This window comes from Bradyrhizobium zhengyangense (genome assembly GCF_022012435.1).
Taxonomy (GTDB): domain Bacteria; phylum Pseudomonadota; class Alphaproteobacteria; order Rhizobiales; family Xanthobacteraceae; genus Bradyrhizobium; species Bradyrhizobium zhengyangense.
In genome coordinates, this window is the sequence record NZ_JAKLUA010000007.1 from 332,153 (window position 1) to 389,265 (window position 57,113).

52 protein-coding genes (2 of these 52 running past the window's edge) are annotated in these 57,113 nt (G+C 64.7%); 32 read left to right on the top strand and 20 right to left on the bottom strand.

Annotated elements, in window-relative coordinates; translation table 11 throughout:
• The 4 genes in view from L6637_RS23220 to L6637_RS23235 are tightly spaced (at most 5 nt apart) and all read left to right on the top strand, a layout consistent with a single transcriptional unit that may run on beyond the window.
• Positions 1-217: the 3' portion of an NAD-dependent epimerase/dehydratase family protein gene (locus L6637_RS23220; protein ID WP_237865961.1), read on the top strand. 758 nt of this gene lie to the left of the window's left edge; only the last 217 of its 975 coding nucleotides appear in the window; its start codon lies beyond the left edge, outside the window; its stop codon occupies positions 215-217.
• A gap of 5 nt (positions 218-222) precedes the next feature.
• Positions 223-1,017 (top strand): MBL fold metallo-hydrolase, encoded by a 795-nt coding sequence (locus L6637_RS23225; protein ID WP_237872029.1) that lies wholly within the window; start codon positions 223-225, stop codon positions 1,015-1,017.
• Positions 1,017-2,297, top strand: a complete 1,281-nt coding sequence (locus tag L6637_RS23230; RefSeq protein ID WP_237865963.1) for a F390 synthetase-related protein — start codon at positions 1,017-1,019, stop codon at positions 2,295-2,297. Before L6637_RS23225 ends, L6637_RS23230 begins: the two co-directional genes overlap by 1 nt.
• On the top strand, positions 2,294-3,442 hold the full coding sequence (locus tag L6637_RS23235) for an ATP-grasp domain-containing protein (protein ID WP_237865964.1): 1,149 nt from the start codon (positions 2,294-2,296) through the stop codon (positions 3,440-3,442). The genes L6637_RS23230 and L6637_RS23235 overlap by 4 nt, the downstream gene beginning before the upstream one ends.
• A 3-nt stretch (positions 3,443-3,445) precedes the next feature.
• Here the strand turns inward: L6637_RS23235 and L6637_RS23240 are convergent, their stop codons facing one another.
• From L6637_RS23240 to L6637_RS23250, 3 genes are all read right to left on the bottom strand, one after another.
• Positions 3,446-4,429 carry a Rieske 2Fe-2S domain-containing protein gene (locus tag L6637_RS23240; protein ID WP_237865965.1) on the bottom strand — a complete coding sequence of 328 codons (984 nt, stop codon included), beginning with the start codon at positions 4,427-4,429 and terminating at the stop codon, positions 3,446-3,448.
• On the bottom strand, positions 4,426-5,526 hold the full coding sequence (locus L6637_RS42600) for a GNAT family N-acetyltransferase (protein ID WP_237865966.1): 1,101 nt from the start codon (positions 5,524-5,526) through the stop codon (positions 4,426-4,428). The genes L6637_RS23240 and L6637_RS42600 overlap by 4 nt, the downstream gene beginning before the upstream one ends.
• Positions 5,527-5,624: 98 nt before the next feature.
• Positions 5,625-6,656, bottom strand: coding sequence for a PcfJ domain-containing protein (locus L6637_RS23250; RefSeq protein WP_237872031.1), 1,032 nt, complete (start codon positions 6,654-6,656; stop codon positions 5,625-5,627).
• A gap of 502 nt (positions 6,657-7,158) precedes the next feature.
• Here L6637_RS23250 and L6637_RS23255 point away from each other — a divergent pair.
• The 3 genes from L6637_RS23255 (at position 7,159) to L6637_RS23265 (ending at position 10,520) form a co-directional block, all read left to right on the top strand.
• A complete protein-coding gene (locus tag L6637_RS23255; RefSeq protein WP_237872033.1) occupies positions 7,159-8,649 on the top strand; it encodes an amidohydrolase family protein in 1,491 nt (496 codons plus the stop codon).
• Positions 8,650-8,652: 3 nt separating this feature from the next.
• Positions 8,653-9,579 (top strand): CobW family GTP-binding protein, encoded by a 927-nt coding sequence (locus L6637_RS23260; protein ID WP_237865969.1) that lies wholly within the window; start codon positions 8,653-8,655, stop codon positions 9,577-9,579.
• Positions 9,580-9,650: 71 nt separating this feature from the next.
• Positions 9,651-10,520, top strand: a complete 870-nt coding sequence (locus L6637_RS23265) for an urea carboxylase-associated family protein (protein ID WP_237872035.1) — start codon at positions 9,651-9,653, stop codon at positions 10,518-10,520.
• Positions 10,521-10,523: 3 nt separating this feature from the next.
• Here the strand turns inward: L6637_RS23265 and L6637_RS23270 are convergent, their stop codons facing one another.
• Positions 10,524-10,919: a GFA family protein gene (locus L6637_RS23270; RefSeq protein WP_237872037.1), complete on the bottom strand. Its 396-nt coding sequence runs from the start codon at positions 10,917-10,919 to the stop codon at positions 10,524-10,526.
• Between the two features lie 48 nt (positions 10,920-10,967).
• Entirely contained in the window at positions 10,968-11,345 is a 378-nt protein-coding gene (locus L6637_RS23275; protein WP_237872039.1) for a tautomerase family protein, read from the bottom strand.
• Between the two features lie 159 nt (positions 11,346-11,504).
• Here L6637_RS23275 and L6637_RS23280 point away from each other — a divergent pair, with 159 nt between their 5' ends.
• From L6637_RS23280 to L6637_RS23310, 7 genes are all read left to right on the top strand, one after another.
• Complete coding sequence (locus tag L6637_RS23280) at positions 11,505-12,104, top strand: TetR/AcrR family transcriptional regulator (protein ID WP_237872040.1); 600 nt, start codon at positions 11,505-11,507, stop codon at positions 12,102-12,104.
• A gap of 242 nt (positions 12,105-12,346) precedes the next feature.
• Positions 12,347-14,029 carry a methyl-accepting chemotaxis protein gene (locus L6637_RS23285; RefSeq protein WP_237865974.1) on the top strand — a complete coding sequence of 561 codons (1,683 nt, stop codon included), beginning with the start codon at positions 12,347-12,349 and terminating at the stop codon, positions 14,027-14,029.
• 12 nt (positions 14,030-14,041) lie between these two features.
• Positions 14,042-14,704 (top strand): aspartate/glutamate racemase family protein, encoded by a 663-nt coding sequence (locus L6637_RS23290; protein ID WP_237872042.1) that lies wholly within the window; start codon positions 14,042-14,044, stop codon positions 14,702-14,704.
• A gap of 139 nt (positions 14,705-14,843) precedes the next feature.
• On the top strand, positions 14,844-16,565 hold the full coding sequence (locus L6637_RS23295) for an AMP-binding protein (protein ID WP_237872044.1): 1,722 nt from the start codon (positions 14,844-14,846) through the stop codon (positions 16,563-16,565).
• Between the two features lie 12 nt (positions 16,566-16,577).
• Entirely contained in the window at positions 16,578-19,883 is a 3,306-nt protein-coding gene (locus L6637_RS23300) for an acetyl-CoA carboxylase family protein (RefSeq protein ID WP_237872046.1), read from the top strand.
• 107 nt (positions 19,884-19,990) lie between these two features.
• Positions 19,991-21,841 (top strand): sigma-54-dependent Fis family transcriptional regulator, encoded by a 1,851-nt coding sequence (locus L6637_RS23305; RefSeq protein WP_237872048.1) that lies wholly within the window; start codon positions 19,991-19,993, stop codon positions 21,839-21,841.
• Positions 21,842-22,300: 459 nt separating this feature from the next.
• Complete coding sequence (locus tag L6637_RS23310; protein ID WP_237872050.1) at positions 22,301-23,752, top strand: hypothetical protein; 1,452 nt, start codon at positions 22,301-22,303, stop codon at positions 23,750-23,752.
• Positions 23,753-23,815: 63 nt separating this feature from the next.
• Here L6637_RS23310 and L6637_RS23315 read toward each other — a convergent pair whose 3' ends face one another.
• Positions 23,816-24,385, bottom strand: coding sequence for a flavin reductase family protein (locus L6637_RS23315; protein ID WP_237865979.1), 570 nt, complete (start codon positions 24,383-24,385; stop codon positions 23,816-23,818).
• Positions 24,386-24,442: 57 nt separating this feature from the next.
• Positions 24,443-25,540, bottom strand: a complete 1,098-nt coding sequence (locus L6637_RS23320; protein ID WP_237865980.1) for an LLM class flavin-dependent oxidoreductase — start codon at positions 25,538-25,540, stop codon at positions 24,443-24,445.
• Between the two features lie 218 nt (positions 25,541-25,758).
• Here L6637_RS23320 and L6637_RS23325 point away from each other — a divergent pair, with 218 nt between their 5' ends.
• The 3 genes from L6637_RS23325 to poxB all read left to right on the top strand — a co-directional run bounded on the left by L6637_RS23325 (position 25,759) and on the right by poxB (position 29,136).
• Positions 25,759-26,673 (top strand): 2-dehydro-3-deoxygalactonokinase, encoded by a 915-nt coding sequence (locus L6637_RS23325; protein WP_237872052.1) that lies wholly within the window; start codon positions 25,759-25,761, stop codon positions 26,671-26,673.
• Between the two features lie 13 nt (positions 26,674-26,686).
• Positions 26,687-27,319: a 2-dehydro-3-deoxy-6-phosphogalactonate aldolase gene (locus L6637_RS23330; RefSeq protein ID WP_237865982.1), complete on the top strand. Its 633-nt coding sequence runs from the start codon at positions 26,687-26,689 to the stop codon at positions 27,317-27,319.
• An 80-nt stretch (positions 27,320-27,399) separates the two neighbouring features.
• Positions 27,400-29,136, top strand: a complete 1,737-nt coding sequence (gene poxB / locus L6637_RS23335; protein ID WP_237872054.1) for a ubiquinone-dependent pyruvate dehydrogenase — start codon at positions 27,400-27,402, stop codon at positions 29,134-29,136.
• Between the two features lie 59 nt (positions 29,137-29,195).
• Here poxB and L6637_RS23340 read toward each other — a convergent pair whose 3' ends face one another.
• Together L6637_RS23340 and L6637_RS23345 are read right to left on the bottom strand one after the other, a co-directional pair.
• Entirely contained in the window at positions 29,196-29,561 is a 366-nt protein-coding gene (locus tag L6637_RS23340; RefSeq protein WP_237872057.1) for a hypothetical protein, read from the bottom strand.
• Positions 29,562-29,640: 79 nt separating this feature from the next.
• Positions 29,641-30,549 (bottom strand): PaaI family thioesterase, encoded by a 909-nt coding sequence (locus L6637_RS23345; protein ID WP_237872059.1) that lies wholly within the window; start codon positions 30,547-30,549, stop codon positions 29,641-29,643.
• Between the two features lie 130 nt (positions 30,550-30,679).
• Between L6637_RS23345 and L6637_RS23350 the strand changes: the two genes are divergently transcribed.
• Together L6637_RS23350 and L6637_RS23355 are read left to right on the top strand one after the other, a co-directional pair.
• Complete coding sequence (locus tag L6637_RS23350; protein WP_237865986.1) at positions 30,680-30,997, top strand: hypothetical protein; 318 nt, start codon at positions 30,680-30,682, stop codon at positions 30,995-30,997.
• 187 nt (positions 30,998-31,184) lie between these two features.
• Positions 31,185-32,411, top strand: coding sequence for an LON peptidase substrate-binding domain-containing protein (locus L6637_RS23355; RefSeq protein ID WP_271607379.1), 1,227 nt, complete (start codon positions 31,185-31,187; stop codon positions 32,409-32,411).
• Positions 32,412-32,427: 16 nt separating this feature from the next.
• On the opposite strand, the gene L6637_RS23360 is transcribed toward L6637_RS23355, so the two are convergent.
• Positions 32,428-33,903 (bottom strand): amidase, encoded by a 1,476-nt coding sequence (locus tag L6637_RS23360; RefSeq protein WP_237872061.1) that lies wholly within the window; start codon positions 33,901-33,903, stop codon positions 32,428-32,430.
• A 108-nt stretch (positions 33,904-34,011) separates the two neighbouring features.
• Positions 34,012-35,127 carry a cyanuric acid amidohydrolase gene (gene atzD / locus L6637_RS23365; RefSeq protein ID WP_237872063.1) on the bottom strand — a complete coding sequence of 372 codons (1,116 nt, stop codon included), beginning with the start codon at positions 35,125-35,127 and terminating at the stop codon, positions 34,012-34,014.
• A 396-nt stretch (positions 35,128-35,523) separates the two neighbouring features.
• Here atzD and L6637_RS23370 point away from each other — a divergent pair, with 396 nt between their 5' ends.
• From L6637_RS23370 to L6637_RS23390, 5 genes are all read left to right on the top strand, one after another.
• Positions 35,524-37,860: a Tex family protein gene (locus L6637_RS23370; RefSeq protein ID WP_338076863.1), complete on the top strand. Its 2,337-nt coding sequence runs from the start codon at positions 35,524-35,526 to the stop codon at positions 37,858-37,860.
• Positions 37,861-38,019: 159 nt separating this feature from the next.
• Positions 38,020-38,523 (top strand): hypothetical protein, encoded by a 504-nt coding sequence (locus tag L6637_RS23375; protein WP_237872066.1) that lies wholly within the window; start codon positions 38,020-38,022, stop codon positions 38,521-38,523.
• A 97-nt stretch (positions 38,524-38,620) separates the two neighbouring features.
• The gene (locus L6637_RS23380; RefSeq protein WP_237865991.1) at positions 38,621-39,313 is read left to right on the top strand and encodes a response regulator transcription factor; all 693 of its coding nucleotides are present in this window, start codon (positions 38,621-38,623) and stop codon (positions 39,311-39,313) included.
• Positions 39,300-40,388, top strand: coding sequence for a sensor histidine kinase (locus L6637_RS23385; RefSeq protein WP_237872069.1), 1,089 nt, complete (start codon positions 39,300-39,302; stop codon positions 40,386-40,388). Before L6637_RS23380 ends, L6637_RS23385 begins: the two co-directional genes overlap by 14 nt.
• Before the next feature lie 29 nt (positions 40,389-40,417).
• Entirely contained in the window at positions 40,418-41,659 is a 1,242-nt protein-coding gene (locus L6637_RS23390) for an amidohydrolase family protein (protein WP_237872071.1), read from the top strand.
• Positions 41,660-41,669: 10 nt separating this feature from the next.
• On the opposite strand, the gene L6637_RS23395 is transcribed toward L6637_RS23390, so the two are convergent.
• The gene (locus L6637_RS23395) at positions 41,670-42,041 is read right to left on the bottom strand and encodes a response regulator transcription factor (protein ID WP_237872073.1); all 372 of its coding nucleotides are present in this window, start codon (positions 42,039-42,041) and stop codon (positions 41,670-41,672) included.
• Complete coding sequence (locus L6637_RS23400) at positions 42,038-42,904, bottom strand: S1C family serine protease (RefSeq protein ID WP_237865995.1); 867 nt, start codon at positions 42,902-42,904, stop codon at positions 42,038-42,040. Before L6637_RS23400 ends, L6637_RS23395 begins: the two co-directional genes overlap by 4 nt.
• A 181-nt stretch (positions 42,905-43,085) precedes the next feature.
• Between L6637_RS23400 and L6637_RS23405 the strand changes: the two genes are divergently transcribed.
• The gene (locus L6637_RS23405; RefSeq protein ID WP_237865996.1) at positions 43,086-44,051 is read left to right on the top strand and encodes a VOC family protein; all 966 of its coding nucleotides are present in this window, start codon (positions 43,086-43,088) and stop codon (positions 44,049-44,051) included.
• Between the two features lie 143 nt (positions 44,052-44,194).
• On the opposite strand, the gene L6637_RS23410 is transcribed toward L6637_RS23405, so the two are convergent.
• Positions 44,195-44,470 (bottom strand): hypothetical protein, encoded by a 276-nt coding sequence (locus L6637_RS23410; RefSeq protein WP_237865997.1) that lies wholly within the window; start codon positions 44,468-44,470, stop codon positions 44,195-44,197.
• A 185-nt stretch (positions 44,471-44,655) separates the two neighbouring features.
• The gene (locus L6637_RS23415; RefSeq protein WP_237872075.1) at positions 44,656-45,402 is read right to left on the bottom strand and encodes a transporter; all 747 of its coding nucleotides are present in this window, start codon (positions 45,400-45,402) and stop codon (positions 44,656-44,658) included.
• Between the two features lie 193 nt (positions 45,403-45,595).
• Here L6637_RS23415 and L6637_RS23420 point away from each other — a divergent pair, with 193 nt between their 5' ends.
• Positions 45,596-46,471 carry a dihydrodipicolinate synthase family protein gene (locus L6637_RS23420; protein WP_237872077.1) on the top strand — a complete coding sequence of 292 codons (876 nt, stop codon included), beginning with the start codon at positions 45,596-45,598 and terminating at the stop codon, positions 46,469-46,471.
• Positions 46,472-46,586: 115 nt separating this feature from the next.
• The gene (locus L6637_RS23425; protein ID WP_237872078.1) at positions 46,587-48,908 is read left to right on the top strand and encodes a xanthine dehydrogenase family protein molybdopterin-binding subunit; all 2,322 of its coding nucleotides are present in this window, start codon (positions 46,587-46,589) and stop codon (positions 48,906-48,908) included.
• 66 nt (positions 48,909-48,974) lie between these two features.
• Here L6637_RS23425 and L6637_RS23430 read toward each other — a convergent pair whose 3' ends face one another.
• From L6637_RS23430 to L6637_RS23440, 3 genes are read right to left on the bottom strand one after another with little or no spacing between them, the layout of a single operon-like run.
• Entirely contained in the window at positions 48,975-50,171 is a 1,197-nt protein-coding gene (locus L6637_RS23430) for an acyl-CoA dehydrogenase family protein (RefSeq protein ID WP_237872081.1), read from the bottom strand.
• Positions 50,172-50,183: 12 nt separating this feature from the next.
• A complete protein-coding gene (locus tag L6637_RS23435; RefSeq protein ID WP_237872083.1) occupies positions 50,184-51,332 on the bottom strand; it encodes an acyl-CoA dehydrogenase family protein in 1,149 nt (382 codons plus the stop codon).
• Positions 51,333-51,337: 5 nt separating this feature from the next.
• Complete coding sequence (locus L6637_RS23440; RefSeq protein WP_237872085.1) at positions 51,338-52,189, bottom strand: enoyl-CoA hydratase; 852 nt, start codon at positions 52,187-52,189, stop codon at positions 51,338-51,340.
• A gap of 188 nt (positions 52,190-52,377) precedes the next feature.
• On the opposite strand from L6637_RS23440, the gene L6637_RS23445 reads away from it, so the two are divergent.
• From L6637_RS23445 to L6637_RS23455, 3 genes are read left to right on the top strand one after another with little or no spacing between them, the layout of a single operon-like run.
• Positions 52,378-52,983 (top strand): LemA family protein, encoded by a 606-nt coding sequence (locus tag L6637_RS23445; protein WP_237872087.1) that lies wholly within the window; start codon positions 52,378-52,380, stop codon positions 52,981-52,983.
• A gap of 15 nt (positions 52,984-52,998) precedes the next feature.
• Positions 52,999-53,877, top strand: coding sequence for a TPM domain-containing protein (locus tag L6637_RS23450; RefSeq protein ID WP_237866005.1), 879 nt, complete (start codon positions 52,999-53,001; stop codon positions 53,875-53,877).
• A gap of 2 nt (positions 53,878-53,879) precedes the next feature.
• Positions 53,880-54,377: a TPM domain-containing protein gene (locus L6637_RS23455; protein WP_237872089.1), complete on the top strand. Its 498-nt coding sequence runs from the start codon at positions 53,880-53,882 to the stop codon at positions 54,375-54,377.
• A gap of 28 nt (positions 54,378-54,405) precedes the next feature.
• On the opposite strand, the gene L6637_RS23460 is transcribed toward L6637_RS23455, so the two are convergent.
• Complete coding sequence (locus tag L6637_RS23460) at positions 54,406-55,218, bottom strand: MBL fold metallo-hydrolase (RefSeq protein WP_237866007.1); 813 nt, start codon at positions 55,216-55,218, stop codon at positions 54,406-54,408.
• Complete coding sequence (locus L6637_RS23465) at positions 55,215-55,586, bottom strand: Crp/Fnr family transcriptional regulator (RefSeq protein WP_237866008.1); 372 nt, start codon at positions 55,584-55,586, stop codon at positions 55,215-55,217. The genes L6637_RS23460 and L6637_RS23465 overlap by 4 nt, the downstream gene beginning before the upstream one ends.
• Before the next feature lie 281 nt (positions 55,587-55,867).
• Here L6637_RS23465 and L6637_RS23470 point away from each other — a divergent pair, with 281 nt between their 5' ends.
• On the top strand, positions 55,868-56,887 hold the full coding sequence (locus L6637_RS23470; protein WP_237872090.1) for a hypothetical protein: 1,020 nt from the start codon (positions 55,868-55,870) through the stop codon (positions 56,885-56,887).
• 93 nt (positions 56,888-56,980) lie between these two features.
• Positions 56,981-57,113, top strand: the 5' portion of a protein-coding gene (locus tag L6637_RS23475) for a hypothetical protein (RefSeq protein ID WP_237872092.1). Its footprint extends 1,406 nt past the window's final position; 133 of the gene's 1,539 nt are visible here — the first part of the coding sequence; it begins with the start codon at positions 56,981-56,983; its stop codon lies off the right edge, out of view.

Genomic DNA, 57,113 nt, shown 5'->3' on the forward strand with positions numbered 1-57,113 from the left:
CGAGCTGTCCTGGCCGGTCGCGCTCACCGCCATCCGCGCGATCGAGGGCTTCCACAAGCTGTTCCGACCGCAGGTCGAACCTGTCGTGACGGCCTATTCGGCGGGACTGCTTGCCTTCAGTCAGACGCTCGATCTGTCGGCCATCCGCAAGGATCTCGGCTGGACACCGACCGTCGATTTCGCCGAGGGTCTGCGCCGGACGTTCGGAGGAGAGTAGACAGCATGAAGCTGTTCAACAGCGCGCATATCGATGTCTTCGCCGGTCTCGTCAAGCGCGGCGCCGGCTTGAGGCGCGCGCGGCTGACCGTGCGCTACGGCGTGATCGATCTCGGCGGGCGCGGGCTCTGCCTGGTCGATACCGGCGTTGGCCCTGAGGTGACGCAGGGGTCGCGCAGTGCCGCGTTGCGGCTCTATAGCGCGGTACTCCGCCCGCAACTGAATGCCGATGAGGCCGTGGAGAAGACGTTGCGCAATCTCGGCGTCGCGCCGGCCGATATCCGCCATGTCATCGTCACGCATTTTCATGCCGATCACGTGTCGAGCCTTCGGTTGTTCGCGAACGCCGCGTTCACCGCCTGGGGCGCGACGGCACGCGCCGTCATGGGCATGAGTACGGCCGCCGCCTTGCACAACGGGATCTTCAAGGAGTTGATCCCGCCCGACATCACGCAGCGATTGATCCCGGTCGAAGGGTTGGCGCGCGTGGCGACCGGCACCGTGCTCGGCGACGGCCATGATCTGTTCGGCGATGGCTCTTATCTCGCAGTGCCGCTGCCGGGGCATGCCTTCGGCCATTTCGGCGTTTTTTGGCGTGAGGCTACCGGCCCCGTGATCTACGCCACCGATGCGGCATGGACGCGCGAGGCGCTGATGCAGGACAAGACACCGTGGATCTCCAGTGCCATCGTGTTCGACGATCGCGATGCCGGCCGCGACAGCCAGCGCCTGCTCAGGGCGTTCGCCGGGCAGGGCGGCAAAGTTCATCTCTGCCACGACGTCGACGAGCCGATATCGTGATGTCGCGGCTGGCTCTCGCTTCGGCCTATCTGCGCACGCGGTTGTTGCGGCGCTGGCTCACGAGCCGCAACAGGATCGAACGATGGCAGCAACCGCGCCTTGCGCGGCTCATGCACGATGCGACGCGGCAGGTCGCCTTCTATCGCGGCTTTCGCGACAAGGACTTGTCAGCTCTTCCTCTCGTCGACAAGCGCGAGGTAATGGCGCGCTTTCAGGATTTTAACCGTCTCGGTCTGATGGCAGCGCAGATCTGGAGCATGATCGATCGGGGCGAGGCGCCCAAAGGCTACGATGTCGGTTGCAGCACGGGTACCAGCGGGAATCAGGGCCTCTACCTGGTTTCTGACCAAGAGCGTTTCGTCTGGCTCGGCACCCTTGTCGCCAAGGCGATTCCTCTCTCTTTGCTGCGACAGCACCGCGTCGCCGTCGTGCTCCCGCGCTCGTCGCGGCTTTACGACGCCGCGAACGAATCGAAATTGCTGAAACTACGCTTCGTCGATCTCAGGCTCGGCCTGCAATCGGCCGCCGAGACGCTCGCCGCGTTCAAGCCTGATGTCGTCGTTGCTCCGCCGAAAGCGTTGCGCTGGTTTGCGGAGAATGACGTCGCGATTGCGCCGCGCACGATGTTTTCGAGCGCGGAAGTGCTCGACCCGCCGGATAGGGAGGTGATCGAGCGCCGCTTCGGCCTGAACTTGCGGCAAATCTACATGGCGACGGAAGGCCTGTTCGGCGTCTCCTGCGAGCGCGGCACGTTGCATCTGGCGGAAGACGTCGTGCATTTCGAGTTCGAACCGGTAGCTGGCAGCCCCGATCTCGTTGTGCCTGTTGTGACCGATTTCACGCGGCGCACGCAGATCATGGCGCGCTATCGCATGAACGATATCTTGCGCCTCGATTCCAGACGCTGCCCTTGTGGTTCGGCCCTGCAAGCCGTCGCGGAAGTGATCGGCCGTCGCGACGATGTCTTTGTTCTGCCGAACCGCGATGCGGCTAGGCCTGACGTCATGGTGACCCCGGATGTCCTGCGCAACGCGGTGCTGGCGGCGGACCGTAGCATCGACGATTTCCGTATCCGGCAGACGGGCGAAAACCGGATCGACATCGTCCTGCCGCTTCACGTCGGCGTTTCCGCCACTGAGGGCGTGCGCACGGCGGTGCTGGTGGCATGCACGCAGCTCGAGGCGCGGCCCGTCGTCGAAATGCAGCACGAGGCCCTGCAGCCGCGCAACGACGCAAAGCTTCGGCGCGTCGAAAATTGCTGGAAGCCGAGCGCCGCATGAGAAAGACCATCCTCATCACCGGAGCCCGGGCGCCGGCCGCCTTGCATCTGGCGCGTATCTTTTATCACGCCGGCCATCGTGTCGTCCTTGCCGATACGTTCCGCTATCCGATGTCGCGGGCGACGCGGATGAAGCATGCCTATGAGCAATTGCCGTCGCCACGGCAGGGCTTTTCGGACTATTGCGCGGCTGTGGCCGCGCTGGTTGCGCGCGAAGCGCCTGACGTCATCGTGCCGACTTGCGAAGAGGTGTTTTATCTCGCAGCGGTCCGCGACATCAGAGGCATCGACATCAAGTTTTTTGCGCCGCATTTCGACCTGCTTGCAAAAGTCCACAACAAGGCGGATTTCGCCGAGGTCGCCATGGGGCTCGGTGCCGATCCGCCGCCGACCGTGCGGCTCTGCTCGCGCGACGACCTGTCTGTTATGCCGCAGCCGGAAGGCCTGGTCCTGAAGCCTGCCTGGTCGCGGTTCGGATCACGCGTGCTGATCCGCCCCTCGCGCGCGGCGCTCGATGCGCTTTGCCCGACCGCGGCCGATCCCTGGGTCGCGCAAGCCTATCTGCCGGGCGAGGAGATCAGCGCCTATGCCGTCGCGGTCAATGGTCGGCTGGCGGCGTTTCAAAGCTACAAGCCGACCTATCGCGTCGGCCAAGGCGCAGGCGTTGCCTTCGCGCCGGTCGCTGATCCCGTTGCGCGAAAATTCGTTGACGGCCTGGTCGCGCGGCTGAACTGGACCGGACAGATATCGTTCGATTTTCGCCGCGACGCGCAAGGCGAACTGCACGTCATCGAATGCAATCCGCGCACGACGAGCGGCGTGCATTATTTCGGGCCGGCAGATGGTCTCGACAAAGCCATTCTCGAAGGACGCGACGCACGCGCATCGTCGACGGCGCCGATGACGCTTCCCTTGGCCATGCTGGCCTATGGCTTGCCAGACGCCATCCGCAATCGCGGCTTTGCACAGTGGCGACGCGATTTCGCCGGCATGCAGGACATCTCAGTCTGGCCCGGCGACCGCGGCCTGTTGTTGTCCCAATTGCGCGCGCTCGGCGAGATCGCCGTCCGCGCGCTGCGAAATGGCACGGGGCTGCTCGAGGCCTCGGTGCGCGACATCGAATGGGATGGCGAGCCGCTGGCGTGAGGCTCACAACTCCATGATGATGTCGAAAGGCGCATCCGCAACGGCGGGGCGCTCGCCACGCAAGATGGACTCGATACTTGGCCTGAGCACGTCGAGCCGGCAGATCACGGGCCGCGCGCCCGGCGGCTTGTTGTCTCGCGCAGCCGTGAGAATGCGTTGATCCTGACGCAGCGCGATCATGAACAGCGGCTTGAACAGCATTGCTTTGATATATCCGAGCCCGCCTTGCATTGGTCCCGCCAGCACGCCGAAGCCGCGAACATGATCGTCGTCCTCCTGGCGCAGATGAAACGTCGTCGACAGGTTGATGCGGTCGCGTCCCCAGAACTCGAGCTCGGCGATCCCAGGCGCGACGAAGCGGCCGACGCTGATCGACCGTTCGCCTTCGAGCAGCCGGCTGATCAGGCCTTCCTGCCGCGGCTCTCCCTCGTAGCGCGCTTCGACCCAGCCATCGCCGCCCGTCACCGATACCTTGACCTTCCAGCGTCGGCTGCTTAGTCCGCGCAGCAGACCGCTGTGGGTGAAATGGGTGTGGGTGGCGTCGAGAATGTTTTCGGCGACGTCGAGCAGCGTCGAGCGAACGCGATTCTCGACAACACTGCTCACAGTGCCCGGCCCTGACAGCACGCCTGCATAGGGTTCGCCGCGCTGGTCTCCCGGCGAAATGTAGATCAGGCCGTTCTGCTCGCGTACGGCATGCGCGGGCACCGCGATGGTCGGCGTCTGCTCCAGGAGCCCCGGCATGCTGCGGCAGCGCCCGCCGCCGTCGAACCGCCAGCCGTGATAGGGGCACTCGATGGCGTCGTCGATCACCCGTCCCTGCGACAACGGCGCGAAGCGGTGCGGGCAGCGGTCAGTCAGGCAGTGCAGCGCCTTGCCGGACCGGAACAGGACGAAGGGCTGTCCGTCGAGCATGACGCGATGTGGTCTGGTGCCGACCTTGCGGCTCAGCGCAACCGCATGCCAGGTCGATGCCCTATCGGTCATAGCTCGAAGCTCCGCAGCACGGGAATGCCGGCCCGTTGCAATATGATCCGGACCGCAGATGCGGCCAATCGCGCCGTCGGCGCATGATGGGCGTTGTAGATGGCGGTATATTCCAGCGCCGCGACGCCGCCCCTGTTGCGCTTGAACGCGGCTGCGCCGGCGCTCATGTTGAACAGCATTTTTCGCTCGCGCGCCCGCTTCAAGGCCAGCGCCATCAGCATGCGATAGAGACCAGCCTCCTGCGGAAGGGTGGCGTCATAGCCGACGATTGGTGCTGTCATGGTTCGGCCGGAGTCGAAGAACGCGATCACACCGGCAAGCTGTCCGTCCGCGGCACGCAATCCCTGGAATTCGAGGATGCCACCCCCATGTGCCGCTTTCATGAACGCAGCCGTGTATTGCGGGTTCAGCCAAGTGTACTTCTCGAGATAGAGATACTGGTAGAGCGTCTGCGCGCGAACGAAATCGTCGTCGCGCAATTCCGCTGGCGCCACGCTCGCGAGACCGGAATCGTCGAGCAGCGCTCGGTCGCGTTTTTCGTCACGACCGGGTTTCGGCTCAGCGTTTCTGCAATCGAACATGTAGATCTGCCGGGCCGGATATAACCGGTAGCCGGCCTCGCGAAAGATCTGCATCGCCGCGCGGTCGCAAAAATCGTTCAGGGAGCGCCAGGCCACCACGTGAGCGGGATGCTGCTGCACGATCGCCTGCGTCGCCGCCAGCAGGGCTTCGAACGTGACGTCGGGGATCGGGTTGGTCGCGAGCAGCCAGTTGTTGATCTGTACCTGCCGGTCGAGCCCGGCTGCCCGGATCAGCGGATAGCCGAGCTTGAGCAGGCCATCCAACACGGTCGACAGAAGCCGGTGTTCCGAAAAGTGACGCAGCTCGTCGCGCGCATAATCGATATAGGCGACCGACGGGCAGCACAGATAGCAGGTCGGCTTGAGACCGCTGTTGGTCGTGACGGGAAGCAAATGGGGACCGATCTGGCGCTGGCCGACCTGGGTGCTGAGATTGCTGATTGCGTTTTCGCTCGGCGCCGATCTGAACAGCTCGCATAGTGATAGTGTCTTCGCGGTAATTTCGATCTCGGTCACCGCGAAGCGCGCTCCTGTTCCGCGCCGGAGAATCCGGCGCAGCCGATCGTTTCAGCTGTTCGGATGGCGGTCAACGCATTGCCAGCGGCTTTGGTGGGTCACAGCGCCTCCAGCGCCGCGCGCGACGGGGCCAAGGGCAGCCAGTCGGGGATGCGACGCTTGGCAAACCAGTAAGGCCGCCACAGCGACACCCAGCTTTCGCGATCGAGCGGCGCTGTTCCCCAGCTTCGCCGCTTGATCACGACCTGCGACAGATCGTGCTTGTGCAGCCATTGACGCGCCGCCCACCATAACTCGCGCGAGGCCTCGCTATTGCCGGGCCCCTTGAGCTGGACAATGTTTGGCAGCGGGTCGCGATAGCGACGGGCGATCTGCAACGTCGCGACGCGTTCGCCGTCCTTCCGTACACTCCAAACCCGGGTTTGATCATGCGCGAGGCCGTCGCCATAGGTCCGGAGGCAGTTCCGCATGGCCTTTGCCTCTTCAGTGATTGCGAACATCGAATCCAGCGGCAGGAATTCGTAACCCGCCATCCGGCCCGCCCGCAGCCACATATCGGCGATGGGCTGGCGCCCGAGATTTGCATGCAGGGCCACCGCGGTTTGCCAATCACCCGCGGCCGAACCCGCGGCATCGATCCGCATGTCCGGCGTCCACCGTCGTTCGATCAGGTCATGCCCAGATGTCGCGGGCTCCGCGGAGAACCAGGCCCAAAGAGCGATGCGCCGCAACCGTGCGAGCGGTACCTGCCGTGGATCGCGGACGTATTCGCGGGCGATCCATGCCGCCAGCGGCTCATGCGCGAGCTCGGCGGCCTCGGCGACGAGCTGAAGCCATGTCGGCGCGAGCTTGGGAGAACGCGGAAGATGGTTCGCGATCTGTCGGCGGAAGAGCTCGCCGTCAGGCAGGTGCGGGATGGGGCGCACGAATGATTCCGGCGGTAACTTGCGCAGCCACATCGGCAGATTGGCCAACGCCGCGATTTGCGCGAGTGCGGCGCCGTCGATCACGGCTGCAACAGCGCACGCGGGATCGAGCCGGTTCCGCTGAACTGCCAGCGCGAACAGAAGCGCGGGAAAGCTCGCCGCGAGGTCGGCAAGGCGCGCGTGACGCTGGGCGAACGCGCGCACCGCTCCCTGGACGTGCGGATGATATCGCCGAAGCCTGCGTTCGAGCAGGTCGGAGCGCCCGGCCACCTGACAGGGGGCCGGCAGAAGATGGGATGTCATGCCAATAGGTTCTCAATCGCGGCGCCGATGGCCACGGCAGATGAGAGTTGATATGGGACTTTATGGTTCACCCGGGACATGGGTCCCGGGGAAGCGCGTCAAATATCGCGCGGCGAACCCGGGAAGCGTGCTGTCGTCGACATGGTCGCCTCCAAAAATGAAAATACGTGCATCCAATAGCTTGGCCTTGGCCAGGATGCAACCCGGGACTGCATCCTGCCTGCGCGATCTCCGCAACGGCGTGCAGCAATCTGCATACTGTGTCGGCTTCAGTGGTGGTGGTGGTTCATCAAAAAATCTGCCTTGATGCGCATCGGGACGGTGCGCGATGCGGCCGGTCGCCGCCTCCGAAGCTGCTGCTGGGCCTTTGGGGGCTTTGGAAATAGCTTGGCGGAGTGGCGATATGAGCGGTTTGGTGATCTCGGGCGGCCGGGTGGTGGATCCTGCGAGCGGGATGGATGCCATCGGCGACGTGGCCGTGGTGGACGGCAAGATCGCTGCAGTCGGCGCCTCGCTTGGCAGTGCCGAGCGGGTGATCGATGCGACCGGCCTCGTGGTCGCGCCCGGCTTCATCGATCTGCATGCGCATGGCCAGTCGATCCCGGCCGACCGCATGCAGGCGTTCGACGGCGTGACGACGACGCTCGATCTCGAGGCCGGCGTGCTGCCGGTCGGCTCCTGGTACGAGCGCCAGGCGAGGAAGGGCCGCGTGCTGAATTATGGTGCCGCCACCAACTGGGCCTTTGCGCGCATCGGTGCGATGACCGGCTCCAACGCAGAGAGCTCGCTGGAGGCGTTCGGCAATGCCATGCGCGACCGCCGCTGGATGGATAATGTCGCGAGCGATGCCGAGGTTTCAGGCATCCTCGATCGCCTCGCGCGCGGCCTCAACGAGGGCGGCATCGGCATCGGAATCTTGAACGCCTATGCTCCGGGCGCCGGCGTGCAGGAGTTGACTGCGGTGTGCCAGCTTGCCGCCAAGCAGAACGTGCCGACCTTCACCCACGTCGCCTACATGTCGCGCATCGACCCCGAGAGCGCGGCGGAGGCCTATATCCGCCTGATCGGCTATGCCGGCGCGACGGGCGCGCACATGCACATCTGCCATTTCAATTCATCGAGCAAGACCGACATCGAGCGCTGCCGCGTGCTGATCGAGAAGGCGCAAGCGCAAGGGCTCCCCATCACGGTCGAGGCTTATCCTTACGGCACCGGATCGACTGTGCTGGCGGCCGCCTTCTTCAGCGATCCGCAATTCGTCGAGCGCAACGGCACCGGCTATGACTCGGTGCAGCGCGTGACCGACGGCTACCGCTTCCACGACCGTGAGGAGCTCTTGAAGGCGCAAGCCGAAGAGCCATCCTCATTGGTGCTCTGGCATATCCTCGACACCGAGCACAATGCGCATCATCGCGACCTCCTCGACATGTCGGTGCTCTATCCCGGCGGCGCGATCGCCTCCGATGCGATGCCGTGGACGACGTCGGACGGCAAGACCTACACCGGTGATGCCTGGCCGCTGCCTGATGACGCCACCTCGCATCCGCGCTCGGCCGGCTGCTTCACGAAGTTCATCCGCGAATGGGTGCGCGAGCGCAAGACCGTGTCGCTGCTCGAAGGCGTGCGCAAATGCGCGCTGATCCCCGCAGAAATCCTGTCGCAGAGCACGCCCGCCATGCGCGCCAAGGGCCGCCTCGCCAAGGATGCCGACGCCGACATCGTCGTGTTCGACTACGAGAAGCTGTCGGACCGCGCGACCTTCACGGCGATGAACCGTCCGTCGGAAGGCGTGCGGCATCTCGTTGTCAGCGGTCAGCCGTTGATCACCGACGGCCTGCTGGATGTGGCGGCGCGGCCCGGAAAGCCCGTCCGCCGACCCGTCGTCGCGAGCTGATCCATGCCGGTCCCCATTCTCCTGGTGACGGGTTTTTTGGGGGCGGGCAAGACCACGGTCGTCAATCATCTGCTGGCTCACGCGGACGGACGGCGCATTGCCGCTGTCGTCAACGATTTCGGAGCGATCAACATCGATGCGGAGTTGATCGCGGGCGCAAGCGACGGCGTGGTCAGCCTTGCCAACGGCTGCATCTGCTGCTCGCTCGAAGGCGATCTGATCCGCACGCTCTCGACCTTGCTGCGGCGTGATCCCAAGCCGGAGTACATCGTCATCGAGACCAGCGGCGTCGCCGATCCCGGCGACATCGTCCGCAATTTGATGGATCCCGTGATCCTGCGCGAGGCGCCGCTCGAAACTGTGCTGTGTGTGATGGACGCGGCAACGCCGACGGCGGCGCTGGATGACGCGCTTCAGCGCTCGCAGCTGCGCGTCGCCGATATCGTGGCGTTGAGCAAGCTGGATCTGGCGGGCGAAGGCGCCGGCGTGCGGATGCGCGAGGCTATCCGCGCGCAGCGCGTGCCCGCATTGGTGGTCGATGCAAAGCACGGCGAGATTCCGTCCGCCTTGCTGTTTCCCGCCAGCGATCGTGCAGCCGTATCGCGCGAGCCAGGGCCGAAACGTCCGGCCGAAGAGCGCTTCGAGACGCTGAGCTGGACCTCCGACCGGCCACTCTCGCTGCCGCGCCTGCAGCAGGCGATCGGCAAGCTGGCGCCGAAGCTGGCGCGCGCCAAAGGCCTGTTCGAGACGGTCGAGCAGCCCGGCCGCCAGATGGTGTTCCAGTTCGCAGGCGGCCGCGCGACGCTCGCGCCAGGCGATGCGCCCGCGCCAGGCGTGCCCCGCGCGCGGATCGTCTTCATCGCCGAACTCGGTGTGCTCTCCAAGACCGAGCTCGACGCGCTCATGGACGGCTGTGTTGCTTCGCCTTGACGCAAGGCGATAGAGTCGATCGTGTCCATTGTCAGCCGCCGCCTGTCTTGCGGTGCCGATCCGAGGCCATCATGCTCCCGAAGAACTCATCCTCCCCCGCCGACACCGCTTTACGTCGCGCTGCCAAGCCGGTCATCGTCTATCCGGCAGGGTCGATGCCCGGGCCTGACATGGCCACGCTCGAATCCGCGCGGCAGACGATGGTCAAGACACACGAGCTGATCGTGCCGCCACGCGATGCCCGAGCCTTTCGCGCGGCGCGCGGGCAGTTTGTCCGCATCGTCAGCATCGACGGCCCTCAGGTCGGCGATCTCAATCTCTGGAACGCGCACGATCTCGCCGAGCGTTTCTTCAGCGGCAAGACGCGGGCGCTCCATGGCACGCATGTCGGCCTCGGTAACAGGCTCTGGAGCACGATGCCTTACCTGCGGCCGATCGCGACCATCAGTCATGATACGCTTGGTTGGTACGGTTTCGACGCTGACGGCGCCGGCATTCACGATGTCATCGGCACACGCTGCGATCCCTACACCAATCTCCTGCTCAACGGCACGGCTTACGATTTCTGCTGCCACTCCAACCTGTCGCGCGCGCTTGCCGCCGAATTGAAGGTCGATCCCGCCGCGGTCGAGCATCATGTCCACGATGTGCTCAACGTCTTCATGTGCACGGGCTTCACGCGGGACACGCATCAATATTTCATGAAGGCAAGTCCGGTCCGCCCCGGCGACTTCATCGAGTTCTTCGCGGAGATCGACCTGCTCGGAGCGTTGTCGGCCTGTCCCGGCGGGGACTGCAGCGCAAGCCATTCCAGCGATGCCGCGGCGTGCTATCCGCTCAAGATCGAGATCTTCGAGCCGGACCGGGCGACACTGAAGGACCGGTTCTGGCCGACGCCGAGCGCGTATCACCGTCACCACGGCGTGCCCGCAGGAGGCTGAGTCCTAATCCTCCACCGGTAATCCATCCCCGTGCGCATACCATTCCGCACGCGAGGCCCACTGCACATGCCGGTCGGGTGTCACGCCCAGCGGCTCGTCGAACGCGCCGGCATGAATGATTGCCTCGCGCCCGCTGCGCGTCAGATGCGGCATCGGGCTGCCGCAGGTCTTGCAGAACGCGGTGGCAAAGCTGCGCGCGTTAGGCAAATCGAAGCGCGCGACGGATGCTTCACCGCGCAGCCAGCGTAGCGCGGTCGCCTCGACGATCACCTCGCATGAATGCGCTGTACCGGTTGCCTTGCGGCAGCGCGAGCAATGGCAATTGAGGAAGCGATCGAACGGAGCTTCGACCTCGAACGCAACCGCGCCGCACAAGCAGCTTCCCCGGAATGCCGTCATGTCACGCCTCCTTCCGCTATTCTCAAGAAGGTGACAGGTCCTCAGCGGTCACGCAAACTGAGTGATGCCGTGTCCGACCGACCAGTTCTCTGCGGGCGCGTCGAGCACATTGACGAACACATCTGCGGGGCGGATGCCGGGATTGTCGCCGAGCAGGTCCACGATCCGGCGGTAGAGCGCCTTCTTCTGCTCAGCGGTGCGCGAGGCGAACACGGTGATCTGGACCAGCACGGCGTCGTCGCTGCGCTCGACGCCGTAGGCGTTGCCGCAGCGGAAATTTGCGGGCGATAGCTCGCTGATGGTCATGAACTCGTCGCCTTCGGGCACGTTCAGCGCCTCGCGCATGGCGCGATAGAGGCCGTCGAGGATTGCCTGCCGGTAAGCATCCGGCTTTCCGGCGCGCATCGAGATGTGGAGCAGAGGCATCGGCTGGTCCCTTTGCATGCGGAGCCGACCGGCCGGGCGCATGCAAGCGCCGGTCGTTCGGACCCATTGGCGAAAACGGGCTATCAATCCCGACTGGTTTTTGACACGATGTCCAGAAATCACATTCTTGACGTTGTGTCAAATATTGAGGAGTGTCAATTGAGGCCGCGCGAATTCGATCATGACGACGTCCTGCGCATCGCGTTCGACCAGTTCTGGCGCAAGGGCGTGCGCGGCGCCTCGTTGTCGGACATCGCGCGCGATGCCGGCGTTCAGCGCGGCAGTCTCTATAACGCTTTCGGAAGCAAGGAGGCGCTATTCCTTCAGGCCTATGCGCGTTACGCCGGCGATTACCTGCTCGGCCTGCAAAAGGCGCTTGGCACCGGCTCGTTGCGCAAGCGCCTGACGGCGTTCTTCGACCTCACCATCACCAATTTCCGCTCCGGCTCGCCGCCACGCGGCTGTCCGACCACGCGCGGGTTGATGGAGCTTGGCGCGGCCGAAGGCGAAGGTCTCGACGAGAATGCACGGAAGGCCTTTGCGAACTTGATATCGCGCATCACCGCGCTGGTTCAGGAGGCAATGTCGGCGGGTGCCGGGCGCGGCGAGTTCAGCGGCGACCCCGCCGCCTCGGCGCTGCACATCATCACGGTGACGCGCGGCCTCGCCGTGCTCGAGCGCGCCTTCGATGACGAACCCCAGTTGCGCAAGATCGCCGCCCACACGATCGACCTCGTGCTCGGCAAGGGCGGCCGCTAGGCGTCAACAGACTGCAAGCGCGCCGACCGCTCGCCTGGCCGCACTCTCCTGCTCGATCGCAGGGACGCTCGCTACGCATTGGCGAGGCCCAAGGTGCACTCATACCGAAATCAGGTCGGTCCCGTTGTCCGACTCGCAGGCGATGCCGAAGATCCCATGTCGGGAACCCGAATGCTTAAAGCTTTGCTAAGGGAGAGCAGGATAATCTGGCATATCTGCCCCGCCAAATCTTGCGAGCACCGATGATTTTCTCCCGCATCAGTTTCAAGCTGGTCCTCATTGTTGGCATCAGTCTTGTCGGCATGATCGCGCTGGCGCCGATCGCGCTGTCGACCTTGCGCAGCCAGATGATCGCCGACCGCCAGGCCAAGACGCAGCACATGGTCGATGTCGGCTACGGCATCCTGGCGCACTACCAGAAGCTCGAGAGCGACGGAAAACTCACGCGCGAACAGGCCCAGGCCGGCGCCATGGCGGAGATCAAGAGCCTCCGCTACGACAAGGTCGAGTATTTCTGGATCAACGACATGACCCCGAAGATGATCATGCATCCGATCAAGCCCGAGCTTGACGGCAAGGATCTCGCGGCAATGAAGGATCCGTCCGGCAACGCGCTGTTCCTCGGCTTCGTTGACGTCGTCAAGAAGCAGGGCGCGGGCTTCTACAGCTATCTTTGGCCCAAGCCGGGCTTCGAGCAGCCGGTCGCGAAGATCTCCTATGTGAAGGGCTTTACGCCGTGGGGCTGGATCATCGGGACCGGGATCTATCTCGACGACGTCGACGCCGTGTTCCGCCAGGATGCGATGACCTTCGGCCTGGTGTGTCTTGCAGTGTTCGTGCTCGTGCTCGGCGCCTCCTTCGTGATCGGCCGCAGCGTGACGCGGCCGCTGGCCAAAATCACTGATCTCACTGAGCGCCTCGCTGCCGGTGACAGCGCTTTCGAGGTGCCCTACACCAACCGCGCTGACGAGGTCGGCGGACTCGCCAAGGCGCTGGCCGTGTTCAAGGACAATGCGTCGGCTGTGGGCCGGATGCACGCCGAGCAGCAGGAGACGAAGCAGCGCGTCGACGACGAGAAGCGCAGGACCATGGCCGATCTCGCCGGCAAGTTCGAGGCGAGCGTCCAGGCCGTCGTCCGCGACGTCTTCAACGAGGCGCGCGCGATGCAGCAGGCCGCGCAAGGCATGTCGGAGACCGCCGATAAGGCGACCGACCGCGCCAGCTTCGTCGCCACCGCCTGCCAGCAGGCCTCGAACAATGTGCAGACGGTGGCGTCCGCCGCCGGACAGCTGTCGGCCTCGATCACCGAGATCAGCCAGCGCGTTGCACAGGCTGCGACGGTCGCCGACAAGGCGGCCGCCGACGGCCAGCGCACCAACGACACCGTGCAGGGGCTCGCTCAGGCCGCCCACAAGATCGGCGAGGTCATCGACCTCATCAACCAGATCGCCTCGCAGACCAATCTGCTTGCGCTTAATGCGACCATTGAAGCCGCGCGCGCCGGCGAGGCCGGCAAGGGCTTTGCGGTGGTCGCGAGCGAAGTGAAGTCGCTGGCGAGCCAGACCGCAAAGGCGACCGACGAGATCGGCGCGCAGATCACCGCGATCCAGGCCGAGACCAACCAGGTCGTCGGCAATATCGAGAGCATCCGGGCCACCATCATGGAGGTCAACGAGATCTCCTCGTCGATCGCAGCCGCGGTCGAGGAGCAGGGTGCCGCGACGCAGGCCATTGCGCACAGCGTGCAGGAAGCGGCCTCCGGCACCGACCAGGTCTCGCAAAACATCTCCGGCGTCACCGATGCGACCGCCGAGACCGGCCAGGCCGCGGGCCGCGTGCTGCAATCGAGCGGCCGGCTGACCGAGAAGCTGCAATCGCTGGAGAACGAGGTCAGTGCCTTCGTTGCCGGCGTGCGGGCGGCCTAGTATGGTTGGGGGATGGCTTCGTCCCCCCACCGCATCCTCCTGATCAATCCGAACAGCAACGCGGCGACCACCGCGATGATGGTCGCCATCGCGAAGTCCGCCGCGGCCGAAGCTTTCGACATCATCGGCGCCACGGCAACGCGCGCGCCGATGATGATCGTCTCCGCGGACGCGTTGGAGGCCGCCGCGTCTGAGGTCGAAGAGATCGCGCTCGCCCATCAAGGTTCCTGTGACGGCATCATCGTCTCGGCGTTCGGCGATCCCGGCCTCGCGGCAATCAAGGCGGAGATGAAATTGCCGGCGGTCGGCATCGGCGAGTCCTCGATGCTGGAAGCGGCCGAAGGTGGCCGCCGCTTCGGCGTCGCCACCACGACGCCGCTGCTGAAGGCGAAGATCGACGCGCTGGCCGACGCGCTGGGATTGCGCTCGCATTACACCGGCTGCCGCTTTGCCGGCCGTGATCCGCAAGAGTTGATGCGCGATCCCCCACGATTGCGCACGGCGCTGGCGGGCGCGGTCGAGGCCTGCATCGAGCATGATCGCGCCGAGGCGGTTATCATCGGCGGCGGCCCGCTGGGTGAAGCTGCGCGCGACCTGCAGCCGATGTTTGCCGCGCCTGTCATTGCGCCGGTCCCGTCTGCCGTGGCGCGGATGATGCGGCTGATCAATACGTAGTTTTTCCGCGTCGCGGCATCGGCCGTGACGTGGAGAACTGTTTTCCTTGACATGACCTCTGCCGTGCTCGACCTGTAACGATGTCGATGGGCGGCCCGCGCATGCCCGGCGAACAAGAAAAGCAACACGGGACAACGTCATGAGTGCAGGCCTCAACGAAAAGGATTACCTCGCCACCTTGCACGGGCTGTGGGAGAAGGCGTGGCCCAAGGGCCTGCCGCGCTCGCCCAACTATCTGCACGGCGAAGTCCCCTTGACGGAATATCTGCGCGCCTGGGCCAAGCAAAGCCCCGATCGTCCCGCAGTGATCTTCTACGGTCACGTCACCACCTACGCTGATCTCGACCGGCAGAGCGACCGCTTTGCGGCGCTGCTGCAGGCGAAGGGCGTGCGTAAGGGCGATCGCGTCGCCGTCTTCCTGCCGAACTGTCCGCAATTCCACATCGTGTTCTTCGGCATCCTGAAGCTCGGTGCGGTCCATGTTCCCGTGAGCCCGCTGTCGCGTGCGTTCGAGCTCTCCTATGAGCTGAACGACACCAAGGCCGAAGTGATCGTGGCGCTCGACCAGCTCATTCCTGTCGTCGAGCAGGTGAGGGGCGAGGTGAGCCTGCGCGAGATCATCGTCACCAGCTTTGCCGATGTCGTGCCCGTCACGCCCACCTTTCCGACGCCGGATTCGATCCGCACGCCGCGCATTGCGGTTGCAGGCGCGACCGATCTTCTGCCTGCCCTTGCCGCGCTTCCCGCACCCGTGCCGCTGCCGCCGCCCGGCCTCGATGAGGTCGCCGCGCTCAACTACACCGGCGGCACCACCGGCATGCCCAAGGGCTGCGTCCATACCCACCGCGACATGGTCTATACGGCCGCCGCCAATTACGGCATCTCGCTGCTGGCGGACGAGAGCAGCACCTTCCTGTCGTTCTTCCCGGAGTTCTGGATTGCCGGCGAAAATCTCGGTTTGATCTTCCCGCTGTTTTCAGGCGCGACGCTGGTGCTGCTGGCGCGCTGGGATGCCGTCGGCGCGATGGCCGCGATCGACAAGTACAAGGTGACGATCACGGCGATGCCCGTCGACGGCGCGGTCGAGTTGATGGACCATCCGCGCTGGAGCGAGTTCGATCTGTCGTCGCTGCAACAGGTCCGCGTGGTCTCCTTCGTCAAGAAGCTCAACGCCGACTATCGCGAACGCTGGAAGGACCTCACGGGCACCATCCTCATGGAGGCGGCCTGGGGCATGACGGAGACCCACACCTCCAACACGTTCACATCAGGTTTCCAGGACGACGATTTCGATCTCAACAATCAGCCGATCTTCGTCGGGCTGCCGGTTCCCGGCGCCGAGTTCAAGATCACCGATTTCGAGACCGGCGCGCTGCTGCCGCTCGGTGCGGAAGGCGAGATCCGCGTGCGCACGCCCTCGCTGCTCAAGAGCTACTGGAACAAGCCGGAGGCGACTGCGGAGTCGCTGATCGACGGCTGGCTGCGCACCGGCGACATCGGCGTCATCGACAAGGACGGCTTTCTGCACTTCCTCGGCCGCCGCAAGGAGATGCTGAAGGTCAAGGGCATGAGCGTGTTTCCGCCGGAGATCGAGGCACTGCTCGGCCAGCATCCGAAGGTGCTGGGCTCCGGCGTGGTCGGTCGCGACGATCCCGACAAGGGTCAGGTGCCGGTGGCCTATATCCAGCTCAAGCCCGAGGCCGTCGGCACCGTCTCCGGCGAAGATATTCGCGCCTGGTGCGCCGAGCGAATGGCCGTCTACAAGGTGCCGGAGGTGCGCATCATCGACGCGCTGCCGTTGACCGCAACGGGCAAGGTGAAGAAGCAGGACCTCAACCCGAACCAGCCTGCTGCAGCCTGAGCGAGAGAGACGATGTCGTTCAAGAAACTCCTGATCGCCAATCGCGGTGAGATCGCCATCCGCATCGCGCGCGCCGCGGCCGACGCCGGCATCGCCACGGTCGCGATCCATCCCGCTGAAGATGCGCTCTCTCTGCATGTGCGCGTCGCCGACGAGGCGATCGAAATCCCCGGTCGCGGCGCACGGGCCTATCTCGATATCGAGGCCGTGGTGAAGGCGGCGAAAGGCGCGGGTTGCGATGCGGTCCATCCCGGCTACGGCTTCCTCAGCGAGAACGCGGCGTTCGCGAAAGCCTGCGCCGATGTGGGCATTGTCTTCGTCGGGCCGAAGCCGGCCGCGCTGGAACTGTTCGGCGACAAGGTGGCTGCACGGCAATTGGCAAAGCGTTGCGGCGTGCCCATCATCGCCGGCACCAGCGGGCCGTCGTCGCTGGAGGAGATCACCGCGTTCTTCACCTCGCTCGGCAGCAATGCGGCGATCGTCATCAAGGCGATGGCGGGCGGCGGTGGCCGCGGCATGCGCGTTGTGGAGAATGCTTCCGATCTTGCGGAGGCCTATGCGCGCTGCCAGTCCGAAGCCAAGGCGGCGTTCGGCTTCGATGGCGTCTATGCCGAGCGGCTGATCCGTCAGGCGCGCCATATCGAGGTGCAGATCATCGGCGACCGTCATGGTGCGATCTCGCATCTCTGGGAGCGGGAATGCACCATCCAGCGCCGGCATCAGAAGCTGATCGAGGTGGCGCCGAGCCCGTCGCTCAGCGACGGCTTGCGCGGCCGTATCATCGAGGCGGCGAAGCAGTTGGCGGCGGCCGCGTCGTACGACAATCTCGGCACCTTCGAATTCCTCATCGACGGCACCGCCGAAGATAGTTTTGCCTTCATCGAGGCCAATCCGCGGCTTCAGGTCGAGCACACCGTGACGGAAGAGGTGCTCGGCCTCGACCTCGTCCGTGCCCAGCTTGCGATTGCCGCTGGCAGCTCATTGGCTTCGCTGGGCCTCTTGCAAAGCGGGATTCCCAAGCCGCGCGGCTACGCCATGCAGCTACGTGTCAACATGGAGACGCTGGACGAAACGGGGGCGACGCATCCGACCGGCGGCGTGCTCGCCGTGTTCGAGCCCCCGTCGGGCCCCGGCGTCCGCGTCGACAGTTTTGGCTATGCCGGCTACAAGACCAGCGCGGCCTTTGACTCGCTGCTCGCAAAAGTCATCGTGCATACGCCGGGCGAGGCCTGGCACGACGTGGTCGCAAAAGCCTCGCGCGCCCTGCGCGAGTTCCGGATCGACGGCGTCGTCACCAACATCGCCTTTCTGCAGGCGGTGCTGGCACATCCCGACTTCAAAACCAACCGCATCGCGACCGATTTCATCGATCGCAATATCGCCAAGCTGGTCGAGGCGGCGGACGGCGCGGCCAAGCCGCTCTATTTTGCGGCGGCCGAGCGTGGCGGCGCGCATGCCGCCGAGGCGCACGTCGCGCAAGCGGTTCCCGAAGGTGCCGTGATGGTCGCGGCGCCCTTGCAGGGCACCATCGTCACCATTCAGGTCAAAGAGGGCGAGATCGTGCGCCCTGGCCAGCAGCTCGCCGTGATCGAGTCCATGAAGATGGAGCATCTTGTCATGGCCGAGCAGGGCGGCCGGGTCATGAAGCTCGCCGCGGGCGACGGCGTCACGCTGCTTCATGGCGAGCCGATCATGTATCTCGAGCCGCTCGATGTCGCGGCCGATCATTCGGCGGCGGAAGCCGATGTCGATCTCGATCATATCCGCCCTGATCTTGCCGAGTTGATCGCCCGCCAGGCGAATACGCTCGACGAAAACCGCCCGGCTTCGGTCGAGCGCCGCCGCAACACCAACCAGCGCACCGCGCGCGAGAACGTCGCACAGCTCGTCGACGACGGCTCGTTCATGGAATACGGCAGCCTCGCCATCGCGGCGCAGCGGCGCAGGCGCAAGCTCGACGATCTCATCAAGAACACGCCGGCCGACGGCCTCGTCATGGGCGTTGCCACCGTGAACGCCGAAAAATTCAGCCCCGAGGCCACGCGCTGCATCGTCGTGGCCTACGACTACACCGTGCTCGCGGGCACGCAGGGGCACATGAACCACAAGAAGATCGATCGCATGCTGACCCTTGCGGAAGACTGGCGCGTGCCGCTGGTGTTTTACGCCGAAGGCGGCGGCGGCCGGCCCGGTGACACCGACCGGCTCGGCATGACCGGGCTCGACGGCCCGTCCTTCGTGCAGTTCGCAAGGCTCTCCGGCCTCGTGCCAGTCATCGGCGTCGTCTCCGGCTATTGCTTCGCCGGCAACGCCGCGATGCTCGGCTGCTGCGACGTCATCATCGCCACCAGGAATGCCTCGATCGGCATGGGCGGCCCCGCCATGATCGAGGGCGGCGGCCTTGGCGTCTATCATCCGGCCGAGGTCGGCCCAGTCTCGTTCCAGTCGCCGAACGGCGTGATCGATATCCTGGTCGAGGACGAGGAGGAGGCGACCTCGGTTGCGCAGAAATACCTCTCTTACTTCCAGGGCGCAGTGAAGGATTGGGAGGCTGCCGATCAACGCCTGCTCCGGCGCGCCATCCCCGAGAATCGCCTGCGCGTCTACGACATCCGCAACGTGATCGATCTTGTCGCCGACAAGGACAGCGTGCTGGAGCTGCGCCGCGACTACGGCGTCGGCATGATCACCGCGCTGATCCGCATCGAGGGCAAGCCGTTCGGCCTGATCGCCAACAATCCGCGCCATCTCGGCGGCGCCATCGATGCCGATGCCGGCGACAAGGCCGCGCGGTTCCTCCAGCTCTGCGATGCCTTCGATCTGCCTGTTGTCTCGCTCTGCGACACGCCCGGCTTCATGGTTGGGCCGGAAGCGGAGAAGACCGCGATCGTCCGCCACGTCTCGCGCATGTTCGTCACAGGCGCAAGCCTCACCGTGCCGCTGTTCGGCATCGTGCTGCGCAAGGGCTACGGACTTGGCGCGCAGTCGATGATCGGCGGCGGCTTCCATGCCTCGTTCTTCACCGCGGCCTGGCCGACCGGCGAGTTCGGCGGCATGGGCCTGGAAGGCTATGTCCGCCTCGGCTTCCGCAAGGAGATGGAGGCGATCGCCGACCCCGAGGAGCGTGAGACTTATTACCGCAACAAGGTCGCCGAGCTCTACGCCAACGGCAAGGCGGTCTCGATCGCCTCGGTGTTCGAGATCGACAACGTCATTGACCCCGCCGAGACGCGGCGCTGGATCATGGCAGGCCTGCGCTCGGTGCCGAAGCCGCCGGTGCGGACGGAGAAGAAGCGGCCATGCATCGACACGTGGTGAGGGCGGTGCAGCAATAGCCTGAGCTGACAGCGAAAACCGGTTCCCGATTGACATCCCCGCCTGTGGTGCCAGACTTTGCATCATAATACAGGGTGGAGACGTCTGCGATGGCCAGCCTTTCGGCCTCGAACCATGTCGCCCGTGTCTTGTCCGTGGCCAATCATGCGGCCGACGTCGACGCATCGTCGCGCATCGAGAACTCCTGGCGGCGCTGCCTGATCAGCCACAGGCTCGATCCCGCCCGTCAGGGCCCGCCGCAGACGCTCACCGAAGCCGAGATCCGCCACGTCGCCGAGCCGATGGAAGAGACCATCCGGCAGCTAACGCCCGAGCTCGACGATCTCGCCCGCGTACTGCGCGACGCCGGCTATTGCGTCAATCTGGCCGACGCCAACGCGACCATGCTGTTCAGCCGCCTGCCTGGAGAGGCCGACGCGCGGATGTTCATGGACTGGAAGATCTACACCGGTTCGAACTTTGCCGAGACCTTCGAGGGCACCAATGGTCTCGGGACCTGCCTTGCCGAGCAGAAGCCGATCCTGGTGCATCGCGACGAGCATTTTCGTGCGCAGTGGCACATGTTCTCCTGCGCGGTGGCGCCGTTGTTCGACCAGGCCGGGCGTCTCGCCGGCGCTGTGAACATTACCTCGTGCCGCGAGGATCTCGAACGCGCCGCGCATCAGCTCGCGCTCGCGGTGACCATGGAGGCGACGCGGCGGATGGAGGGGGCGATCTTCCGCGATCACTTCCGCAACGCCTGGATCGCGACCGTGCCCGGCGATGGCGGCAGCGGCCTGCTCGCCTATGACGAGGATCGTCGCATCGTCGGCGCCTGCCGCTCCGCCCGCGCACTGCTCGGCCTCACCGACGGCTTGATCGCCTCGGGCATCGACCTGTCGCGCTACATCAAGCTCGATCATGCGCGTAACGTCGACGAGGTCGTCGAGCTGCGCCGCGCCGACGGCCGTCCGCTGGGTCAGAGCCATGTCTCCCCGCCGCTGCGCGCAAAACCCTCTCCGCTCGGGCAAGATGCGCCCGTCGATCGCTTCGATGCGCTGCATCGGCTCGCCGGTCGCGATCCCGGCCTCATCAGAAGCGTGAAGCGCCTCCGGAGCATCGGCGATCACAATCTGCCGGTGCTGCTGCACGGCGAGACCGGCGTCGGCAAGGATGTGTTCGCGCGCGCCATCCACGCGGCCAGCAACCGCGCGCGCAACAATTACGTCGCGCTGAATTGCGCGGCGATGCCGGAGAGCCTGATCGACGCCGAGCTGTTCGGCTACGAGGCCGGGGCGTTCACCGGCGCGCGGCGCGATGGCTCGAAGGGCCTGATCGTGCAGGCGGATGGCGGAACGCTGTTCCTGGATGAGATCGGCGACATGCCGATCGCGCTGCAGACGCGCCTCTTGCGCGTGCTGGAAAATCGCGAGGTCTGGCCGCTCGGAGCGCTGAAGCCGGTGCCGGTGGATATCCGCCTGATCAGCGCAACCCATCGCGATCTCGGCCGCATGGCGGAGGAGGGGGCCTTCCGCGCCGATCTCTATTTCCGCCTGCGCGGCATGGAGGTGCGGCTGCCGGCGCTGCGCGAGCGCGCTGACAGGGATGACATCATCGCCCAGATCGCGCGCGAGGAGGCGCCGAACTGCCGCCTCTCGAGCGAAGCCTGGGCGCTGCTCTCGGCCTATCCCTATCCCGGCAACATGCGCCAGCTCCGCCATGTGCTGCGGCTCGCCGGCTGTACGGCGGAGGATGGCGTCATCACCGACGCCGATCTCGATCTGCCACCGTTCGGCGGGAGGGCTGCGGAGACTGATCTCGCAGCTGCCGAGCGCGCGACGATCGTGGAAGCGCTCCGCCAGCACGGTGGCCGCGTGACGGAAGCAGCGCGTGCCCTGAAACTCAGCCGCGCGACGTTGTATCGCAAGATCAAGCAGCTGAAGATCGAGACCGCGCGGTAGCGTTCGATCGCGTACGGCGGACGTTCTTCTCCTCTCCCCCTGTGGGCCTGTCGCGCAATCCATCAATTGTGTGTTTGAGAATGCCGGTGTTGTCCTCAAGCGTGGCACGGCGCTGACGCGGCCTTAATCGAGGAAGTATCGGAATCCCTCGAGCTCCAGCACGATCATGCGCAGATGCCTGCGCTTGGCCTCGATATGGGGCGCGTCACAGCCGACTGTCAGTACTTACGTCTCTTCGTGGCGAGCCTGACACCGGCCGACGATTGATCTTGTCAGCCCCACGCGCTCCACTCCGCTCCCACGGTGCGGGCGACTGTATTTCCGAAGGGATGGAAGTCGGACATAATTGCAATCCAAGGTTGAATGGCCGAATAGCAGTCGTACTGCCCTAACGCATCTGTGACCAGCGGCAGTGAGCCGGTTCACACACAAAAAGCCCAGCGTCGCCTAAATCAACGAATGCATTCTTCGGTCCACGCACAACTGTCGTCGACCGCGAATGATTTTCTGACAAAATATTTGGGTGTGCTGATGAGTATTGATCACGCGGCCGGCTGCAGCGGCCTTTCTACCCTGTTCAATTCCAGACGCGTCAGGTCAAGATGCACAAAAGCGGTAATGTTTTCCGGATGTTTGGTTGTCAACCTCATCTCAATGACCGGTACGGCGTCCGCTCACGTGAAGTGGTTCGTGCCATGCATCGTGTCCGACGATCCGCTGCCGGTTCAGGCAGTATTCACCACCATTTTTTTTCTGTTCTTGGCGCTGTTTCTCGCGATGTTTTATCTCGCCTGCGCGGCAGAGCAGACCACGTTCGGGCTCATGCTCTCAAGATTTCTGGATCACGTGACCGAGCCTCTGCGCCGTCGCGTCGATGACCTCTTGCGAGGGGCCGCGGCGGTGTTCTTCGCTTTGTTGTGGGCTCACGGTGGGCTCATTCTCACCCCGGAACTCGAAGCAAACAGTATCTGGCTCTCGGCCATTCAGTTGCTCATCCCGTTGTTTTTGGCCGCGCGGCCCACACTCCCGGCGGCGGGGGCAGCCATACTGCTGCTCTATGGCTATGGTGCCGCCTGCTATGGTCTGTTTCACATGCTGGACTACCCGGTCTTTCTGGGGCTCGGGGTGTGGTTCGCGCTTTCTGTATCGCACGACGCCAAACTGCTTGCTTTTCGTTCTGATTTCCTGCGGTGGACTGTCGCCCTGTCCTTGTTATGGCCGTCGATGGAGAAATTTGTGTACCCGGCCTGGGTCGCGGCGATCGCGGTAAATCATCCAGAGTTGACCTTGGGTTTCGATGTCTCGACTGTCGTTACCGCCGCCGGGATTGTGGAATTCGGCCTGGCTTTCGCGCTGTTCTGGACACCGTTGGTCCGACGTCTTTCCGCGCTTGCCTTGGTGCTGCTGCTTACCGCCGCAACTCTCGATTTTGGCAAGGTGGACGGCATAGGTCATTTGATGATCGTCGCCATACTTTTCGTGGTGTTCGCGGATCGAGAAGATCGGCCTGTCCAGTATCGTCCCGCGCTCGCTCCGCTAGTTAGCAGTATGGCTTTGCCGGCCACGCTCCTTCTCTACACCGGGGCTCACACGCTCTCTTACGCATCTTTGAGCGCCCCGATCGAGCCGCTCGCGGGCGGCGCGGCATTGCTGCTCCTCATCTTCCTTTGCCTGCGCCGGTTCACGGGACATCCGACCAACCGACGCGATAAGAGCGAACAGGACCCTGTCCGCCAAGTACCGCTCCGCGCAAGCATCCTGGTGGTTTCGCCCGATGCTGCGCCCGAAGTGGCGTTTGGCGGTGTCGCCCTGGCGGCTGTCGTGTTGATTGCGTTGGGCCTGCACGGCCATGAGTTGAAAGTTCCGCCCTCGGGCGCAAGCGTAGCACCTCGGCAGCAGCACTCGACATGAGCACCAGTGGCTAGCCTTTGCCTCTCCCCGCAAGCGGGGAGGGCGCGCACTGCCGATGCCTGCTCACGAAAAATCCGTCCAGCTCAAATGCCTCGAGTCGAGGTCGCCGACCGAAACGGTCTCACGTGTCTCCTGCGGCGTGTGGAAGCTGCTGCGCAGATATACCAGCGGCGTCGCCGTAGCCGAATGCGCGGCGCCCCGCACCTCGCCGACGAAGATCGAATGCGTCTTGGTCTCGAACTCCTGCGCCAGCACACAGTCGAACGCGGCGACGGCGTCCGTTAAAACCGGCGCACCGGTTGCACCCCGCGTCCATTGCCCGAACGCAAAACGGTCGTCGCCGTTGACGCCCTTCTGGCCGCTGAAGGTCAGCGCCAGCAGGGCGTGATCTTCGTGCAGGAAATTGACGGCAAACGCGCCTTCCTCGCGGATGCGGGCATGGGCACTGGCGTTGCGGTTGACGCACACGATCAGCGACGGCGGATTGTCCGACAGTGAGGTCGCCGACGTCACGGTCAGCCCGGTGCGCTTGCCGTGTTCGGCACCAACAGTGACGAGAGCAACTGCGCCTGCGCATTGGCGCATCGCCTGCTTGAAATCCTTTGCGTCGAGAGGTTTGGCGTCGGCCGTCACGCGGAAATCTCCGAAACAGTAGCGGGTGCGACACGTTCGCGCCGCACCCGCCATGCGTCAAGCCGCCTTCTTCGCGGAGCCGAGATGCTTCAAACGCGGCATCACCTCGTTCTTCAGCAGCGCGAGCGAGTGGTGCCAGGCTTCCGGCTTGTGCTTGTAGTCGAAGCCGAACACGCAGAGCACGCCGAAGCCGCCGACCTCGTCGTAGATCTTCTCGATCTTCTCGGCCACGGTCGTGGGCGAGCCGACGATCCAGTTCCGCTTGGCGCAATATTCGACCGTGACGTCGCTATCGGGCACATCAGGTGCATGCTTCAGATAATCCTTGAAGCCGAAATGGCCGAGCAGGGGCAGGAAGTACTCGCTCATCATCCGGCCCATCATGTCGCCGGTCGAGAGCTTCCAGGCCTCCTCGTCGGTGTCGGCCACGAACACCTCGCGCACCAGGCGCCAGTCCTGCCGGTTCGGTTTGCGCCCAGTCTTGGCCGCACCGATCTCGACCGAGTCCCAATGGCTGCCGACATAGGCCGGGTTGAGATTGAGGCTCATCGGAATGAAGCCGCGCTCGCCTGCAAGCTTGAGCGTGTCAGAGTTCTTCGACAGCCCGGCAACGCCGATCGGCGGATGCGGCGCCTGCAGCGGCTTGATGTGCGGCTTGAGGAAGTCGAACATCGTGTCCGGCTTGGTCACCGTCCAGAACTTGCCCTTGTAGGTCCAGGGCGCCGGATCGCTCCACATCTTCAGGATGATCTCCAGCGCCTCGCGGGTCATGTCGCGGTTCTGGCCGCTCATGCCGTCGACGTTGAACATCGCCCAGTCGCTCGGCAGGCCCGAAGCCGCCACGCCGAAATTGAGCCGGCCCTCGGAGAGATGATCCAGCATCGCGACGCGGTTGGCGAGCTCGGCCGGATGGTGATAGGGCAGCAGGAAGCCGCCCGGTCCGATGCGCAGGCGCTTGGTCTGCATCAGGGCCTGCGCGATCAAGAGGTCCGGTGTGGGATTGGGTTCCCAGGGCGCGGTGTGGTGCTCGCCGATCCAGGCTTCCTGATAGCCGAGCTCGTCGAGCCAGCGCAGGACCTGCAGGTCCCAGTCATGTCCTTCCTTCAGGCCGCACTCCGGCGGATGCGAAGGCATCGTGAAATAGCCGATCTCCATGGGTTTCCTCATCTGATGTTGACGCGTCTTGCTGCGCGTTCGCTGGCTTGAACAGGAACAGCTTCAGCAAGCGGTGTGCCAGCGTGGGATGCGCCCGACCCACGCGAGAAAACGCTGGTTTAGGGCGGCAATTGTCGATATTCCCGGGGCAGATTTGCAAGACCCGTCTCATCGTCGCGAGACGGCGTCTCAGCGGTGAGACGAGGATACGATTCGAAATGACCGAACCCGCTTATGTCGCGGTGGACTGGGGCACCAGCAGTTTCCGGCTCTGGCTGGTCGATCGCACCGGTAAAGTGCTGGCCGAGCGCCGCAGCGATGAAGGCATGCTGGCGGCGGCCAAGGCCGGCTTCCCCGGCGTGCTGCAAGCCCATCTTGCTGCCGTGAGCGTGCCCGATCATCTGCCGGTCCTGGTCTGCGGCATGGCGGGCGCCAAGACTGGCTGGGTCGAGGCCGGCTATGTCGACACGCCGGCGCCGCTCTCGGCGATCCTGAAGCAGGCCGCCCGCGTGCCAGGCGAGGCGCGCGACATCCGCATCCTGCCCGGCATCGCGCAGCGCGACACCAAGGCGCCCGACGTGATGCGCGGCGAGGAGACGCAATTGCTCGGCGCGCTCGGTCTCGAGGCCGCGGGCGAGGCGCTGGTCTGCATGCCCGGCACCCATTCCAAATGGGTGCGGGTCAAGGACGGCACTGTTGCGCATTTCTCGACCTTCATGACCGGCGAACTCTTCAGCGTCGTCTCGCGCGAGACGATTTTGTCGCTCGCGGTCGCCGGCGCAAACGAGGCCGAGGATGCCGCGAGCTTCAAGTCGGCGGTGAAAGCCGCATTCGAGGCGCCAGCTTTCGCCGCCAATCTTCTGTTCACTGCGCGATCGCGGCAGCTGCTGTTCGGCGGCACGCCGGCTGCGGCGCGCGAGACATTGTCGGGCACACTGATCGGCGTAGAGCTCGCGGCGGGCCTCTCCGGTAGCGTGCCGAAAACCGGCATCACGTTGATTGCATCGGGGCGGCTCGCGGCGCTGTACCGGCAGGCATTCGATGCGCTGGCGGTTACCGTGAACCCGATCGATGCCGATGAAGCGGTGCGCCGCGGCCTGTCGATGGCGGCAGCTGCGATCTGGACGAAGTAGAAGGATCCTTGAGATGAGCGTTCCCTTTCCGCCGATGAAGCGCCCCCTGGTCGCGATCCTGCGCGGCGTCAAGCCGGAGGAGACCGAAGCGATCGTCAGTGTGCTGATCGAGGGCGGCATGACCGCGATCGAGATTCCCCTGAACTCGCCGGATCCGTTCCGCTCGATCGGCCTTGCAGCAAAGCTCGCGCCTTCAGGCGTGCTGATCGGCGCCGGCACGGTGCTGACCACTGCAGAAGTCGATCGTCTCAATGACGTCGGCGGCAAGCTGATGGTCTCGCCGAATGTGGATACGCAGGTGCTCGCGCGTGCACATCAGTATGCGATGGTGACGCTGCCGGGCGTGTTCTCGCCGACCGAGGCGCTGCTCGCCGCGCGCTCCGGCGCATCGGGCCTGAAGTTCTTTCCGGCAAGCGTGCTCGGCGCTTCCGGCATCGCCGCAATCCGCGCCATCCTGCCGGCCGGTGTAATGATCGCTGCCGTCGGCGGCGTCTCCGACCAGAATTTTGCGGAGTACATCAAGGGCGGCGTGACGGCGTTCGGGCTCGGCTCCAGCCTCTACAAGCCTGGCATGTCGGCCGCCGATGTCGCCGCGCGCGCAAAGGCGACGATCGAGGCCTACGATCGGGCGATTGCGAAAGACTGACGCGGCAATAAACAAGCCGTGATGCCGTCACGCTCGTGCGTTGTCCTATCTTGCTGCTATAGCGAGATCAGGAGTCCGACATGGCGATCAACAACATAGCCGATCTGTTCGTGGCAACGCTCGAACAGGCCGGCGTCAAGCGCATCTATGGCATTGTCGGCGACAGTCTGAACGGTTTCACCGAGGCGCTGCGCCGCCGCGGCACCATCGAATGGATCCACGTCCGCCACGAAGAGGTCGCGGCGTTCGCGGCCGCCGGCGAAGCCGAGATGACCGGCAGCCTTGCGGTCTGCGCGGGCTCCTGCGGCCCGGGCAATCTGCATCTGATCAACGGCCTGTTCGACGCGCATCGCAGCCGCGTGCCGGTGTTGGCGATCGCCGCGCAAATCCCCTCGGCCGAGATCGGCGGCGGCTATTTTCAGGAAACCCATCCGCAGAACCTGTTTCGCGAATGCAGCCATTATTGCGAGCTGATCTCCGATGCGAGTCAGCTGCCTTTCGTGCTGGAAAATGCGATCCGCGCGGCCGTGGGCTTGCGCGGCGTTGCCGTCGTCGCGATGCCCGGCGATGTCGCGTTCCGCTCGCCGCCGAAGCGCGCACTGTCGACCAATCGCGGGTTGTCGCTCGCGGCACCCAAGGTCGTTCCTCAAGCCGATGAGCTGAAGGCGCTCGCCGACCTGTTGAATAGCTCGGAGCGCATTACCCTGTTCTGCGGCCGCGGCTGTGCCGGCGCGCATAAGCCTTTGATGCAACTCGCAGAGATCTTGAAGAGCCCGATCGTGCACGCACTTGGCGGCAAGGAGCATGTCGAATACGACAATCCCTATGACGTCGGCATGACCGGCTTCATCGGCTTCTCCTCGGGCTACGCCGCCATGCACGCCTGCGACGCGCTGGTGATGCTGGGCACCGACTTTCCCTACAAGCAGTTCTTCCCCACTGATGCGAAGATCGTGCAGATCGACATCCGTCCGGAAAATCTGGGCCGGCGTACCAAGATCGATCTTGGCCTCGTCGGCGACGTCAAGCTCACCATCGAGGCGCTGTTGCCGCTGCTCGAGGCCAAGACGCAGCGCAGGCATCTCGACGACGCCGTCGCGCATTACAAGAAGGCCCGCGAGGGCCTCGACTCCCTCGCCAAGGGCACGCCCGGAGCCAAGCCGATCCATCCGCAATATCTGGCAAGGGTCATCAGCGACCACGCCTCCGAGGATGCCGTCTTCACCGCCGATGTCGGCACGCCCACGGTGTGGGCGGCGCGCTATCTCGCCATGAACGGTCGCCGCCGGCTGATCGGCTCCTTCGTGCACGGCTCGATGGCCAATGCCATGCCGCAGGCGATTGGTGCGCAGGCCGCGCAACCCGGCCGTCAGGTGATCTCGCTGTCGGGCGACGGCGGCTTTACCATGCTGATGGGCGACCTGATCACGCTGACGCAGATGAAGCTGCCGGTGAAGATCGTCGTCTTCAACAACGGCGTGCTCGGATTCGTCGCGCTGGAGATGAAGGCCGCCGGCTTCGTCGACACCAATGTCGATCTGGAGAATCCCGACTTCGCCGCGATGGCGCGTGCCATGGGCATCTTTGCGAGGCGCGTCGAGGACCCCGGCGAGCTCCCGGGCGCGACGAAGGAGATGCTGGCCCACGACGGCCCGGCGCTGCTCGACGTCGTCACCGCCAAGCAGGAGCTGTCGATGCCGCCGACCATCACGGCCGAACAGGTCAAGGGCTTTAGCCTGTGGGTGCTGCGCGCGGTGATAAGCGGCCGCGGCGACGAGGTGATCGACCTCGCCAAGACCAACCTGCTATCGCGCTAACGCTCTTTATTTGAGCATGATCTTGACGGAAAACCGCTTCGCACTTTTCCGGATCATGCTCAGCCGCGCTTCACCGACGGCGCGGGCAGCTGCTCATGGCGGCGCTGGAAGCGCTGCCAGTGCAGCACGAGGCCGATGATGGCAGCCGGCACGAAGCCGAGCAGCAGAAGCCAGAGCGGCAATTCCTTCGGCGAGATGAAGGCGATGGCGATGTCAGAGATCAGCCAGAGCGCAGCGAACATCACCGCAAAATCCGTGCGCGGGCAGCGCAGGTAGTAGAACACGGCGGTGATGACAATTGCGGGCGCGATCGCAACCGCGATCATGACTGCCGTCAGTTCCTTCGGCGTCACCGCGTCGAGCACCATCGAGGCCAGCAGCCAGATGGCGGCGAACATGGCGATGATGTCGATCGGATGCCGCAAGCGAATACCTCTCGATGGAACGCGCTATGGTGGGGCCCCAACCTTCGACGTCGAGCCCGGTCCGTCAAGTAAAATACGCCTATTCCTCGTCGCTTCCCGGCGCCGGACGCAGCATGAAATGACCGAAGGCGGACGCGATCGGCTTGGCGGGATCGTCCTGCCAGGCCCGCGCCTCGAAGGCGACGATACGCCTTCCCTGTTTTACGATCGAGACATTGGCGATCGTGTCCAGCGCCCGACCGGAGCGTAAGTAGTTGATAGTGAGTCCGATTGGCTTGGGCAGCGTCGCGATCCCGAGCTCGCGCCGAACGCCAAAAATCGCCGTGGTCTCGAGGAACGCGCCAGTCATGCCGCCGTGGATCGCGGGTAGGATCGGGTTGCCGATGATTTGCGGCGAGAACGGCATTATCAGCGTGCCGTCATCGTTGACACGAATGCCGAGGGCGCGTGCGAACGGACTGCGCGCGAACGGACCCTCCGGATCATCAGGCGCTTCCAGCGTCGGGATGCTGCGTGTGTCCATCCGGCGATCAGCCAGCATGTTGGTGCGGTTGGCACCGATCATGAAGCAGCCGGTCGCGGTCGCCACCGGATCGTCCTCTGACTCCTGGTATGCGGTGGAGCGCACGAAGGCGATCGAGCGCGTGGTGCGGTAGCAGACTGAATGCGCCTTGATGGCAAGCCCGGGCGTCGCCGGCTTCTGGTAGTCGATGCGCAAATCGAGCGTTGCGATCGCGCTGCTGCCGTCAAGCGCAAGCTGCACGGCCATGCCGCAGCTCTCGTCCAGCATCGCGGTGACGACGCCGCCATGCAGCACACCGGTTTCGGTGTCGCCGACGAAGACAGGGCGGTAGGGCAGGCTTGACCAGGCCTCAGCAGGCGCGAACCGGTCGAGCTGGAGCCCGCTGATATGGCCGTAATCGGAACGGCGGCCCTTGATGGCCTCGGCGAGTTCCTCGAACGGAAGCGTAGCGGCTGATGTAGACATGGAGATGTTCTAGACCAGTCGGGCGCCGCGCAAAACCCCGCTTGCGCCGCTGCGCGGCAGGTTTGGCCTCGACAGGGCCCGCTGAAGCAACGATGGTGGGCATCCGTTCCCTGCCCGCGAGGAGTACCCCATGGCCGATCCCGAAACACCCGCCGCCAATCAGGGGCCCGTCACCATTTCCACCTCGAGCTCGGAACGGGCGCCGATCATCTATTTCGACGGCGCATCCTGCTTCGGCCATCACAACGGCGCGATCCAGATCGAGCTGGCCGCAAATCTCCTGATGCCCATCGGTGCCGCCGTCAGGGTCGACGTGGTCCAGACCGCGCACCTACGCTGCAGCCCGGCCGCGGCACTCGCCTTGCGCGAAGCGCTCGACAAGGCGCTTGCGATGCTCAAGCTCGGCCAGCAGCAACCGGACGAGGCGATCCCGACGGTGAAGAACTGAGCAGGAACTGAGATTGACAGTCATCCGGCTTTGAGTCACTTTTCGTGCAGGTTGATACGACCTGCCGGTTGCACCCTCCGTGGTACGGTGAATGTATCGAGCCATCATCGGCCCCCTTTGCCCGAGCGACCGGGTCAGCAACGCAACCACCTGACACACCTGGATCGCTCATGCAGAGGAAGAACCGATGCGCGATTTTCGCGATGCCAAGGCTATGGCGCAGACCTTGCGCGAATCCCTGACCACCAAGGCCGTCACCATCAGTCACAGCGAAAGCCTCGAACTGGTGTCGCGGATGCTCGGCATTGCCGACTGGAATACGTTGTCGGCGCTGCTTCACGCGGAGCGGGGTGATCTGTCGGCGCCGCCTGCGAAGCTCAAGACGACAACGGCGTACTATCCAGCCGTTCCGCTCCGCGATCTCGTTCCGTTTCCGAACGCGACTTATCCCATGTTTGTGGGTCGCGAGAGCACCATCCAGGCTCTGAACCAGGCGTTTGAGGGCGGACGTGAGGTCGTGCTGGCGATCCAACGCGAGGCGGGTGTCGATGATCCCCGATTTGCCGATGTCTACGAGATCGGTGTTCTGGCCCAGCTGCTCGAACTCGAACCGCTTGGCGATGGTACGTTCAGAGTGCTGACTCGGGGACTTCGGCGTGTTGCGATAGGCAGCTTTGCCGTTGAAGCGGCTGCCTATCGGGCTGAGGCGGCGGACGTCAGCGAGGCAGCGGTTCGCGATGCCCGGGATCTGATCCGAAGCATCTATCAGCGTTTTCAGGACTACACGGCGGCGCACGGAATATTGGTGCCGGATATCTGGCTGTTCTTTGACCAAACCCGTGATCCCGGGCAGATCGCGGATATCGTCGCGACGCGAATGAAGTTGCCCATCAAGGACAAATACCAGCTTCTGGCGACGCTCGATCCCATGAAGCGGCTCGAGCGGATCGAGGCGTTACTCGACCTGCCGCAGCGCCCGGTTTCGGCAAGTTACATGGCCACGAAACGAAAGGCGCTCGAGTACGCTGATCGGCGTCGCCATCAATACGCGACGCTCGAGCATCTGCTGCTCGCCCTGACCGATGATGCGGACGCCTCCGCCGTGATGCGCGCCTGCGAGGCCGATCTTGGCAAGCTGAGACAAAGCCTGACGCAGTATCTCGACAACGAGCTCAAGCACATCGTGACCGAGGGCGGAAGCGCCGTGCCTACGCCGGCGTTCGAGCGCGTCGAGCAGCGCGCCGCGCTTCACGCCCAGGAAGTCGGCGATCCCGCAGTGACCGGCGTCAATGCCCTCGTCGCTCTCTTTCCGGAGACGCGAAGCCCTGCGGCCCGCATGCTCGCCGAACAGGGCGTGTCGCGCTTTCGCGTAGACAAAGCCATTGTACGAAATGCCGCCAAGGACAAAGGCTAGCGCGCGCGGCGGCGGCTTACGCCTTGGTCACATGCACCGACGGCGTCTTGCCGCCGTTCCACTTGCCGTCCAGCGCGCGCTCGATCTGGGCGGCGAGTTGCAGCAGCAGGCCGTCATTGGCCTGCTTGGCGATGGCCTGGATGCCGAGCGGCAGGCCGTGGTCCTGGGCGGCCATCGGCAGCGAGATCGCCGGCATGCCGCAGAGATTGCCGAGCGGCGTGAAGGCGAAGAAGCGCCAGAGATTGTCGAACCAGTCGAGCACGTCAGGATTGTCGGAGAGGGTGAGATATTGCTTCGTGCCCACTTTCGGCGTCGGCAGCGCCGTGATCGGCGTCAGGATCACGTCCCACTGCTCGAAGAAGCTGCCGAAGCCGCGCGAGGTCGTGTTGAACACGGCCTGCATCTTCGCACGGTCGGCGAAGCTGGTATGAAGCCCGGCTTCCCAGATCCGGATGTTCATGGGCTCGATCAGATCTTCCGGCGGGCGCTCCAGCCCGCGCGCGGCGAGCATGTTGGAGATCACGACCGAGAAATTCGAGATGTAGCAGGTGGTCTGCGCGGCGAAGGCGGCGCGGAAATCGAGTTCGGGCAGTGCGTAATCGACGTGATGGCCGAGGCCTTCCAGGAAGCGACCAGTCTTCTCCAGCTCGGCGGCGATCTCCGGCGTCGCGGTGTAATCGCCCCAGGTGTGCGACAGCGCGATCCGCAGCTTCGATGGATCGCGCTTGATCATCTCGCTGTAAGGCTGCGCTGTGGTCCAGAACGGCATGAACTCGCCCGGCGCAGGCCCGCGGGCATGATCGACGAAAGCCGCTGTATCGCGCACCGAGCGCGACTGGCAGCCCTGGATCGAAACGAGACCGGTGAGATCGGACATGTGCGGCGCCAGCGAGAACACGCCGCGCGAGACTTTCAGACCGATATTGCCGTTGACGCCGGCGGGAATGCGGATCGAGCCGCCGCCGTCGGTTGCGTGCGCGATCGGCACCACGCCGGCCGCCACCATCGCGGCGCTGCCCGCCGACGAACCGCAGGTGGTGTAATCGGTATTCCAGGGATTGCGCGTGACGTAGACAGCCGGATTGTCGGCCGAAGAGCACACCCCGAACTCCGGCGTCGTCGTGCGCCCGATCAGATTGAGTCCTGCCTGGCGGAATTTCCCGGTCAGGAATGTGTCGGCCGCGGCGCGATTGCCCCGCATCAACAGCGAGCCCATCTCCTGCAGCCGGCCCTTCATGGTCGGCCCGAGATCCTTCATCAGGAAGGGCAGGCCGGCGAAGGGCCCCGCGAGATTGGCGCCGTCCTTGGCGGGGTCGGCGATCACGTCATCGAACAGCTCGACCACGCCCGACAGCGTCGGATTGACCTTGGCGACGGCGGCCGCGGCCTGCCGTGCCAATTCCTTTGCCGTCAGCTCACCCTTGCGGACGCGTGCCGCAAGGCCAACGCCATCGTGCTGCGCCCATTCGTTCCAGCTCATCGGCAAAGTCATGAAGTCAAAATCCCCTTGGATAGCGGCGCCACCTTTTTCGCAAGGACCCGCGTGAATCAACTGAGCCGGCGCGAGGGGCAGGGTTGCGCCGGGCGGAGGGGTTGCCTCTCAATCGGAGAGCCGCGCGATCACCGCAACCGGGCCGCCGCCGGCGGGGCCCTGGTGCTCGGCGCCGCCGGAGACGTAGACCGCGCCGGTAGCCGCAAGGCCGGCGATCAGTCCGCCGACCGCCGCGCGGGCGTGGCGTGTCGAGCTGATGTCGGTGTCCTCGAGCATTGTGTGGCGGAGGCCGCGCACGGTGCCGTCAGGCGAAGCCTCGGCCTTGGCGAGCACGTTGACGAACTCGCGGCCGGCTTTTGCCGGCGCGCCAAGTCCGACACTAAGTCCGACGCTATTCAGCGCTTCTGTCACGGCAGCAGCATCGATCGCATCGCTCATCACGGCATGGCCGATCTCGAATTCGCTCGCTGATGCCCCCGAATTGCCGAGCACGATGACGACGTTGTGCATCAGCTCGATCCCTGACGAGGTCGAGGCCACCTTCGAGAACAGATCGTAGCGCCGCAGCACGTCCTCGTCGCGGACGTCCGCGGCGATCTCGCCGAGCGCGACTGCAACGCCGAGCGCGGAAGCGCCGCGCGAATAGGCCATCGAGCCGTAGGCGCTGATCGTCGCCGTCTTGTGGCCGCGCGCGGCGGCCGCCTCGACACGCTCACTGGTGAGCAGCGGGCACTTGATCTGGACGAAATGGACATCCGAAGCATCGCTGATGCCGGCATCTTCCATCGCGGCCTTCACCGCTTTGGCGGTCTCGGTGATCTGGGCGGAGCGGCCGAGCTCTTCGGGCAGGAAATCCCGGGTTTGCGCCATGCCGATGCTCAGGCGCTTGCCTGACATGTTTGCCGGGCGCTCCGCCTCGCGGCGCGTGAATACCGTGATGTGTGGGCTGAGCACGCCCTCGGTCCCGCCGGACATCACGAAGGCGATGCGTTGCTCGACCGCGTGCGGCGTCAGGCCCAGCTTCGGCGCCAGCGCCGCGCAAAGCGCGGCGACGGCATATTCCCGGGTGAAATCGTTGACGCCGCCATTGCCCTCGGTCTTGCCGAGGATGGCGAGAATGGAGGCGGGATCAATCGCGCCTGAGCCGATCAGGCTCATGAGGCCGGAGACGTCGCCGGGACCCTTGGTGGCGATCTTGAAAACGCCGACCGACGTGGTGCGCATGGATGGTCCTCGTGGGCAGTTCGGTGGTCCGGCGCGCCCAACAGCCGTGGAAGCGGGGTGGATGTCAATCCCTGATGTTGTCCTGGCGAAAGCCATGTCCAATGCATAGAGGTCGAACACATAGATCATGTTGTTTTGGTCTCGTGCCCCGGACGCAGTGCAGCGCCCCTTCGGCGGTGCGCAGCAACGCAAGAGCGTTGCAGCGTGTCCGGGACACGAGCGCCAATACCCGCGACACCCCCATGATTGTGGCGAGATCGCATCGGTCTGGCAAAAAATCCTCTGTCGACGGTTGCGCGCCGCACCTTGATGAATCAACCTTGGTTGGTCCATAAGCGGCGTCCCGCGGCCCGATTTCGGTTTGCGTCGCGTGCATGGATGGAGAGGAAATCTCGCGTGGCAAATATCAACCAGAAAATTGCGCAGGAGCTTGGGGTACGGGCGGAGCAGGTCGAGGCGGCGGTGACGCTGCTCGACGGCGGCGCCACGGTTCCCTTCATCGCGCGCTACCGCAAGGAAGCGACCGGTGCGCTCGACGACGCGCAATTGCGCACCCTGGAGGAGCGCCTGGTTTACCTGCGCGAGCTCGAAGACCGCCGCAAGGCCATCCTCGAATCGGTCCGCGAGCAGGGCAAGCTCGATGCCGCGCTGGAAGACTCGATCATGGCCGCCGACAGCAAGGCGCGCCTCGAAGACATTTATCTGCCGTTCAAGCCGAAGCGCCGCACCAAGGCGGAGATCGCCAAGGAAGCCGGCCTCGAGCCGCTCGCCAACCAACTGATGGTGGAACCCGCCAATGATCCCAGGATCGTCGCCGAAGCCTTCATCAATGCCGAGAAGGGCGTTGCCGATGCCGTGGCCGCGCTCGATGGCGCCCGCGCCATCCTGGTCGAACGCTTCGATGAAGACGCCGATTTGATCGGTGCCTTGCGTGAGGAGATGTGGACCAATGCGCGCATGGCCTCCAAGGTGCGCGACGGCAAGAAGACCGAGGGCGAAAAATTCGCCGACTATTTCGACTTCTCCGAGCCGCTGACGAAACTGCCGTCGCATCGCATCCTCGCGATGTTCCGCGGGGAGAAGGAAGAGATCCTCGATCTCCAGATCCAGGCTGAGGAAGCGCCGCCCGCCGGTGTTCCGGGCGCCTACGAGCTGAAGATCATGAAGCGGTTCGGCATCGCCGACCTCAAGCGCGCTGGCGACCGCTGGTTGATCGACACGGTGCGCTGGGCTTGGCGCACCAAGATCCAGGTGCACCTCAATATCGACCTGCGTATGCGGCTGTGGAACGCGGCCGAGACTGAAGCCGTGCGCGTGTTCGCCTCGAACCTGCGCGACCTGCTGCTGGCCGCGCCCGCCGGCACCCGCGCCACCATGGGCCTCGATCCCGGGTACCGCACCGGCGTCAAGGTCGCCGTGACAGATGCGACCGGCAAGGTGGTCGATACCGCCGTGATCTATCCGCACGAGCCGCAGCGGCAGTGGAACGAGTCGCTCGCGATCCTGGGCAAGCTTGCGATCAAGCATCGCGTCGAGTTGATCGCGATCGGCAACGGCACCGCCTCGCGCGAGACCGACAAGCTCGCGGGCGAGCTGGTCAAGGGCCTCGCCGAGCTGAAGATGTCGAAGATCGTGGTGTCGGAAGCCGGCGCCTCGGTCTATTCCGCCTCGGCCTTCGCCTCGGAGGAGTTGCCCGGCCTCGACGTCACCCTGCGCGGTGCGGTCTCGATCGCCCGCCGTCTTCAGGATCCGCTCGCCGAGCTCGTCAAGATCGAGCCCAAGGCGATCGGCGTCGGCCAGTATCAGCACGATCTCGGTCAGGCCAAGCTGGCCAAATCACTCGATGCCGTGGTCGAAGACTGCGTGAACGCGGTTGGTGTCGACGTCAACACGGCCTCCGCGCCGCTGCTCGCGCGCGTGTCGGGCGTCGGCTCGGGCCTCGCGCAAAGCATCGTGGCCCATCGCGATGCCAACGGACCGTTCAAGTCGCGCAAAGCTTTGAAGGAAGTGCCGCGGCTTGGGCCGAAGGCGTTCGAGCAGTGCGCAGGCTTTTTGCGCATCCTCGGCGGCGAAGACCCGCTCGATGCCTCCGGCGTCCATCCGGAAGCCTATCCGGTGGTGCGTCGCATCCTTGCAGCGACCAAGAGCGACATCAAGGCGCTGATCGGCTCGAGCGAGATCGTGCGTACGCTGAAGCCGAAGGATTTCGTCGACGAGACCTTTGGTCTGCCGACCGTCACCGACATCTTGAAGGAATTGGAAAAGCCCGGTCGCGATCCGCGTCCGGCATTCAAGGCCGCGGTGTTCAAGGAGGGCGTCGAGGAGATCAAGCATCTCCAGAAGGGCATGATCCTGGAGGGTACCGTGACCAATGTCGCGGCCTTCGGCGCCTTCGTCGACATCGGCGTGCACCAGGACGGCCTCGTTCACATCTCGGCGATGTCGAAGAACTTCATCAAGGATCCGCGCGAGGTGGTGAAGCCCGGCGACATCGTCAAGGTCAAGGTGTTGGACTTCGAGGTCGCCCGCAAGCGCATCTCGCTGACCCTGCGCCTCGACGACGAGGTCGGCGCCAAGAAGGACGCCCCCGGCATGCAGCGCGACAACGGCGCGCGCAATCCGGCGCGTATGATCTCCTCGGCCCCGCGCAAGCAAGAATCCTCCGACGGTGGCGGCGCGCTCGCCGAGGCGATGCGCCGCGCCGCGGAGAAGAATAACGGCAAGCGGGCGTAACTCCTTAACCTCTCCCCGCTCTTTGCGGGGAGAGGGCATGCATCCTGACTTCGGCGTCAGAATCTGGCGCCTTTGTAAGTTGAAGGAGCCTGTCCCTTCCTTTCATCTGAGCATCCTTGTGCGGCGCGGTCACCGCCGCACTGCAAGGAGGATGCTTCGATGAACAACAGGATTCTCAAAGGCCTCACTGCGGCGGCGAGCGCCGCAGCGATGGCACTGGCTTCACCGGTGCTGGCCCGAGGCGGCGGCGGAGGCGGCGGTCACGGCGGCTTCGGTGGTGGTGGTGGCCACTTCACTGGCGGCGGCATGCACGCCGGCGGCTTCGGCGGCATGCATGTCGGCGGCATGGGCGGTGCGCACTTCGCCCATGTTGGTGGACCGGGCTTCGGCGGGGCTCGCTTTGCCCATGTCGGCGGACCTGGCTTCGGTGGCGTGCGCTTTGCGCATGCGGCGATCGGGCCGCGCTTCGTCGGCGGCGGCTGGCATGGGCGGCCCTTCATCGGCCGTCACGCCTTCTTCTTCCACCATCACCATTTCCGCCGTTTCGCCGTGTTCGGCGCGCCCTATTACTATTCAAATTATTACGACGACGGCTGTTGGCGCAGGAATTGGACGCCCTATGGGTGGCAATGGGTCAATGTGTGCGGGGACAATTGGTACTAGCATCGCCGGACCGCACCATTGTCGCGATCGCCACCGGGTGGTTCCGCTCAGCCCCGGAACGGGATAATCTGGTGGCGATCGTCGCGCGGAGTTCGTCATGACCGGAGGCCATCGCCGTATCCTCGTCGTCGAGGACGATCCGGAAACCGCAGGCCAGCTCGTCGAGGAGTTGACGACATCAGGTTATGAGGTCGATCTCGCCGCTACGGGACGTGAAGCCCTCAACCACGGCGCTGCGCGCGACTATGCCGTGATCACCATCGACCGTATGCTGCCCGACATCGACGGCATCGCCGTGATGCGGCAGATGCGCGACGACGGCGTTGCCTCGCCGTTCCTCATCATCTCCGCGCTCGGCGAGGTCGACGACCGCGTGCGCGGCTTGCGCGCCGGCGGCGACGATTACCTCGTCAAGCCGTTTTCCTTCGTCGAGCTGCTCGCGCGCCTCGAGGCGCTCGGGCGCCGCAGCGAGACCATCGCCAAGGAGACTATCCTGCGCGTCGGCGATCTCGCCGTCGACCTGATCGCGCGCAATGCCAGCCGCCGCGGCCGCAAGATCCCGCTGTTGCCGCGCGAATTTCAATTGCTCGAATATCTCGTGCGCAATGAGGGGCGCGTCGTCTCCCGCGCGATGCTGCTCCAGCACGTCTGGGACCTGCATTTCGATCCCTCCACCAACATCATCGACGTCTATGTCGGACGCGTCCGCCGCAAGGTCGACGATGCCCAGGCCTATCCATTGATCCACACCATCCGCGGCATCGGATATTGCCTCCGTGCTCCTGGTTAATACGCTCCGTTCCTCGACCTTCCGCCTGGCGCTGATCGCGATCGCGATCTTCGGCCTGATCGTCGCGGCGATCATGGCCTATGTCTATTTCGGCACGCTTGCTTATGTGCGCAGTCGCGTCGGCGATATTGGCGACCACTCTGGCTTCGTCGCGATGCTCGAGTTGGCGATGATCGCGGTCGCCGTGCTGCTGGTCGTGCTGTCGGGCGTCGCGGCAGTGCTGGTGACCCGGCGCACGGTCGGGCGGATCGAGGAGATCAATGCCACCAGCCGCGCCATCATGCTCTCGGGCCTCGACCGGCGCATTCCCCTGCGCGGCAGCCATGACGAATGGGACCGCGTCGCCGAAAACCTCAACCAGATGCTCGATCGCATCGAGACGCTGATGGGCGAGGTCAAGCAGGTCAGCGACAATGTCGCCCACGATCTGCGCACGCCGCTGACGCGGATGCGCGGCCGGCTGGAAAAGGCCTATCATGCCCCGCGCAACGATGAGGCCGATGCCGTCCTGATCGGCGACACCATCGCAGACCTTGATGCCGTCCTCGGCATGTTCGCCTCGATCACGCGGATCTCGGAGATCGAAACCCGCGCCCGCCGCAGCGCGTTTCGCCCACTCAATCTGGCCGAGATCGCCGGCGAGGTCGTCGAGCTCTACGATGCTGCCGCCGAGCAGGTCGCAACGCGCCTGAGCCTTACTGGTGATCGCGAGGTCGCCGTGACAGGCGACCGCGACCTGCTGTTCGATGCCATCGCCAACCTCGTCGACAACGCCATCAAGCACGGCCGCCCTGGCGGAAAGGTGACGGTGATCTGCCATGGCGCCGACAGCGGCGCCTCGATTACGATCGCGGACGATGGCGAGGGCATTCCGGCCGACCAGCGCGATCATGTGTTCAAGCGCTTCTACCGCCTCGAGCAGAGCCGCTACACCCCGGGCAATGGCCTGGGTCTGAGCCTGGTCGCGGCCGTGGCCCGCCTCCATGGTGCCGAGATCGTATTGCATGACAATGATCCGGGCTTGAAGGTCCGGCTCGACTTTCCTCCGCATCGGTCCGGCACCCAACTTGCATGATCGCAAATGGATCGAGTGAAAGTTTTGCCATGTCCCGCCCGCCAGATCTCGTCATTGCCAACGCCCGCCTGCGCAGCCGCGAGGTCGTCGACATCGCGATCACCGACGGCGTGATCACGGCGATCGGCGACCGGCTCGATCGGGCCGCGCAATCCGTCATCGATGCCAGAGGCGGCCTGGTGACGCCGGCATTCGTCAATCCGCATTTGCACCTCTGCAAAGTTTGGACCTTGCCGATGATGTCGGAGGCGGCGCTCGAGGCCTATCAGGGTGGCGGCATGAGCGAGGCGGCGAAGGCAATCGAGCTCGCGGCAGCGGTCAAGAGCAAGTACGACGCGTCCTGGATCATTCCGAACGCACGGCGCGCGGTGGCGCTTGCGGCCCTCCACGGCAATCTCCACATACGTGCCTTCGCCGATGTCGATGCCAAGGCAAGGCTCGAGGGCGTCAAGGCGCTGCTCGCCATCCGGGAGGAGTTTCGTGACATCGTCGAGATCCAGGTGGTCGCGTTTCCACAGGATGGCCTGTTGCGCGAGCCCGGTGCCGACAGCCTGATGCGCGAGGCGATGGCATCACGGGCCGATGTCGTCGGCGGCATCCCCTGGATCGAAGCGAATGAAGCGGACATGCGTCGCCATATCGATTTCTGCTTCGACCTTGCCGCCGAGCATGGCGCCGACATCTCGATGCTGCTCGACGACGTCGGCGATGCCGATATGCGCACGCTCGACATGATGGCGCGTGCCATGATCGCGCGTGGCATGGAGGGCCGGGCGCTCGCCCATCATTGCCGCGCCATGGCGCTCTATCCCGAGAGCTATCTTCGCGAACTGATACCCCTGCTTGAGAAGGCGCGCGTCAGCGTCATCAGTGATCCCCACACCGCGCCGCTGCATGCGCGGGTCAAGGAGCTGCTCGGCGCCGGGATCAATGTGGGCCTCGGCCAGGACGATATTTCGGACGCTTATTATCCGCTCGGCCGCAACAACATGCTGGAGGTGGCGTTCCTGGCCTCGCACTTGCTGTGGATGACGAAGAAGAGCGAGTTCGAGACGCTCTACGACATGATCACGACGCGCGCCGCTATGGCGATTGGCCTCGAGCGTTACGGCCTCGGCCTCGGTTGCGCCGCCAATCTCGTCGTTCTCGACCAGGGCGACGTCACTGAGGCATTGCGCTTTCATGCGCCGCCGCGCGTCGTCATCAGCCACGGCCGCGTTGTCGATACCGACCGCATGCGCGCGCTGGCGGAGGCGGCCGGTGTCCCCTGAGGCGCGCTGCTCACAGCTCGATCACGCCGCGGCGCGCCGCATGCGCCACCGCATCGGTACGACCGGTCGCATCCAGCTTGTCGAGCAGCGAGCCGACGTGGAATTTCACGGTATGCACGGAAATATTGAGTTGACGTGCGATCATCTTGTTGGAGGCGCCTTCGGCCATCAGCGCCAGCACGTCGAGCTCGCGCTGCGTCAGCGCGATGTCCTCGGGCATGACGCGCGGATCGCGGGCGACGATCGTCGCAATGGCGGTCTCGCCGGGCGCAGCAAGACGAAGCCCCGCGACACTGCCGAGCAGCGTCGCGAGGCGGTCGGCCAGGGCTGGATCGTCGATCTCGAGCGTCAGCACGATGTCAGGCGTGGTGTCCGCGCTCACGCCTCGGGCCTCTCGCCGATCGTGACCCTGAAGCTCGCCGGTTCGCCGCCACGGCGGACCGCGACGTCGACCACCCGGCCGACGCTGGCAGGTCCCAGTGTCCGCAACAGCGCGCGCACGCCGGAAAGCTTCTGGTCGTTGACCGCCACGATCACGTCGCCCTGGCGGATGCCGGCCGTGGCGGCGGGACCTGTCTTGTCGACATTCATCACCATCGCACCGATGCCGTCATCGAGCCGCAGCGGCTGCAGGCCAAGCCCGAGATATCCCCGCGCGATGCGGCCACGCGTCTCGAGCTGGGCTGCGACGCGCTCGATCGTCACGGTCGGGATCACCAGCACGCGCCGCGGTCCGAGCACGGCCATGCCGAAAGGCTCGCCCGAAGCATCGACAGCAAGGCCGCCCTCCTGGCTGGGCCGCAGGCGAACATCGAGCTCGATCCGCGCATCGATCTCGCCACCGCGCAAGGAGCGCCAGGCCTGGCCTGAGACGGACACCATGCCCAGCGCCGCACTCGGCGCATCCCTGTTGGTGGCGACCACGACGGACAGCGCACCGGAAGCAGGCACGGTCGTGGCCAGCTTGACCGGAGCGACGCTGGTATCAGCGCGCAGCAGGGCGATATCGGTCGTATGGTCGCGGCCGACGATCGAGGCGGAAACAGTGCTGCCGTCGGGAAGGCCGATCTGGACGTCGCCCTCGTCCGCCAGCGCCTCGTCGGCGGTGACGATCAAACCGGGCTTCCAGACGAAGCCGGTCGATCGGGAGCGATGCGAATGGACTGACACGACGGACGGCGCGATGCGGGCCACGACATCGGCGAGCGCTGATGACAGCGAGGTGAGAGGGGTGAGGTCGGTCATGGAAGGCTCCTTAAGCTGTCCTCAATCTGGTACCTCGCGAGCAATTGCGAAACTGGCCGGGTGGCCAGTCCTTATCTCGCCACGGCCGACGAACATGTGATTGGGAGCCCCTCACGGGAACGTGTAGCAATCTCCCAATTGCGCCTGACGGCCCCAAACGATTTTCAGCGAGCTCCGACCGATGACCATCGACCTCACCCGCCGCACCCTGCTTCGACTCGCCGGCGCCAGCTCGCTCGCGATGGCTGCGGCCGGCGCGGCGCGCGCCGAGGGCAATCCGCAAGGCGGTGGGCCGACCTATGCCAGCCGCACGCCGATGCGGATCGGCATGGTGACGCTGCGGGTGAAGAATCTCGACAAGGTGGCCGATTACTACCGCGACGTGATCGGGCTCACCGTGATGGAGCGCTCCGGCAGCGCCGCGAAGCTCGGTACGGCCGGTATCACGCTGCTGATGCTGGAAGCCCGTCCCGACGCCGCGATCGAGCCGCGCAATGCCGCCGGCCTCTATCACACCGCCTTCCTGATGCCGACGCGAAAAGACCTCGCGCGCTGGTTGGTCCACGCCGCCTCGCATCGCGTGAAACTGTCGGGCTTTGCCGATCATCTCGTCAGCGAGTCCGTTTACCTCGACGACCCCGAAGGCAACGGCATTGAGGTCTATGCCGACCGCGATCCCTCGCAATGGCAGTGGAGCGAGGGCAGTGTGAAGATGGCGACCGACGAGCTCAATATTCCGGACCTGCTGTCGCTGACCAACACGCGCGTCAGTGATTATGCCAAGGCGCCGGACGGCCTGCGCGTCGGCCATATGCATTTGCGCGTCGGCGATCTCGCGCAGGCGCAGGGCTTTTACCACGGCGCTGTCGGCCTCGACCCGACCCGCAGCCGTGGCGGCGCCGCGTTCCTGTCGTCGGGCCGCTATCATCACCATCTCGGCATGAATGTCTGGCAGAGCGAGGGCGCCGGCCAACGCGACGACGCCATGACGGGGCTCGACTGGTTCTCGCTGGTGACGGAGAAGCAGGACATCCTCGCCGCGCAGGAAGAGCGCCTGCGCAAGGGTGGTGCGCGCGTCGCGCAGCTGCCCGACGGCGTCGAGGCGATCGATCCCTGGGGCACACGGGTGCGGCTGCTGAAGGTGTAAGCGGCCTGCTCAGAGCTCGCGATAGGCTCGCTCGCCGGTTTTTGGGCGCATGAACACGGCGATGAGCAGTTTCGGTTCATGGTCGCTGCGAAGAGGTGGACGGCGCGGGGGCGAACGACCCCCGCATCGTTAGTGATGGACGTTCAGCCGCGTGCCACCGGGTTGATCGAGACGTCGGCGCCGGCGTGCTTCTGTGCGGCCTGGAAACCGGCTGTGATGCCTTGCTCGACGGATTTGCGCACGTTTTCGTCGGTGATCTGTTTCGCCACGTTCGACACCGCCGCCAGGATCATCGCATCCTGGAACAGGGCCGGGTAGTTGTGGGGATCGGGGCCTGGCTTGCCCCAGTTGATCGGGATCTGATAGATCGGCAGGAAGAAGCAATGCCGGTGGCCACCGAAGTTGATGCAAATTTCCATGGCTTGACTCCTCGCTAAGGGATCGCTGCGCTCTCTGTCCGCAGCGTCTGCGACGCTAGACCCGCCTGCCGGAGTCCGATGTGAAGTCGTTCACACCGAAAGGATGCATAAGATCGCGTCAAGTATTTTTGATTGTGAGCGCCGAGACGTCAGTCTGACTGACGTACGCAGTCGTCAATGATCGATCAATGCCAAAGCCGCGGTCGCGCCGCCGTGCCAATGATGTTGTCCCAGCGGTAGGAATAGCCGATGCCGACGATGTAATCCGGCGAGTTTCGGTTGAGACCGAAGGCGAGATGAAAATCGATTTGCTCGGTCCGGTCTAGGAGATAGCCACCGCCGACATTGAGCAGCGCCGTGCTTGCGCCGCGCGTCGGGCTGTCGCTGACATATTCGGCGAACAGCGCCAGCTTCTCGCTAACCTTCCGCTCGACCACGAAGGTCGCTTCGGTGGTCTGGCGGTTGGTCAGATCCGATGGCCGGAAGAAGCTGGTGAACATGCCGCTGATGCCCCAGCCGCTGCCGAGCTCGTAGGACCAGGGGACTTGCAGATAGGGCTGAAAGCCTGCGCCTGTGATCGCGGGTGTGCCGGTCGGCAGGCCGACGCCTGCTACCACCGAAAGGTTCGCCGGCAATCCGCTGACCTGCCATTTCACAGCGGGGGTGACATTGGTAAAGCCGGTGTCGACTGAGCCGGTCAGCCGTCCGACATGGCTCGGAATATCAACCAGCACTTCGAGGCAGGGCGCGATACCAAAACGGAGACGGCTGTTGCTGCCGTCAAAGCCTTTGCCGGCGCTCTGGCCTGATGTGTTGAGGCCATTCTCGATCTGGATACTGCCATCAGGCACGACCAGGCTGGAATTGGTCACATCAGGACGGTCAGTCGCGATCTCGGATTGCGGCGAGGGGCATTCACCGGCTTCGGCCATGCACGGGCCCAGCGCGACGACGAGGAGGCCGACGCAGCACAACGAAAACCGCCAACGCTGCAGGACAAATCCCAAAACCACAAATACGCTCTTCGAACGCCGATCGCTTGCTGGCAATAAGACCCCATGCTAGCACGCGATGGACCGCGCGCCTGCCAGACTGGACTGAGCTTCCCCCGGATTTATTCCCGACATGACCGATTTTCGCGGCGTCTTCCCCTATCTCGTCTCGCCCGTTAGCGCTGACGGCACGGTGAGGACTGCTGTGCTCGCAAGGCTCTGCGACGACCTGATCGGCGCCGGGGTGCACGGGCTGACGCCGCTGGGCTCGACCGGCGAGTTCGCCTATCTCAATGCCGCGCAGCGGATGGCAGTGGTGCAGACCACGATCGAGGCTGCAAAGGGCCGCGTGCCCGTAGTGGCAGGCGTCGCTTCCACTTCGACAGCCGATGCTGTGGCGCAGGCGCAGGCCTATCAAAAGCTTGGTGTCGACGGCATCCTGGCGATCCTCGAGGCGTATTTCCCGCTCAATGATGCCCAGGTCGAATCCTATTTCCGCAGCATCGCTGATGCCGTGGACATTCCCGTCGTCATCTACACCAATCCGCAATTCCAGCGCTCGGACCTGACCCTCGACGTCATCGCGCGCCTCGCCGAGCATCCGCGCATCGGCTACATCAAGGACGCCTCGACCAACACCGGACGGCTGCTCTCGATCATGAATCGCTGCGGCGATTCCTTGCGCGTGTTCTCGGCCTCCGCCCATATCCCGGCCGCCGTGATGCTAATCGGCGGCCTCGGCTGGATGGCGGGACCTGCCTGCATCATCCCGCGCCAGAGCGTTGCGCTCTACGATCTCTGCCAGATGGGCCGCTGGGACGAGGCCATGGCACTGCAGCGCCGGCTGTGGCGCATCAACGAGGCCTTCGCCCGCTTCAATCTTGCGGCCTGCATCAAGGCTGGCCTTGCGATCCAGGGCTACGATGTCGGCGATCCCGTTCCGCCGCAGGCCTCGCTCACGGCCGATGCGCGCAAGGTGGTGGAGGCGGCGTTGCGAGAACTGACCTGATCGTCATTCCGGGCATGACGAAATCGAAGGCACCCAGGACGAAACCGCCGCTGGTCTGACCTCAATTGGTCCGCTAAAAGGCAGCCCGCATTTAAGATCTCGAGGACCCTACGGAATGAACATTCTTCCCGGCAATTTGCGTTTCGGAGCGGGCCAGCCCGTCAAGCGTTTGGAAGACCAGCGATTGCTCACCGGGAAGGGGCAATTCATCGACGACAAGCCGGAAGACGGCGCGCTGTGGTTGCACGTGCTGCGATCGCCACATGCGCATGCGAAGATCGTCGCGATCGACACCAGCGCAGCCGCATCGATGCCCGGCGTCACCGCGATTTACACCGGCGCCGATCTGATCAAGGACGACGTCGGCACTATTCCGACGCTGAGCATCTTCAAGCGCCCGGACGGCAAGCCGATGACCGTGCCGCCGCGGCGACTGCTCGCTCATGACGTCGTGCGTTACACCGGCGAGGCGGTAGCGGCAGTGGTGGCTTCGTCGCGTGCGGAAGCCCAGAGCGCGGCCGAGGCGATCGTGGTCGAATACGATGTGCAGCCGGCCGTGGTCGATCCGGTCGAAGCCGTCAAACCCGGCGCGCCCGTGGTGTGGCCGGAGGCGCCCGACAACATCGTCGGCGCAATGAGCTATGGCGATGCCGCCAAGGTCGACGAGGCCTTCGCCAAGGCCGCTCACACGGTCGAGCTCGATCTCGTCAGCCAGCGTCTGGTGCCGTCGGCAATGGAGCCGCGCTCGACCATTGCCGAGATCGACAAGAAGTCCGGCCGCCTGCTGCTGCATGTGCAGTCGCAGACCCCGGCCTCGACCCGCGACGTGCTCGCCGAAGCCGTGCTGAAGCGTCCCAAGGACAGCGTGCGCGTGCTGGTCGGCGATATCGGCGGCGGCTTTGGCCAGAAGACAAACGTCTATCCCGAGGACGGCATCGTCGCCTATGTCGCGACCAAGCTGAACAAGAAGATCCGCTGGCGCGGCGACCGCACCGACGAATTCGTCGGCGGTACCCACGGTCGCGATCTCACCTCGACCGCCTCCTTTGCACTGGACGATAAGGGCAAGGTGCTGGCCTATCGTGTCACCTCGATCGGCTGCACCGGCGCCTATTCTTCCGGCGCGGCCAATATCATTCCGCTGGTGCTCGGGCCGTTCGTGCAGACCGGCGTCTATGATTTGCCGCTGGTGCATTTCGAGGTCAAGTCGGTGATGACCCACACCGCGCCGGTCGGCGCCTATCGTGGCGCGGGTCGACCTGAAGCCGTTTTCATCGTCGAGCGCCTGTTTGACGCTGCCGCGCGAAAAATCGGCATGGATCCGCGTGCGATCCGGAAAGTGAACTACATCAAGCCGGCGCAGCTGCCCTACACCAATGCCGCCGGTCAGGTTTACGATTCCGGCGCCTTCGCACACATGCTCGATCGCGCCGTGAAGCTTGCGGACTGGGACGGATTTGCCGCGCGCAAGAAGGCCGCGAAGAAGAAGGGCCTGCTCTACGGCCGTGGCCTCACCTCGTACATCGAATGGACCGGGGGCCGCGCTCACACCGAGAAGGTCACGCTGCAAGCGACCTCGCAGGGCCGCGTCGTGCTGCATTCCGGCACCATGGCGATGGGGCAGGGCTTGCAGACCACCTACACCCAGATGATCTCCGACACGCTCGGCATCGCCATGGACAAGATCGACGTCGTGCAGGGCGACACGGATCTCGCGATGGGTTTTGGCAGCGTTGGTTCGCGCTCGCTGTTCGTCGGCGGCACGGCCGTGGCGGTCTCCTCCAACGATCTGATCCAGAAGGCGCGCGAGAAGGCGGCCAACGTGCTGGAGACCTCGGTCGAGGACATCGAATACCAGGGCGGCATGCTCACCGTGGTCGGCACTGATCGTCGCATCAGCCTGTTCGATCTCGCCGAAAAGGAAACCGGCGCGAAGCTCAGCGTCGATTCCGAGGGTGAGGTCGACGGGCCGAGCTGGCCGAACGGCACCCATATCTGCGAGGTCGAGATCGATCCTGAGACCGGCGTCTCCAAGGTCGTGCGCTACACCACCGTCGACGATGTTGGCGTTGCCGTGAATCCGATGCTGGTGACAGGGCAGATCCATGGCGGCGTCGCGCAAGGCATCGGCCAGGCCTTGTACGAAGGCGTGTCGTACGATGCCGATGGTCAGCTGCTCACCGCGAGCTATCAGGACTATTGCATTCCGCGCGCCGACGACGTTCCGCCGATCGTGGTGACGCTGGATGATTCCGCGCCCTGCCGCACCAATCCGCTCGGTGCCAAGGGCTGCGGCGAATCCGGCGCCATCGGCGGCCCGCCCTGCGTCACTAACGGCGTGATGGACGCGCTCGCTGAACTCGGCATCACTCAGCTGAATACTCCGCTGACGCCGCAGAAGATCTGGAAGGCGATCAAGGACGCGAAGGCGAGTTAGTCGCGTCCGGCCGCCGCCGCATACTCAGTGTCGTTCCGGCGAAGGAGATTGCAGCGATAGTTCGGGCTAAATCCCCAGCATCATCTTCGCGATGATATCGCGCTGGATCTCCGAGGTGCCGCCGAAGATCGTATAGGCGCGGCCATTGAGATATTCGGGCACCGCCGTCAGCATGTCCTCGGGCAGCGCAGGCTCGTGGTTGAGCTTGTAGAGCGGGCGCATCGGCTCGACGGCGAGTGCGTCATGGCCGATCACGTCGACCCCTAACCGCGTTACGGCCTGCCGGATCTCGCTGTTGCGCAGCTTCAGGATGGATGAGACCGCGCCGGGATTCTGCCCGGTCTGTAGCGCCGAAAGCACGCGCAGCTCCGTCATTTCAAGCGCGTCGATGTCGACCTCGACCTCGGAGATGCGCGTCGCGATGTCGGGGCTGTCGATGGCGCGTCCTGTGAGATCGGACTCCGCAAGCTCGGTGATCGCACGCAGCCCCTCACGCAGTTTGGCCGAGGCAATGCCCGAGCCGCGCTCGAACTCGAGCAGATATTTGCCGTAGGTCCAGCCCTTGCCTTCCTCGCCGACGCGGTTGGCGACGGGCACGCGCACGTCGTCGAAGAACACCTGGTTGACCTCGTGGTCGCCGCCGATGGTGAGAATGGGGCGCGTCGTGATGCCAGGCGTCTTCATGTCGATCAGAATAAAACTGATGCCGTCCTGCTGCCGCGGGCCATCGCTGGTACGCACCAGCGCGAACATGCGGTTGGCATGGTGGGCGTGCGTGGTCCAGATTTTGGTGCCGTTGATGATGTAGTCGTCACCGTCGCGCACCGCCCGTGTCTTCAGCGAGGAGAGGTCGGAGCCGGAGCCCGGCTCCGAATAGCCCTGGCACCAATAATCCTCGCCGGAGAGAATCCGCGGCAGATAGAAATTCTTCTGCTCAGGGCTGCCGAATCCGATGATGACGGGGCCGACCATCTTCACTCCCATCACATTCACATTCGGCACGCCGGCCCGCGCGCATTCGCTCTCGAAGATCCAGCGCTGCGCCGGCGTCCAGTCGGGTCCGCCGTGGTCGACCGGCCAGCCCGGGGCGCCCCAGCCGCGGCTGTGCAGCGCGCGCTGCCAGGCCATGCCGATGTCGGGGTCGGAGAACACCGACGGCGTCAGCGCGGTGGCGCGCTTCATCTCCTCGGTGAGATTCTTCGCGATGAAGCTGCGCACCTCGCTCTGGAAGGCGCGCTCTTCGGCATTGAACGACAGGTCCATGATGCGCTCCTCTCAAGCTGAAACGGTGCCGCGTCCAAGCTGGGCGTGGCGGGCATAATGGTGCGCGCTGCCGCCGAACAGCGTGTCGAATGCGACAAGCCGCTTGAAATAGGCGCCGACCTCAAGCTCGTCTGTGACGCCCATGCCCCCGTGGAGCTGGATCGACTGCTCGCCGACGAAGCGGCCGCATTTGCCGATCTTCGCCTTCGCGGCTGAAGCTGCGCGGGCCCGCTCGACTGGTGCGCTATCGGCCTTCAACGCGGCCCGCAGCGCCAGCGAGCGGGCTTCGTCGACCTGGATCGCCATGTCGGCGAGGCGATGGCGGATCACCTGATTGGCGGACAGCGGCCGGCCGAATTGCTTCCTGATCTTGGTGTACTCGAGCGTGGTGTCGAGCAGCGTCTGCATGATGCCGACGGCTTCCGCACCAAGCGCAGCCATGGCGCGATCTACGGCCCATTCGATCGCGGGCAGCGCGTCCTTGCCGTCGCCGAGCAACGTGTCCTCCGGCAAATGCAGGTCGGACAGCTCGATGTTGCAGGCGCGCCCGCCGCCGAGGCGCGGATAGTCGGAGATCGCAAGGCCCTGCGCCGTTGCCGGCACCAGAAACAGGCCGATGCGCCCCGACGGTCCGTGATGATCGTGCAGATGCGCGGAGACGATGATCTCGTCGGCGGGATGGCCGTCGAGCACGGCGATCTTGCTGCCGGCGAGGCGCCAGCCCTGCGCCGTCTTGGTGGCTGATGTCGCGACCTTGGCGAGATCGAACCGCGCGGCGCGCTCGGAATGCGCGAAGGCGAGCTTCATCGAGCCGTCCGCGATCTTGGGCAGGCTCGCCTGCTTCTGCGCCGTGCTGCCGCATCGCTCGATCAGCGCGGCGCCAAGCACGACCGTCGCGATATAGGGCTCGGACACCAGCCCGCGACCAAACGCTTCCATCAAGATGCCGATCTCGACCGGCCCGCCGCCGAGCCCGTCAAACTCTTCCGGGATCGGCAGCGCCAGCCAGCCCAGCTCGGCGAACTGCTTCCACACCGCAGGGCTGAAGCCGAGCGGATCGCTCGCCATCTTGCGACGATGGTCGGCATCGTGACTTTCGGTCACGAAACGATCGGCGCTCTCGCGCAGCAGCCGTTGCTCGTCACTGAGATTGAGATCCATGGCGTCTACTCCGCGGCTGCCGGCTTGCGCACGGAGGGATGCAGTCCGGATGGATCGACCACCATGCCGAACTCCTGTAGATTGTGGGCGTGACAGAGCTGATGCAGCGCAAAGGCCTGGTCGATCGCAGCCGGCTGGCCCATCACATCGACGGAGCGGTTCACGGCTTCCTTGGTCAGCTTCAGCGCGAAGGACGGCTTTGACGCGATCCGCCGCGCCAGCTCCAGCACGCGCGTAGACAGTTCCGCGCGCGGCACGACCTGATTGACCATGCCGAGCTGATGCGCCTCCTGCGCGCTCCAGCTGTCGGCTGTGAACAGGAATTCCTTGGCCTTGCGCGGGCCGAGCTCCCAGGGATGCACGAACCATTCGACGCCGCAGACGCCCATCGTCACGACGGGGTCGCAAAACTGCGCATCGTCGCTGGCAACGATGAGGTCGCAAGCCCACGCCAGCATGAGGCCGCCGGCGATGCATTTGCCGTGCACTTCCGCGATGGTCGGCTTGGCGAGATTGCGCCAGCGCCGCGTGATCTGGAGATATATTTCCTGCTCGCGCGCAAAACGGCCGTGAGCGTTTGGTTCGGCAAAGCCGCCCCAATTTCCTATCGGCGGAAAATCGATGCCGGCGGCATTCTTGGCCCCGGAGCGCAGATCGTGGCCGGACGAGAAATGCGGCCCATTGCCGGCAAGGATGATCACCTTGACCGCATCGTCCTGTACTGCGGCGTCGAAGGCGGCGTTGAGGTCGTAGGTCATTTGCAGGTTCTGCGCATTGCGCGCGTCCGGCCGGTTCATCACGATCCGGGCGATCGCCGGCTCCGGCCGCTCCACCAGGATGGTCTCGAACGAGGACATGGCGCGCCTCCCTGTATTCTTCGTCTTGTTGGCCAAGACGTCTTGCTTGCCAAGAGTTGACTATGTCGCGTGGTGATAGGCAAGGGGCTTGCGTCAGCCGGCTGCTTGTCGCGCCGTCCGCTGGGACATCTGGCGTTGTATGCGCTCGATCTGATAGTTTGCAGGCCGATTCCACCGGGAGAAATTTGATGCGCAAGATCCTGACCGTGCTGGCGGCGCTGGCCTCGCTCAGCCTCACCAATTGCGGCTACAACGCGATCCAGAGCCAGGATGAGCAGATCAAGGCCAACTGGTCCGAGGTGGTGAACCAGTATCAGCGCCGCGCCGATCTCGTGCCCAACCTCGTCAACTCGGTGAAGGGCTTCGCGCAGCAGGAGAAGGACGTGCTGCTTGGCGTCACCAACGCCCGCGCCAAGGTCGGCAGCATCCAGGCCACGCCCGAGGTCCTGAACGATCCCGCCGCCTTGCAGAAATTCCAGGCAGCACAAGGCGAGCTCTCCAGCGCGTTGTCGCGCCTCCTCGTGGTGACGGAGAATTACCCGCAGCTGAAGTCGGATGCGCTGTTCAAGGATCTGATGTCGCAGCTCGAGGGCACCGAAAACCGTATCACGGTCGCGCGCAACCGCTACATCAAGTCGGTGCAGGACTATAATGTCACCATTCGCTCCTTCCCGAGCAATCTCACGGCGATGATGTTCGGCTACAAGGAGAAGGCCAACTTCACGGTCGAGAACGAAAAGGAGATCTCGACCGCGCCGAAGGTCGATTTCAACGGGCCCGCGCCGTCGAAGTAAGCGCGTTCGGCTCCGATGCGCGCAACTAGGGCCATCCTGCTTGCACTGCTGCTTGGCTGGGCTTTGCCCGCCCTCGCCGACGTCGCTGTCCCCCAGCTCACCGGCCGCGTGGTCGACCGGACCGGCACGCTGTCGGGCAGCGATATCGCCGCACTGTCGCAAAAGCTCGGCGATTTCGAAAAGCGCAAGGGCAGCCAGATCGCGGTGCTGATCGTGCCGACGACGGACCCGGAGACGATCGAGCAGTTCTCGATCCGTGTCGCGGAAGCGTGGAAGATCGGCCGCAAGAAGGTCGACGACGGCGCGATCCTGGTGGTCGCCAAGAACGACCGGCACTTGCGCATCGAGGTCGGTTACGGCCTGGAAGGTGCGCTCACCGACGTCACGTCGCGTCGGATCATCGACGAGGTCATCACGCCGAAATTCCGCGAGGGCGATTTCGCCGGCGGCATCTCCGCGGGGGCCGAGCGGATGATGCGCGTCGTCGATGGCGAACCGCTGCCGGCTCCCTCGCGCAGCGTGAACTTTGCCAATCTGGACGACATCGGGCCGGCGGTCCCGTTCGTCCTGTTTGCCTCGCTCGTTGTCGGCGGATTTTTGCGCACGCTGCTGGGACGATTGCTGGGCTCGGTCGCGACCGGGAGCGTGATCGGAATCCTGGCGCTGCTCATTCTCGGATCCGGGGCGTTGGCCTTGCTCGCCGGGATCATCGGCTTCGTCTTGTCCTTCATTGCCGATCTGTTTCCGGCATCCACAGGGCCCTCGCGCGGCGGGTCGTGGTCGAGCGGCTCCTCGTCCGGAGGCTGGAGCAGCGGTTCATCATCCAGTGACAGCGGCAGCTTCAGCGGAGGCGGCGGCAGCTTTGGTGGCGGCGGCGCCTCGGGGAGCTGGTAGTCATGGGCATCGGGCGTATCACCAGGCATCTCCTTCAGCACCATTGGCGCGCGAAGCAAGTGTTTCCGTACGATGTGCTCGACCGCATCGAGCATGCAATCAAGCAAAGCGAAACGACGCATTCCGGTCAGGTCCGCTTCGTCGTCGAAGGCGCGCTCGACGGCCGGCCGCTGTTCCGCAATCAGCACGCCCGCGAGCGCGCGCTCGATATGTTCTCGCATTTGCGCATCTGGGACACCGCGCATAACAACGGCATTCTGATCTACCTGCTGCTTGCCGACCGCGACGTCGAGATCATCGCCGACCGCGGCATCGACGCGAAGGTGGGCGCCGCCGGCTGGGAGGCGATCTGCCGCGCAATGGAGGCGGAGTTCAGCGCGGGCCGGTTCGAGCGCGGCGTGATCGCCGGCATCGCGGCGGTGTCGCGGGAGCTGGCGAAGCACTTTCCGCCGTCGGGGCCGCATCCGAATGAGCTGCCGGATAAGCCGGTGGTGATGTGAGCCGGGGGCTGGCAGAGTTGCCCGCCAACTAATCATCCAGCTTGTTCAGATCCCTTACCGACTGCATGATCGGCTCGAAATTCGAGCGCGCGTCCAGTGCGTCGAATAATTGCGCGGTATCTTCCAATAACCCGTGCGAGCGTGCGATGGCAATGCGCACGTCGTCCTGCGGCGTGTCCGACAGCCGTCCGTGCCCCGATAGCAGGATCTTGGTGTTCAGCCCCTTGATGCGTTCCAGCGACTGGATGTAGTCGGCGATGCTGCCCGAGCCAAACACGCCGCCCATCACGCCGCCAGGCATCAAGGTGTCGGCGGCGAACAAGAGGCCCTTGTCCTGCTCGAACAGGGTGATGCAGGCCGATGTATGGCCCGGCGTGTACATCACGTTGAGCCGGAAATTACCGAGGTCGATCAGATTGCCTTCCTCGAGCCAGATGTCGATATTAACAGGCACGTCCGGCTCGTTGAACATCTTGCGCAGCATCGAGAAGTCGTCGCGCAGCATGATCTTGTTGGCGGCGAGCCTGTGGGCGGCGACATAGGTGCGGCGCTCGTTGAAATGCCAGGCCGCGCCGATATGGTCGAGATGCTCGTGGCTCAGCACCACCATGTCGATCTTTTCGGGCGGGCATCCGGCGAAGGTCAGGCACTCCACCATCGCCGGATAGTTCGAGGACAGGCCGACATCGATCAGGATGGTGCGCGCCGAACCGCGTATGAGATAGGCGTTGGCCGCGCGGTTGGAGAAGCGGATCTGATAGACGTCATCGGCGGCCTGGATCAGCGAGCAAATGTCGTTCTTCATCAGGATCGGGAATGCGGTCGGCTTGCGTTCGCTCATGATTGCGCCGCCCGGTAGGTGACTGCGTTGGAGGCGCGCAGGCGTTTCGACAGCGCATCCATCACCATCAGTGCGAATGCCGGCTGCTGGCTGACAAGATAGACGAAGCGTGCGTGGTTGATCCGCATCACGCGCGTGTTGGGCGCCGACGCGATCGCGGTCGCCGAGCGCGCCGAACCATCGATCACGGCCATCTCGCCGAAGAACTCGCCCTTGCCGAGCTTGATGATGCTGGTCTTGCTGGCGCCGTTCATCTTGGCGATCTCGACCTCGCCGTCGAGCACCACGAACAGCTCGCGACCGGTCGAGCCCTCCTCGAAGATGACGTCATCCACATCAAACGCGTTGATGCACTTTTCGATTGTCATGGCACCCCCAAACGCCCTTCTGGCTGACGGGATGCGCCATGTTAGCCGCGGAACCGCGACGGGCAAACAACGCCTTCGGCTAAACAGGCAGCCTGCCGCAGGGCAGCATCGGTTGACGATTTGTTGCACGCCGCCACGCCGGTTCCACTTTCCCGACCCAATTCGGCCTCGGACGAGTTCCTAAAATTTCGGTAAGCGGGTCCCGAGGTAAGGAATTCGCAAGCAATGAAAGTTACCAAAAGGTCAATCCAGACTGGAGTATTTGAGCCGTGAGCGAACCAATGTCCGACCTGGCCGGCCAAGAGACCAATGACCGAGCGAACGACCGGACTGGCGCCGTTGACGCCGCCGCCGGCATCGAGGCCCCCTCGATCGCCCCCGACCATGAGACGCCGCCCAAGCCTGATCCGGTCAAGGCGGATGCCCCAAAGGTCGAGCCGCCAAAGATCGAGTCTTCGGGGATCGTGGTCCCCAAGTTCGAGGCGAAGGCCGAACCCAAGCCCGAGGCCAAAGCCGAGGCAAAGCCCGGTAAGCTCATCGTCATGGCGCCCTCGGAGCGGTCCTGGGACCGCGAAGAGTTCGCCCCGCATGTCAAGCCAGACGAGGTGCGTGACACCGGCAACAAGCGCCGCCTGTCGGCGATGGCCGCGGTCGTCGCGATTGCGGCTTGCGTCGGCGCCATCAGCGGCGCGCTTGCGACCGCCGGCATGATGCACTTCGCAGCCAGCCCGACGCCAGCTTCGGCGCAGGTCGCCGATACCAGCGCGCTGGACGCCTCCGTCGCGCGGATCGATGCCGACATGGTTGCGCTCAAGGCCAATGTCGAGCACACCTCGAAGACCGGCCTCAGCCAGTTCAACCGCGCCAACGACCGCCTCGACAAGCTCGAGAAAGCGCAGGCCGAACCGTTGGCCAAGCTGGCAAAACTGTCCGAGACCGTCGACAAGCTCCGCGCCACACCGCCTGCTGCCGCCCCCGTGCCGGCCGCCGCCGCCGCGGCGCCTGCGAAGGAGACCACTGGCACGATCGCGCCGGCCCCGACCCAGGTCGCGACGGCTGCGCCGGCTCCCGTGCCCCCCACGCCCGCCGCGCCCAAGACCGAAGTCGGCCGCCTGCCGACGATCGACGGCTGGAGGCTTCGCGACGTCGCCAATGGCGGTGCCCTGATCGAAGGCCGGGGCGGCCTGTACGAAGTCTATGCCGGCGATCCCATCCCCGGTCTCGGCCGCGTCGATGCGATCCGGCGCCAGGACGGTCGCTGGGTGGTGGTCACACCCAAGGGCCTGATCGTCGCGCGCTAAGCGTCCGATAAACGACTTGCGAAAAGGCGCTTCACCACCGCGTGAAGCGCCTTTTTACTTGAATAGGCTGTCAGGCGCGGTGTTATTGGAGGCATGAGCCGCGCGCTGCGAATTCTCCTGGCTGCCATATTGTTATTGGGCGGCGTCCTATCGCTCTCTGCAGCGGAGAATGCGCCGCTCGCGCGCGGCACCGCGATCATCGACCCCGATCTCCTGAAGAAGCTCG

Coding starts and splice junctions, on each gene's coding strand:
- L6637_RS23225 (WP_237872029.1), top strand. CDS start 223: ATGAAGCTGTTCAACAGCGCGCATATCGATGTCTTCGCCGGTCTCGTC.
- L6637_RS23230 (WP_237865963.1), top strand. CDS start 1,017: ATGTCGCGGCTGGCTCTCGCTTCGGCCTATCTGCGCACGCGGTTGTTG.
- L6637_RS23235 (WP_237865964.1), top strand. CDS start 2,294: ATGAGAAAGACCATCCTCATCACCGGAGCCCGGGCGCCGGCCGCCTTG.
- L6637_RS23240 (WP_237865965.1), bottom strand. CDS start 4,429: ATGACCGATAGGGCATCGACCTGGCATGCGGTTGCGCTGAGCCGCAAG.
- L6637_RS23255 (WP_237872033.1), top strand. CDS start 7,159: ATGAGCGGTTTGGTGATCTCGGGCGGCCGGGTGGTGGATCCTGCGAGC.
- L6637_RS23260 (WP_237865969.1), top strand. CDS start 8,653: ATGCCGGTCCCCATTCTCCTGGTGACGGGTTTTTTGGGGGCGGGCAAG.
- L6637_RS23265 (WP_237872035.1), top strand. CDS start 9,651: ATGCTCCCGAAGAACTCATCCTCCCCCGCCGACACCGCTTTACGTCGC.
- L6637_RS23270 (WP_237872037.1), bottom strand. CDS start 10,919: ATGACGGCATTCCGGGGAAGCTGCTTGTGCGGCGCGGTTGCGTTCGAG.
- L6637_RS23275 (WP_237872039.1), bottom strand. CDS start 11,345: ATGCCTCTGCTCCACATCTCGATGCGCGCCGGAAAGCCGGATGCTTAC.
- L6637_RS23285 (WP_237865974.1), top strand. CDS start 12,347: ATGATTTTCTCCCGCATCAGTTTCAAGCTGGTCCTCATTGTTGGCATC.
- L6637_RS23290 (WP_237872042.1), top strand. CDS start 14,042: ATGGCTTCGTCCCCCCACCGCATCCTCCTGATCAATCCGAACAGCAAC.
- L6637_RS23295 (WP_237872044.1), top strand. CDS start 14,844: ATGAGTGCAGGCCTCAACGAAAAGGATTACCTCGCCACCTTGCACGGG.
- L6637_RS23300 (WP_237872046.1), top strand. CDS start 16,578: ATGTCGTTCAAGAAACTCCTGATCGCCAATCGCGGTGAGATCGCCATC.
- L6637_RS23305 (WP_237872048.1), top strand. CDS start 19,991: ATGGCCAGCCTTTCGGCCTCGAACCATGTCGCCCGTGTCTTGTCCGTG.
- L6637_RS23310 (WP_237872050.1), top strand. CDS start 22,301: ATGCATTCTTCGGTCCACGCACAACTGTCGTCGACCGCGAATGATTTT.
- L6637_RS23320 (WP_237865980.1), bottom strand. CDS start 25,540: ATGGAGATCGGCTATTTCACGATGCCTTCGCATCCGCCGGAGTGCGGC.
- L6637_RS23325 (WP_237872052.1), top strand. CDS start 25,759: ATGACCGAACCCGCTTATGTCGCGGTGGACTGGGGCACCAGCAGTTTC.
- L6637_RS23330 (WP_237865982.1), top strand. CDS start 26,687: ATGAGCGTTCCCTTTCCGCCGATGAAGCGCCCCCTGGTCGCGATCCTG.
- poxB (WP_237872054.1), top strand. CDS start 27,400: ATGGCGATCAACAACATAGCCGATCTGTTCGTGGCAACGCTCGAACAG.
- L6637_RS23345 (WP_237872059.1), bottom strand. CDS start 30,549: ATGTCTACATCAGCCGCTACGCTTCCGTTCGAGGAACTCGCCGAGGCC.
- L6637_RS23350 (WP_237865986.1), top strand. CDS start 30,680: ATGGCCGATCCCGAAACACCCGCCGCCAATCAGGGGCCCGTCACCATT.
- L6637_RS23355 (WP_271607379.1), top strand. CDS start 31,185: ATGCGCGATTTTCGCGATGCCAAGGCTATGGCGCAGACCTTGCGCGAA.
- L6637_RS23360 (WP_237872061.1), bottom strand. CDS start 33,903: ATGACTTTGCCGATGAGCTGGAACGAATGGGCGCAGCACGATGGCGTT.
- atzD (WP_237872063.1), bottom strand. CDS start 35,127: ATGCGCACCACGTCGGTCGGCGTTTTCAAGATCGCCACCAAGGGTCCC.
- L6637_RS23375 (WP_237872066.1), top strand. CDS start 38,020: ATGAACAACAGGATTCTCAAAGGCCTCACTGCGGCGGCGAGCGCCGCA.
- L6637_RS23380 (WP_237865991.1), top strand. CDS start 38,621: ATGACCGGAGGCCATCGCCGTATCCTCGTCGTCGAGGACGATCCGGAA.
- L6637_RS23390 (WP_237872071.1), top strand. CDS start 40,418: ATGTCCCGCCCGCCAGATCTCGTCATTGCCAACGCCCGCCTGCGCAGC.
- L6637_RS23400 (WP_237865995.1), bottom strand. CDS start 42,904: ATGACCGACCTCACCCCTCTCACCTCGCTGTCATCAGCGCTCGCCGAT.
- L6637_RS23405 (WP_237865996.1), top strand. CDS start 43,086: ATGACCATCGACCTCACCCGCCGCACCCTGCTTCGACTCGCCGGCGCC.
- L6637_RS23410 (WP_237865997.1), bottom strand. CDS start 44,470: ATGGAAATTTGCATCAACTTCGGTGGCCACCGGCATTGCTTCTTCCTG.
- L6637_RS23415 (WP_237872075.1), bottom strand. CDS start 45,402: ATGGCCGAAGCCGGTGAATGCCCCTCGCCGCAATCCGAGATCGCGACT.
- L6637_RS23420 (WP_237872077.1), top strand. CDS start 45,596: ATGACCGATTTTCGCGGCGTCTTCCCCTATCTCGTCTCGCCCGTTAGC.
- L6637_RS23425 (WP_237872078.1), top strand. CDS start 46,587: ATGAACATTCTTCCCGGCAATTTGCGTTTCGGAGCGGGCCAGCCCGTC.
- L6637_RS23430 (WP_237872081.1), bottom strand. CDS start 50,171: ATGGACCTGTCGTTCAATGCCGAAGAGCGCGCCTTCCAGAGCGAGGTG.
- L6637_RS23435 (WP_237872083.1), bottom strand. CDS start 51,332: ATGGATCTCAATCTCAGTGACGAGCAACGGCTGCTGCGCGAGAGCGCC.
- L6637_RS23440 (WP_237872085.1), bottom strand. CDS start 52,189: ATGTCCTCGTTCGAGACCATCCTGGTGGAGCGGCCGGAGCCGGCGATC.
- L6637_RS23445 (WP_237872087.1), top strand. CDS start 52,378: ATGCGCAAGATCCTGACCGTGCTGGCGGCGCTGGCCTCGCTCAGCCTC.
- L6637_RS23450 (WP_237866005.1), top strand. CDS start 52,999: ATGCGCGCAACTAGGGCCATCCTGCTTGCACTGCTGCTTGGCTGGGCT.
- L6637_RS23455 (WP_237872089.1), top strand. CDS start 53,880: ATGGGCATCGGGCGTATCACCAGGCATCTCCTTCAGCACCATTGGCGC.
- L6637_RS23460 (WP_237866007.1), bottom strand. CDS start 55,218: ATGAGCGAACGCAAGCCGACCGCATTCCCGATCCTGATGAAGAACGAC.
- L6637_RS23465 (WP_237866008.1), bottom strand. CDS start 55,586: ATGACAATCGAAAAGTGCATCAACGCGTTTGATGTGGATGACGTCATC.
- L6637_RS23470 (WP_237872090.1), top strand. CDS start 55,868: ATGTCCGACCTGGCCGGCCAAGAGACCAATGACCGAGCGAACGACCGG.